This is a genomic window from Geofilum rubicundum JCM 15548, assembly GCF_000974365.1.
Classification (GTDB): Bacteria; Bacteroidota; Bacteroidia; order Bacteroidales; family Marinilabiliaceae; genus Geofilum; species Geofilum rubicundum.
Genome location: NZ_BAZW01000002.1, coordinates 173,014 through 213,528 on the forward strand (window position 1 = coordinate 173,014; position 40,515 = coordinate 213,528).

At 48.5% G+C, this 40,515-nt stretch carries 36 protein-coding genes (1 of these 36 only partly in view); 22 read left to right on the forward strand and 14 right to left on the reverse strand.

Translation table 11 applies throughout. The features are described 5' to 3' along the window. From JCM15548_RS02050 to JCM15548_RS02125, 17 genes are all read left to right on the forward strand, one after another. Window positions 1–1,411: the 3' portion of a fasciclin domain-containing protein gene (locus JCM15548_RS02050; protein ID WP_083984918.1), read on the forward strand. 842 nt of this gene lie to the left of the window's left edge; only the last 1,411 of its 2,253 coding nucleotides appear in the window; its start codon lies off the left edge, out of view; its stop codon occupies window positions 1,409–1,411. A gap of 110 nt (window positions 1,412–1,521) precedes the next feature. Continuing rightward, window positions 1,522–1,944, forward strand: coding sequence for a hypothetical protein (locus tag JCM15548_RS22640; RefSeq protein ID WP_227625343.1), 423 nt, complete (start codon window positions 1,522–1,524; stop codon window positions 1,942–1,944). After that, the gene (locus JCM15548_RS02055; RefSeq protein ID WP_262486857.1) at window positions 1,910–4,687 is read left to right on the forward strand and encodes a SusC/RagA family TonB-linked outer membrane protein; all 2,778 of its coding nucleotides are present in this window, start codon (window positions 1,910–1,912) and stop codon (window positions 4,685–4,687) included. Before JCM15548_RS22640 ends, JCM15548_RS02055 begins: the two co-directional genes overlap by 35 nt. A gap of 33 nt (window positions 4,688–4,720) precedes the next feature. Next, on the forward strand, window positions 4,721–6,214 hold the full coding sequence (locus tag JCM15548_RS02060) for a RagB/SusD family nutrient uptake outer membrane protein (protein WP_062122215.1): 1,494 nt from the start codon (window positions 4,721–4,723) through the stop codon (window positions 6,212–6,214). Between the two features lie 8 nt (window positions 6,215–6,222). Beyond that, entirely contained in the window at window positions 6,223–7,827 is a 1,605-nt protein-coding gene (locus tag JCM15548_RS02065) for a fasciclin domain-containing protein (protein WP_162198159.1), read from the forward strand. 53 nt (window positions 7,828–7,880) lie between these two features. Beyond that, complete coding sequence (locus tag JCM15548_RS02070; protein WP_083984919.1) at window positions 7,881–9,464, forward strand: fasciclin domain-containing protein; 1,584 nt, start codon at window positions 7,881–7,883, stop codon at window positions 9,462–9,464. A gap of 36 nt (window positions 9,465–9,500) precedes the next feature. Beyond that, window positions 9,501–12,113, forward strand: coding sequence for a SusC/RagA family TonB-linked outer membrane protein (locus tag JCM15548_RS02075; protein WP_162198160.1), 2,613 nt, complete (start codon window positions 9,501–9,503; stop codon window positions 12,111–12,113). Continuing rightward, window positions 12,110–12,643: a hypothetical protein gene (locus JCM15548_RS02080; protein WP_062122219.1), complete on the forward strand. Its 534-nt coding sequence runs from the start codon at window positions 12,110–12,112 to the stop codon at window positions 12,641–12,643. The genes JCM15548_RS02075 and JCM15548_RS02080 overlap by 4 nt, the downstream gene beginning before the upstream one ends. Before the next feature lie 32 nt (window positions 12,644–12,675). Beyond that, window positions 12,676–14,331, forward strand: coding sequence for a hypothetical protein (locus JCM15548_RS02085; protein WP_062122220.1), 1,656 nt, complete (start codon window positions 12,676–12,678; stop codon window positions 14,329–14,331). A 35-nt stretch (window positions 14,332–14,366) separates the two neighbouring features. Further along, a complete protein-coding gene (locus tag JCM15548_RS02090) occupies window positions 14,367–16,301 on the forward strand; it encodes a T9SS type A sorting domain-containing protein (protein ID WP_062122221.1) in 1,935 nt (644 codons plus the stop codon). Between the two features lie 93 nt (window positions 16,302–16,394). Next, on the forward strand, window positions 16,395–16,607 hold the full coding sequence (locus JCM15548_RS02095) for a hypothetical protein (protein WP_157482321.1): 213 nt from the start codon (window positions 16,395–16,397) through the stop codon (window positions 16,605–16,607). Next, window positions 16,589–19,246, forward strand: coding sequence for a LamG-like jellyroll fold domain-containing protein (locus tag JCM15548_RS02100; protein WP_062122223.1), 2,658 nt, complete (start codon window positions 16,589–16,591; stop codon window positions 19,244–19,246). The genes JCM15548_RS02095 and JCM15548_RS02100 overlap by 19 nt, the downstream gene beginning before the upstream one ends. Before the next feature lie 79 nt (window positions 19,247–19,325). After that, complete coding sequence (locus JCM15548_RS02105) at window positions 19,326–21,443, forward strand: hypothetical protein (protein WP_062122224.1); 2,118 nt, start codon at window positions 19,326–19,328, stop codon at window positions 21,441–21,443. Between the two features lie 67 nt (window positions 21,444–21,510). Then, a complete protein-coding gene (locus tag JCM15548_RS02110; protein ID WP_157482324.1) occupies window positions 21,511–23,277 on the forward strand; it encodes a DUF4450 domain-containing protein in 1,767 nt (588 codons plus the stop codon). Then, window positions 23,262–25,136 (forward strand): hypothetical protein, encoded by a 1,875-nt coding sequence (locus JCM15548_RS22300; protein WP_062122226.1) that lies wholly within the window; start codon window positions 23,262–23,264, stop codon window positions 25,134–25,136. Before JCM15548_RS02110 ends, JCM15548_RS22300 begins: the two co-directional genes overlap by 16 nt. A 37-nt stretch (window positions 25,137–25,173) precedes the next feature. Then, the gene (locus JCM15548_RS02120; RefSeq protein WP_062122227.1) at window positions 25,174–26,337 is read left to right on the forward strand and encodes a glycoside hydrolase family 88/105 protein; all 1,164 of its coding nucleotides are present in this window, start codon (window positions 25,174–25,176) and stop codon (window positions 26,335–26,337) included. 62 nt (window positions 26,338–26,399) lie between these two features. Beyond that, entirely contained in the window at window positions 26,400–27,950 is a 1,551-nt protein-coding gene (locus JCM15548_RS02125; RefSeq protein WP_062122228.1) for a glycoside hydrolase family 28 protein, read from the forward strand. Between the two features lie 34 nt (window positions 27,951–27,984). On the opposite strand, the gene JCM15548_RS21890 is transcribed toward JCM15548_RS02125, so the two are convergent. Beyond that, the gene (locus JCM15548_RS21890; protein ID WP_062122229.1) at window positions 27,985–28,314 is read right to left on the reverse strand and encodes a hypothetical protein; all 330 of its coding nucleotides are present in this window, start codon (window positions 28,312–28,314) and stop codon (window positions 27,985–27,987) included. 20 nt (window positions 28,315–28,334) lie between these two features. On the opposite strand from JCM15548_RS21890, the gene JCM15548_RS21895 reads away from it, so the two are divergent. The 4 genes from JCM15548_RS21895 to JCM15548_RS02150 all read left to right on the forward strand — a co-directional run bounded on the left by JCM15548_RS21895 (window position 28,335) and on the right by JCM15548_RS02150 (window position 31,136). Continuing rightward, window positions 28,335–28,700 (forward strand): hypothetical protein, encoded by a 366-nt coding sequence (locus tag JCM15548_RS21895; RefSeq protein ID WP_162198161.1) that lies wholly within the window; start codon window positions 28,335–28,337, stop codon window positions 28,698–28,700. A 455-nt stretch (window positions 28,701–29,155) separates the two neighbouring features. Then, window positions 29,156–29,962, forward strand: a complete 807-nt coding sequence (locus JCM15548_RS02140; RefSeq protein WP_062122231.1) for a 2,3,4,5-tetrahydropyridine-2,6-dicarboxylate N-succinyltransferase — start codon at window positions 29,156–29,158, stop codon at window positions 29,960–29,962. A gap of 149 nt (window positions 29,963–30,111) precedes the next feature. Then, complete coding sequence (locus tag JCM15548_RS02145) at window positions 30,112–30,690, forward strand: L-threonylcarbamoyladenylate synthase (RefSeq protein ID WP_062122232.1); 579 nt, start codon at window positions 30,112–30,114, stop codon at window positions 30,688–30,690. A gap of 5 nt (window positions 30,691–30,695) precedes the next feature. After that, complete coding sequence (locus tag JCM15548_RS02150; protein ID WP_062122233.1) at window positions 30,696–31,136, forward strand: acyl-CoA thioesterase; 441 nt, start codon at window positions 30,696–30,698, stop codon at window positions 31,134–31,136. Here JCM15548_RS02150 and rimM read toward each other — a convergent pair. The 3 genes from rimM to JCM15548_RS21445 all read right to left on the reverse strand — a co-directional run bounded on the left by rimM (window position 31,114) and on the right by JCM15548_RS21445 (window position 32,328). Further along, entirely contained in the window at window positions 31,114–31,647 is a 534-nt protein-coding gene (rimM, locus tag JCM15548_RS02155; protein ID WP_162198162.1) for a ribosome maturation factor RimM, read from the reverse strand. The two genes, JCM15548_RS02150 and rimM, sit on opposite strands and share 23 nt — an antisense overlap. 76 nt (window positions 31,648–31,723) lie before the next feature. Continuing rightward, window positions 31,724–31,951 carry a hypothetical protein gene (locus JCM15548_RS21440; protein ID WP_157482328.1) on the reverse strand — a complete coding sequence of 76 codons (228 nt, stop codon included), beginning with the start codon at window positions 31,949–31,951 and terminating at the stop codon, window positions 31,724–31,726. Then, window positions 31,948–32,328, reverse strand: a complete 381-nt coding sequence (locus tag JCM15548_RS21445) for a 30S ribosomal protein S16 (RefSeq protein WP_157482330.1) — start codon at window positions 32,326–32,328, stop codon at window positions 31,948–31,950. The genes JCM15548_RS21440 and JCM15548_RS21445 overlap by 4 nt, the downstream gene beginning before the upstream one ends. Window positions 32,329–32,765: 437 nt before the next feature. On the opposite strand from JCM15548_RS21445, the gene JCM15548_RS02165 reads away from it, so the two are divergent. Then, window positions 32,766–33,668, forward strand: a complete 903-nt coding sequence (locus JCM15548_RS02165; protein ID WP_227625345.1) for an AraC family transcriptional regulator — start codon at window positions 32,766–32,768, stop codon at window positions 33,666–33,668. Here the strand turns inward: JCM15548_RS02165 and JCM15548_RS02170 are convergent. The 10 genes from JCM15548_RS02170 to JCM15548_RS21900 form a co-directional block, all read right to left on the reverse strand. Then, window positions 33,665–33,895, reverse strand: coding sequence for an SHOCT domain-containing protein (locus JCM15548_RS02170; RefSeq protein ID WP_062122235.1), 231 nt, complete (start codon window positions 33,893–33,895; stop codon window positions 33,665–33,667). The two genes, JCM15548_RS02165 and JCM15548_RS02170, sit on opposite strands and share 4 nt — an antisense overlap. Before the next feature lie 116 nt (window positions 33,896–34,011). Then, window positions 34,012–35,244 carry a nucleoside recognition domain-containing protein gene (locus JCM15548_RS02175; protein WP_062122236.1) on the reverse strand — a complete coding sequence of 411 codons (1,233 nt, stop codon included), beginning with the start codon at window positions 35,242–35,244 and terminating at the stop codon, window positions 34,012–34,014. 26 nt (window positions 35,245–35,270) lie between these two features. Continuing rightward, window positions 35,271–35,756 carry a pyridoxamine 5'-phosphate oxidase family protein gene (locus tag JCM15548_RS02180; protein WP_062122237.1) on the reverse strand — a complete coding sequence of 162 codons (486 nt, stop codon included), beginning with the start codon at window positions 35,754–35,756 and terminating at the stop codon, window positions 35,271–35,273. 17 nt (window positions 35,757–35,773) lie between these two features. After that, the gene (locus tag JCM15548_RS22195) at window positions 35,774–36,346 is read right to left on the reverse strand and encodes a hypothetical protein (protein ID WP_173427638.1); all 573 of its coding nucleotides are present in this window, start codon (window positions 36,344–36,346) and stop codon (window positions 35,774–35,776) included. After that, window positions 36,286–37,734, reverse strand: coding sequence for a DNA primase (dnaG, locus tag JCM15548_RS02185; RefSeq protein ID WP_173427639.1), 1,449 nt, complete (start codon window positions 37,732–37,734; stop codon window positions 36,286–36,288). Before dnaG ends, JCM15548_RS22195 begins: the two co-directional genes overlap by 61 nt. 212 nt (window positions 37,735–37,946) lie before the next feature. Further along, window positions 37,947–38,183, reverse strand: a complete 237-nt coding sequence (locus tag JCM15548_RS26550; RefSeq protein WP_227625346.1) for a phosphoglucose isomerase-related protein — start codon at window positions 38,181–38,183, stop codon at window positions 37,947–37,949. Then, window positions 38,105–39,289 (reverse strand): glucose-6-phosphate isomerase, encoded by a 1,185-nt coding sequence (locus JCM15548_RS02190; RefSeq protein WP_227625347.1) that lies wholly within the window; start codon window positions 39,287–39,289, stop codon window positions 38,105–38,107. Before JCM15548_RS02190 ends, JCM15548_RS26550 begins: the two co-directional genes overlap by 79 nt. A gap of 132 nt (window positions 39,290–39,421) precedes the next feature. Beyond that, a complete protein-coding gene (locus JCM15548_RS02195) occupies window positions 39,422–39,622 on the reverse strand; it encodes a hypothetical protein (protein WP_062122238.1) in 201 nt (66 codons plus the stop codon). Between the two features lie 74 nt (window positions 39,623–39,696). After that, window positions 39,697–40,203 (reverse strand): hypothetical protein, encoded by a 507-nt coding sequence (locus tag JCM15548_RS02200; RefSeq protein ID WP_062122239.1) that lies wholly within the window; start codon window positions 40,201–40,203, stop codon window positions 39,697–39,699. 2 nt (window positions 40,204–40,205) lie between these two features. Next, on the reverse strand, window positions 40,206–40,515 hold a 310-nt coding region (locus JCM15548_RS21900), incomplete at its 5' end, for a hypothetical protein (RefSeq protein WP_162198163.1).

The following is a 40,515-nucleotide window of genomic DNA, read 5'->3' on the forward strand; positions in this document are numbered from 1 at the left end:
AACGGAGGATTATGGCGGTGGCGATTCCCTGCACCTGTTTTATCATTTGGGTTTACCCAAAATTGCTTCCATGTGGTCGTATAACGGGGAGGGCTTTTTGCCCGATTATGCCGATCTCGCAACGCTGACCCGCATGGCCAATAATGTTTTTGCGCCTAATAATGCGGCTCTCAATCAATTTTTCACGACTTTCTGGGGAGACCATTATAACAGTTTTAGTGACATACCATTTGTGGCTGCCCGTTACCTTTTAGAGAACCATGTTTATGAAGGGGATGTGATTTTCCCGGAGGAAATTGAAAAGGGAGAAGTTAGCACGCGTTACGGAAATGTGATTCGTTTTGATACCGAAGCGGCCGTTGATAAAGCACTTTCGGCCAATGGCACTTTTTACGGCATCAATGAGGTGGTGGTTCCGCGGATGTTCGAGAGTGTAACGGCACCGCTTTTTCAGCAAGCGCCGTATTCGATGTTTTTGCAAATGCTGGATCACGTGAATGGCGTGCAGCCTTTGATGACAGATAATTTGTCCTTTTCCTTCTTTTTGCCTTCCAACAGTATGCTGCAAGAACGGACGACCGTTAATGGAAAGACGCTGCTGTACCAGAATCTGAATCCCAACAGGTACGGTCAGCAAACGGTTATGATTGAAGGAGATGATGAACCCTGGGTGCCGATGTCTTTTTCGGTGATGAATGGTCTGGTGAACAATCACATTGCCAGCAGGGTGATGACGGAGAAAGCCGGTTATAAGGTCTTCAAGACCCAGAACAGCTTTCAATACCTTTTGTTGATGGATGATGAATCGTTGTACTCCTCCTTTGTTTTTAACAATTATCCCGATCAGCCGGCGACCATTGAAAAAATTGACGATTATTACAACGGTACTTCTTATGCATTGACCGGTTCTTCAGCCATCGCACTTTCCCAGGATTATGCCTTGTTCAAAGATCAAATCAGGTACAATACGCCTCCTGAATTGGCGGTTTTTAAGCAGTTGCTGGATGCAGGCGGTTTGTCGAATACATCACCGGCTTACAATTTTTTGCAAGGGGAGCGTTTCATTGTCTTCGCTCCTTCTGAAGAGGCCGTTTATCGGGATTTGGGAAATCTCCCATCCATGCTGCCTGAGTTTCTTTCACGTTACATGAAGCTCTATTTTGTGAGTATTAACGAGAGTGGCTTGTCGGATTATCCTTTTGCCGGAGCAGGTATAGAGGGAAGTGTGAAAACCTTTGCCTATGGTTCAGACGGGCAACGCATCCCTCTGGAATTAATTGATCAGGGTGACGAATTGCAAATCGTGGATCCCAAAGGGAATGTCCATAAAGTGATCAGCATTTTTCCAAAAATATATTCCGACGGCTGTGTTTACCTGATTGACGGAATGTTTGAATCTGATGACCAATAATATAAGTAAATAATATACTGATGAAAGCAGTTGTGTTTTTTTTCTGTCTCATATTTCTAATAGGCGGAGTTCAGAGATCCGGGGCTCAGACGATGCTCAGAGGGAGGGTCATGGACAAGGATCTGAATGAGTCTCTGATTGGGACCAATGTGTTTGTGGTGAATGAGGCCGACCGGGCACTGGGAGGTGTGGTGGCGGGCTCAAACGGCCAGTACATCATAGTGGTGCCCGATGGTGAAAACCTGTCGATAGCCTTTTCTTTTATCGGGTATAAAACCCTGCGGATTCCCTATACCGGGCAAACCCAATTGAATGTGGAACTCGAAACGCAGGGTGTTGAATTGGCCGGCGCTGAAGTTGTTGGCCGGCGGGTGGAACGTTCATCGGTCGGTTTAACTGAGCGGGAACTGGTGACCGCCACGCAGAAAATTACGACGGAAATGCTGGAAACCGCTCCCGTGGCTTCCATTGAAGAAGCCTTGCAGCAGAATGGCCAATGTGGATATCCTCACAAGTGCGGAACCGGGGGCTAAAAGCTCCATTCGCATACGCGGGACTTCTTCCCTGAATGCCTCTTCAGAACCCCTGATTGTGGTGGATGGCGTTCCTTACCCGACCACCATAGCGGACGATTTTAGTTTCTCCACGGCCAATGATGAAGATTTTGGTGCGCTGGTCAATATTTCGCCCAATGATATTGCGTCTATTGAGGTGCTCAAAGATGCGGCGGCTACAGCCGTTTGGGGTTCAAGAGGAGCCAATGGAGTGCTTTTGATCAATACCAAAAAGGGGCGAAGCGGGAAAACCCGCTTCAGTTTTTCGTCCAAATATGATGTTCGCAATGAAGCCTCTACCATTCCCATGCTGAATGCTTCTCAATATGTGGCCATGATACAGGATGCGGTCTGGAATACCGTTAATGACCTGGGTTTCTCCAACAGTCAGAGCTATCTTTCCTTGTTGTTTGATACCCCCGAAATTGGGTTTGATCCCAATTGGATCTATTTTAAGGAGTACAACCAGGATGTGGACTATGTCGATGAGATCACGCAAAGGGGCTTTTCGTCCGACAACAGTTTCTCGATGACGGGCGGTGGCGACCGGGCCAATTATCGCCTGTCTCTGGGTTACCTGAATGAAGAGGGAACAACTATTGGCAGCGGGTTTGAAAGGTTGAGTGCCTTGCTGAGCATCAATTACCGCTTTAGTCACAAACTACGTATTACCACTGATTTTTCCTTTTCAGATGCCGAGCGTAGCAGTTACTGGCACAATCCCAGGGGGCAGGCTTTGACAAAAATGCCCAACATGAGTCCTTATTACATGAATGAAGACGGGACACGTTCTCAGGAATATTTTACCCCTAACAGTTATTTTCAGGGTACCCTCGGAAGCATGCGAAGCACCGAAATAAAAGGGGGTGTTTTTAACCCGGTGGCGATGGTTCATGAATCCATCAACAATACCAATTCCAGCAACAGCCGTTTTGTGTTTAATTTGAATTACAATTTATTAAGAGGACTGGATTTTTTTAGTGTGGTGGGACTGGATATTCGGAAAACCAAAAACAAGCGTTTTTTGCCCCAAACGGTTACCGGGGTTACCTGGATCGATCCCTGGTTCAACCGCAGTGCGGATATGCTTTCCGACAATGTCTACCTGAATACCGAAAATCGCTTGTTGTTCAGACGGGGCATTGAGAATCTTCATAATTTCATAGCTACCGGAATTGTCCAGACCTCCGAATCGGTTTCTGCCAATTACAAAAGTGAGGTGAGCGGAAATGCTTCTGCCTCTACCTCCGATCCGACAGCCGGGGGAACCATCGCAGACATGGGGTCTGGCTCCAGTAAATCGCGGCAATTGGGTTTTATCGGCAACCTGCATTATGCCTTTTTGGACCGGTATATGATTAATATGGGCTACCGTTTTGAGGCCAATTCCACCATGGGCGCCAATAACCGCTGGGCTGGTTTTCCCACGCTGGGCCTGGCCTGGCATGCCAATGAAGAGTGGTTTTTGAGAGACCTGGAATGGTGGAATACCTTTAAGGTGAGACTGAGTTGGGGCCAGAGCGGAAATGCACCCTCCGGATCTTATTCCTACATCGGAACCTTTGATTCACTCAATCCGGGCTACATTGATTATCCGGCCATTGAACCCAACTCCATTCATTTGAATAATCTCAAATGGGAAACGGTGAGTCAGGGTAATCTGGGAGTGGATCTCGCCTTTTTGAAGGACCGCCTGCGTACCTCATTTGATGTGTACAATAAGTTGACCGTTGACATGTTGCAGAAGAACATCGTGCTTCCGGAAAGCTCCGGCCACAGCAAAATTAACTGGTACAATTCGGGAGAAATGCGCAACAGTGGCTGGGAATACCGCATTGATTATGATGTGGTTAGAAACAGTAACTGGACGGTTTCTGCCAACTTTAATATTTCACAGAACGAAAACGAGGTACTGACCTTACCGGATAATCTGACGGATTATAAATATTCTTTTGAGAATGGTGCCTATGCTTACCAGATCGTGGAGGGCAATCCGCTCGGCTCCTTTTATGGCTACAAGTACCTGGGTGTTTATCAGAATGCGGATGAGACCTATGCCAGGGATGCGGAGGGGCAGTTGATTCAGGATATTTCCGGGGATCCGGTATTGGTGCGAAACGGTGGAGATCCGGTATATCCCGGTGATGCCAAATACCAGGATGTTAACGGAGATGGTGTGATCGACCAGTTTGACATCGTTTATCTGGGAAATTCCATGCCTGCAGCTACCGGTGGTGCCGGGTTAACGGTGAGGTATAAATCGCTGACCGTCAATGCTTTTTTACATGGAAGAGCGGGTCAGAAGGCGGTGAACCAAACACGGATAGATACAGAGAATATGCATGGGGTGCAAAATCAGAGTGCGGCCGTTTTAAGGCGGTGGAGGCATGAAGGGGATGATACGGATATTCCCAGGGCACTTTATAATAAGGGGTACAACTATCTGGGGTCCGACCGCTTTGTGGAGGATGCCTCTTTCTTAAGGTTGAAAACCCTGAGTCTGAAGTACAGCGTTCCCTCTAAGTTTTTGGATCGTTTCGGTGTGGAGCGTCTGGATGCCTACACCACCATCTATGATATTTTTACCTGGACCAACTATACCGGCCAGGATCCGGAAGTACCCTTGTCGCGGGATGACGGGGTGGCCTATCTGATTGCCAAGGATAAGGCCTATACCCCTAAGCCGGTGAGGATCGCTTTTGGTATTAATCTAAATTTTTGATCCATGATAATTCAATCGCTAATACGTCGCATTATGAGAAAGGCCTTACTGTTTGGGATGGTGTTTCTGCTTTCTTTCACGTCCTGTAATGACTGGCTGGAACTTTATCCGGAGAACGCGCAGGTGGCTTCCCAATACTGGGAAACCAAGGCCGATGTGGAAGCTGTTCTGTCGGCCGGTTATGTGCGCCTGCGTGGTTCCGTTGATAAGCTTTTTGTTTGGGGAGAAGTCCGGGGAAATGGGATTGCCCTGTTCAATATAGGCCAGGACGACAATACAAGGGCGGCCCAGCGGATACGCAGTATGGACATCCTTCCAAGTAATCCCTATGCCAAATGGGGTGAAATGTATCAGGTGATCAATATTGCCAACTCGGTCATTAAATATGGTCCTGAGGTCGTTGAGATGGATGATTCCTTTACCAATGAGGAGTTGAATTCCTTTTTGTCGGAGGCCTATTTTTTAAGGTCTTTGGCTTATTTCTATCTGGTACGGACCTATAGGGATGTGCCTTACATCACCCAGCCTTATGTCAATGATGATGAGAAATTTGAAGTCGAGAAAACCGCCGGGGACCTTATTCTGAATTACCTGGTGGATGATTTGGAAAAGGCCCTGGTGGCCGCTAAGGAATTTTTCCCCGAAGTGGACAATGAGCATCCGATGAATACCAAAGGCCGGGCCACCAAATGGACCATACATGCCTTGTTGGCAGATATTTATTTGTGGCAGGGCAATTATGAAGCCTGCATGACCGCCTGTGATCATATCGTGGATTCCCGCCGGGTGGGATTAATTTCGAATTGGTTCCTGAACTTTTTTCCCGGTAATTCCAATGAAAGCATTTTTGAAATTCAATATTCCTATGATCGGGGACAGACCAATGGGTTTGCGGATTGGTTTGATGTCTCTCCCAGGTACCTGGCATCCCTGCCCACGGTTCAGGTATTTAGCGAAACCCAGGGTTTCGGAGATGTCCGCGGTGTAAACGGAAGTTTCTTGATGGATGGAAGCACATTGGGAATTTGGAAATACATGGGACTCGACTATTACGATGTCAGTACCGCCAAGCGGTCTTCCATACAGAATGATCAGAACTTCATTGTTTATCGCCTTGCGGATATTTTACTGATGAAGGCAGAAGCCCTCGTGATGACCGAAAATTTTGAAGCGGCGATTGGTATTTTGAATCAAATCAGGGCCAGGGCCGGCATTGAAGGAGATCTGAATCCGGCGGCTACTGAGTTTGAGATGCTTCAACTGGTCATGAAAGAGCGGCACCGCGAGTTGTTTGCAGAAGGGAAACGTTGGTTCGATTTGCTGCGGGTGGCCAAGCGGGACGATTACCGCTATCTCAACTATCTGATTCAGGAAGTGACCTCGGTGGTGCCTTTGAGCAGTCTCGCCATTGTGAGTTCCAAACTGATGAATACCGATTCGCATTATTTGCCCATTCATCAGGACGAATTGAATGCCAATCAGTTGCTGATTCAAAATCCCTATTATTCTAATTTAGGAAACCAATGAAAGACCAAATGAATAAACTATTTTTCATATTTCTGGCGGTGGGGGCCATTTTGGCCAATGCCTGTTCAGATCCCTTTGAATCTGATATTACTCCCGCTTACGAAGACTTTCCCGTAGTAGGGGTTTTGGAAAATTCCCCGGAGACATTTTCAGCCTGGGTGGAACTGATCCGGCATGCCGGATTGAAACAAACCCTGAATCTGGATGCCAATTACACTTGTTTTGTGCCCGACAATGATGCTGTAGCGGCTTTTCTGGCCGACCGTGAGGTGAGTTCGGTGACCGCACTCCCCGTAGAGGAGGCCAGGAACCTCGTTAAGTTTCATACCATTGCCGGCGCTGAATATTCCCAGTCTCTTTTTGCGAATGGGGTGCTGCCCGACACCACGGCTACCGGTGATTATCTTTCTATTGATCTTCGTCCCGGTGGACTGGATTCGGTTTTTATCAACAATGAAGCGCGCATTCTTCAGATGGATATTAGCGCCATAAACGGCATCATTCATTCGATAGACCGGGTGCTGACACCTGTCGTGGAAAGCATTTGGGACAAGTTAAACAGCAATGGTTCATATTCGGTTTTTCGTGAGGCCGTCGCCTTAACAGGCTTTGATGTCCTGCTGGATGAAGTCAGTTATACGGAGTACAACAACGTGACCGGAGCAAGCATTCAGAAACGCCGGTTTTTGACGTCCTTTTTGGTGAATGACGGGGTTTTTGCAGCGGAAGGAATGGCGAATGTAGAGGCTTTGATAGAGCACTTGAATGCGGGAACTGAAGGCTATGACCAGGAAGATAATCCGCTGTATCTCTATGTGGCCTACCATATTCTGGATCAGCAGCTGGATTTTTCCATGTTGAGCTCTTTTCCGGAAGACGCGTCGTCTAAAAACATCGCCACCCTGGCGCCCAATGAGTTGATCAATTTGTCACAGCGGGGTGATTCACTGGTTTTTAATTATGCCCCGGGAGAAGTTCACCGGGTGATTATTGAGTCGAACATAAATGCCCGCAACGGCATCGTTCACGAATTGAACCGGGTGATGGAGGTTCAGGCGCCTCCGGCTGCCAGAATCGTTTGGGAGCCTACGGATTATGCCGACCTGTCTGCGCTTTTTCCCTCTCATTACAGGCGAAGTGGTCTGACCTCCACTTACCGTGAGTACATTGAACAAGGTTCGGTACAGTCGTACGAGTGGGAGGCGATTCCTTCTGACCGGGTCAATCTGGCCGTATCCTATTACGTCGCCAACCGGAACGATGCCGTGCCCTATGGTATGATGAATCACGATGCTTTGGTTTTTCAAGGGGGGCTTTATGGATGGATAGAAATGGAAACGCCGGCCATCGTTAAGGGGACTTACGATTTGAAAGTGCGCTATTACAGCATCAACAGTGCCACCCGCTATGGGAAGTTTCTGACCATTCTGGACGGGACCTATCTCGGATCGGAGATTGCCACGCATGGCTCCTCATCGACCACCGCCCGGTTACAGACCACCACCATTGGGCGGGTGACTTTTGAGGAGACAGCTCCCCACGTGCTGAGAATCCTGGCTTCGGATAATTTTGCCGTCTATCTGGATTATTTTGAGTTTGTGCCGGTTGAGTAAACCGGTTAATTGCCTGTTGACATGGATCATTGAATTAAAAAAGATATATACAGATGAAAAGTTTAGTCGCGATATTTTGTTTCTGCCTCTTGGGTTTGGCGGCTTGTTCTGACGCCTGGAATCAGTATTATTCAGATAAGGCAGAAGATGTCACCACCTCAGACCAGACTTTAGGTGCCTTCCTCGAAGCCGAAGAAGCGTTTTCAGATTTCCGCGCTCTCTTGCAGGAAGCCGGTGTGCTGGATGAGTTGGATAAGGACCAGTATATGACCGTTTGGGCCGTTAATAATGAGCACTTCGATTTGTCAGGGATCGGCAATTTGGAGCCATCCCATGTGGCCAGGTACCATTTGAATTATCTGGCCTACGGAGAAAATAATTTGAAAGCCGGACTAAGAATCCCCACTTTCAACGGCACTTACATCACGATTGGGGAATCAGGTGCTTTGGTGAATGAATCGCGCATTTTGTCGTCGCAGAGGTTTAAAAATGGCGTGGTGCATGAGATCGATCAGATAATGGTGCCCTTGATCAATATGTTTGACTACATCAGCCAGCTGGGAGATGATCATTCCATGATCCGGGATTCTATTCTGTCTTATAACTCAAGGGTGTTCGACCGAAGAAACAGTACGCCTGTTGGGGTTGACCCAACAGGAAATACGGTTTATGACTCGGTTTTTTATACCTCCAACCCCTTGTTTGAGCAAGCAGATTTTAGTTCAGAATTCAGTCAGTACACGCTGTTTCTTCCCAACAATCAGGTGGTGGAAGCCACTTTTGATAAGTTGAAAGACCAATATGACTTAATGGGTCAGGTCTTTGGTGCAGAAGATTCACTCATGGCCATGACCTGGATCAAGGAGGCTGTTTTTCATGAGGGCATTGTGGAGGACTATAATGAGAGAGTGGATTGGGTATCCCCATTTGGAAATGTTTGGAGGAGTACGGTGCAGGAAGTGGATACACAATCGGGCCGACCCCTGAGCAATGGATATGTTTTTGATGTCACCGACATGAAGGTCCCCAATAATGTGATCATTGACCGCATTAAATCACTTGTGCACTATTATGGTTTTGCGGACGAAGCCGAAAAGGAGGCTTACTATATTTTCAGAGGATGTACGGAAATCAAAGTGACCCAGGGGGATGTGTCTCCCGTAGCCGGATTTTATTACTGGCTAATGGATGTGACCGGGAACCCCGACTCGGAAGAAGAATTTTCTGTGGAATTCACGCCCCTGAACTACGATGAAGCAACAGGGGAGGTTTCAGTGGTAAAGGTGCCACCTGGCGAATACAATCTCTATATGGGTTTCCGGAGTCTGGGACACCCCTATGTCGATATTTATTTCAGTTCCGGAGATGCGCCCATTGCCGATGGGGCCAGCCCGGTGGCCACAGAGATTCCTGCCGCCCAGTCTACCCCCTGGAATTACGACCGGGTGAATGAAACCGATCCGAACATCCGACGCTGGAATGGTCTGGGAGGACTGGTCGGTGTGGTTCAGGTGGAGGGAGAGGAGATGAGTACTTTCCGGATAAAAGTGAAATTCAACAAGGTGATGGCTATTGGAGCTGTAAAGAGAATGCAGATTTACCATTGGACACTAAAGCCTACAGCCAATAATTATTAGTGGCTTATGAGCTTAAAATTTATAAATCAATCACAGATGAAACGATATAGCATTGTTTGTAAGGTAATGGCAGGGACCTTTTTACTGTTGTCCGGTACTTTATTTTCCCAGAACAGGCACGAGGTGACCGGAAAGGTATTGTCTCCTTTTGACGGAAAACCCATTCCCCATGCAGTAGTTACTGCAGTCGGTCTTTCGGAGCCTGTGGAGACTGACAGCACCGGTTTTTTCACTATGGAGGTGCCGGTTCTGGAGGGTTTTGTTCAGGCCTGGGCCGAAGGTTATTACACGGCGGAGCAAAGACTGGATAGGGAGGGACCCTTTTTGTTTATTCTGATACCTCAACAAAAAATCAACTACAGTGAGCAGATCCTGCTTCCGGGCAGACAAGAAGCGTCCCGTCTGAAAGCAAGCAAGGTGACCAATATCAGCCATAAAGACTTTTCAGAGGGTGCCCTGTCTCTGGGACAGGGCATTCAGAATAAGATTCCCGGACTGCAGGTGATCAATCAAAGTGGTATGCCCGGTGAGGGTTATGTGTTTCAGGCACGTGGCATTAAGTCCTTTGTCAGTAATAGTTCTCCCTTGATTGTGGTGAACGGGATGCCTTTGTTTCCGGATTATTCTGAATCGCGGGTTATTTCGGGTTACACCACGGACGTTTTGAAGCTTTTTGCAGCGACAGATATTAAAAACGTCAGTTTTTTGCAGGGCGCAGAGGCGTCGGTATTTGGTTCGTTGGGAGCCAACGGGGTTCTGATGATTGAAACGGATGATGCCAGTGATATGGATACCCGGGTGGAGTACATCGCCCAGTTTGGCGTTTCGCAGAAAGCCAAATCTTTGCCGGTGCTCGACAGGGTGGGTTACCGGGAATACATTGGTAAAATGGCGCTTACCCGCTATGACGACATGGCGGTGGTGTTGCAGGAGTTCCCTTATTTGAAAGATGATCCGGATTATTTCTACAATTATCTCTACAACAACTCCACCAACTGGCAGGAAGAGATCGCTCGTCCGGCCATTGTTATGGACAATACCTTGAGAATAAAGGGGGGAGATGCCATTGCCAAGTACAATTTGACCTTTGGTTTTTTAGATGAGCAGGGGGTCATCGACAATACCGGGTTTTCGCGCTACAGCATGAAGTTGAATGCCAATATTAACGTGAGTTCCCGACTGGAACTATATGCCCATATGGCTCTGGCCTATTACAATAATAAGCTACAGGAACAGGGTTTGCAGCGGGAAACCAATCCGCTGATGGTGTCCCTTTTCAAGTCGCCTCTTTTTCATCCTTATCAGAAGGATTTCAACAACAACGTTATTCCTGCCTATGCACCCATTCGGGATGCAGAAGGCCATATTCCGGTCAACAATGCCGTAACCAATCCACTCGCCCTTATCAACCAATCTTTGGTCGAAAGTCAGGCTTATGACGTACTGATGAATGCCGGATTGAAATACCAACTGACCCCGGATTGGATGCTTTCCGGGATGGTGGGATTGTTTCAGAACTACAACCGTGAAAACGTGTTTTTTCCGGGTCTGACGGACCGGACCATTATGCCCCTGGTGGGTGGTCTGGCCGAAAATACGGTTCGTTTGGGTATTGGGGAAACGTCCAATTTGTTTTACAACCTGAATACTTCTTACAAGGCTGCTTTTAATGATCAGCACCGGGTGGTGCTAACGGGTGGACTGCAATCGGCCATCACCCGGCGGGAGTACGATTCCGGATCCGGAAGAAATACCAGTTCCGATTTTTTCCGGACATTGGACAATGTGAGTAACATTGGCCGGTCTTTCGATGGCTACATCGACGAATGGATTTGGATGAATTTTTATGCCAATGCCGCTTATTATTACAGGAACCTGGCGAGCTTAGGTGTAACAGCCTCTTTGGATGGCACTTCAGCCTCGGGTCGGGATGCCAGCCGCTATGGTATCTTCCCCTCTGTGAATGCTGCCATTTATCTGAAGAACACGGCTTTCTTACGGGACCTGAACTGGATCAATCGCTTGGATCTGAGAGCTGAAGCTGTCACTACCGGGAACAGTCATTTCTCTTCCAGTATCGGGCAGTATTATTACTACAACCAGGTTTTCAGACAATTGTCGGGTATCGTTCGGGCGAATGTGCCCAATACCCTGTTGGAATGGGAGAAAAACCATACCCTGAATGCCGGATTGGACCTGTCGGTTTGGAACCACCGACTGGATCTTTCAGTGGATGTTTATCGGGGATTATCCTCGGATGTGATATTGGGTCGACAAGTATCACCCGTGCTCGGCTTCCCGGTCATTATGGACAATATGGCTGAAATACAAAACCAGGGGGTGGAGCTCGGGTGGCAGTATTATGTGCTCAACCACCAGGATTACCACTGGGTGTTGGGGGCCACCGTGTCCAAAAACGAAAATAAACTGACCAGTCTGGGAGGCGAAGCACCGGTTGTCAATGAGTTTGCCGATGGTTCGGCCTTGATTTCAGAGGAAGGCGGACCTGTTTATGCTTTTTATGGCCATACGACCAAGGGCGTATATGCCTCGGACCAGGACGCGGCTCAGGATGGTTTTACGGACTTTTCAGGACGTCCTTTTCAGGTGGGGATGTTCGCTTTGTCAATCACAACGCGGATGCGGTGATTGATGAAGCCGACCGAAAGGTCATTGGAAATCCGAATCCGGATTTCTTTGGAAGCGCCTTTACTTCACTGCGGTATAAAAGCGTGGAGTTGTCGGCCAACTTTATCTACAGCTATGGTAACTCGGCTTACAATGCGGTTCGCCGTCAGGGGGAAGCGATGACCGGTTTTGAGAATCAACTGACTTCGGCCGCTCGGGCCTGGTCGATGGACGGGCAGACAACCGACATGCCCAGAGCCGTTTATGGGGATCCCATGGGCAACAGTCGGTTCTCCGACCGTTGGGTGGAGGATGCTTCTTTCCTGAAATTGAAGGAGCTCACCCTATCCTATGCCTTTGACCAGTCCTTCCTGTCCTTTATTAAGGGCGGCCGGGTTTATGTCTCGGGTGAGAATTTGCTGACGGTGACCGATTATCTGGGGAGTGACCCTGAATTCTATTATTCGTCCCATCCGATGATGCAAGGCTTTGATCTCGGAAAAGTGCCGCACCCACGTACCCTTAAGCTGGGATTCAGGCTTCAATTTTAAATGATTATCCGATTTGATTTAAAGATTCAACTATGAATAAGTTACATATCAATTTCCGTTTTTGGTGGCCAGTGCTGGGTCTCTTACTGTTGGCCGGATGCAGTGATTATTTCGCGGTGAACCCGGATGATGTATTGTATGAGGAGGATTATCCTTCCAGCATTACAGAGTTGTATTCGGGTTACATGGGTATTGCCGCAAAAGTACAGGAAGTGGCCGATCAGGCCTTGTTGCTGGAAGGTATCAGAGGCGATTTTCTGGAACCCACCGAAAATGCCGGCGCTGATATTGTGGATCTGTACCACTACAAAGAAACGGTCAGTAGTGATTTGGCCAGTCCCAGAGCTTATTATGCGGTTATACTGAATGCCAATGATTATCTCCATCATGTGGGCACCTTTGTGCAGAACAATCCGGTTTCACTTGAAAAGGAAACACTGGAGGCACTGGTGGGCGGCGCCCTCCGCTACAAGGCCTGGGCTTACCTGATGTTGGCCAAATTGTATGGAGAGGCGGTTTGGGTGGATAGTCCCTTTGAAGCCTTTACTACTTTGGATGGACATCCTCTGATGGATTTTGATGAAGTCGTGGCCGAATGCATCCGAATGATAGAGGAAGGCGTCGTGGTGAATGGAGAGCAAATAAATGGAAAGGGCAAAATCAGGTGGTCCAACGTATTGTTCCCCGGAGTGGGCGACAGTCCGGCCAACCTGCAGTGGAACCGCATTTGTCCCGACCCCGACCCCTTGCTGGCTGAGCTGTATCTTTTTGCGGGTAATTACCAGCAGGTCGTGAACCACTGTTTGGCCATTATCCGTCAGGGTGGCACTGAAAGCAGTTTCCAGGTGAACAAGAGTGAATGGGGTGGCGAATGGATCAATTTCTTCCGGGATTTTGTCCGTAAAGAGGCCATTTTTATGTTCACCTACGATTACAACCTCAAGCAAACCAATCGTTTGGTGCCCTACTATTCCAATCTTTCCCCCAATGATTACCTGCTGCGTCCCTCCGAAGCATCCATGGCGCGTTTCCAACAACAGGTCAGAATCGACGGAACACTGGGAGATCCCAGTCGGGGCGAGGGCAAAACCTTTGCCCTGTTAAACGGGCAATGGGTGGTCAACAAATTTATTTCGGCCCATGGTTCAACCGACCGTGTTTATCGGGAGGATGTGATCATCAATCTTTACCGGGCAGCCGACATTCATTTGTGGTTGATTGAGGCTTTGGGACAACTGGGACGTTTCGAAGAGGCCCTGACTTTATTGAATGGGGGTATTGAGACCTATTTTAATACCACCGAGGGGGTTTTCATGCCGCCTTTTGAAGCCTATCCAACCACCTTGTACCGTACAGGGAGTACCAGTGAAGGTGCCAATCAGGGCATTCGGGGACGGGTACTGCTGGGTAAAGTGGGTGAAGATATTGTTCGTGATCCATCTGACGATGTCAGCGAGGATCAGAAGACACTGGACCTGTTGATTGCAGAGGAAACACTTATGGAAAGCGCAGGAGAAGCCAAGGCACTCTTTGCTTTAATGCGCATGGCCAGAAGATGGAATGATCCCGCCATTTTGGCCGATCGTGTCAGTGCGAAATACCCTGAAGGGAAACGCAGTGAGATACATACCAAATTGATGAACCCCGATAACTGGTTTATAAGTTTTGATTTGGACTTGAATCAGTGAGCTATTTATTTTTTGTTAATTAAAAATTGATTGTTATGAAAACATTATTTACCGTAATTGCTTTGTCCCTGGCCGTGGCCGGATCTGCACAGACCGTGAAAAAATGGCAAGGGGCCTCATCCGAAGTCTGGGATTTTGTGACGCCCAATTGGTTGCCGGTGGAGGGTCTCCCACTTCCCACTGTTTTGGCAGAAGGAGACCATGCCTTGTTTGATGATTCGAGATATGAGAAGGAAGGTGCTGAAAAAGTTGTGGTTGGCGGAACGCTTAACCTCGGCGGTGTTGAGGTCAACAACAGTGAGGCCTTTCCCTATGTTTTTGAGCCCGGGGTAGAAGTAGAGGCCAAACTTACCGGAGCCGGGGCCCTTGTAAAAGAAGGAGCCGGAGAACTGACCACCAATGTGGTCAACGAGCTTTTGGGTGGTACCATTGTCCGGGAAGGCATGCTTACCTCGCCCAAGGTCGACGATCCCAATGTGTTTGGTCCCAAAGTCCGACTGGAGGGGGGCACCATTCAATTGTCCACCAGTGCCTCCGGATCGACCAGTTACACCATGAATTCAGAGATCGAGATTCCGGAAGGATCTACCGGAACCGTGATCGCACACCGTTACTCCGTATTTCTTAACCACTTAACCGGTTCAGGAACCCTTCATTTCATCAGTCGTGGTGAACGGGCTTTTGTCCGTTTGGATCAGGAGGCTACCAACTGGAAGGATTTTACAGGAAATGTTATAGTGTCGGGTGATACCAAATTCAATCCCGGTTATACAGGTCTGGGCTTGCAGACGGGTATTACCTGGAATGCCGGTGATTTTGAAGGAAAGGATTCTACGTTTGCCGATAACAGCATTTCCTTGATGGACGGAGGAGCGCTGTATTCTCAGTCGGGCGAAAGATGCTATGTGATAGGTGAATTGAAGGGAGATGAAACATCGATTATTCATGGCTATATGAAATCATCTACCACCCCCGGCATTTACTGGATGGTGGGCGGACTCAATACCGATGTGGAATTCGCCGGAAAGATTCTTCCCGTAGCGACCACCGACATTTTGGTGGGTGGCGAAACAGTGGCCATGCCTCGCAGAGATAACCGGGTAGGTTTGATCAAGGTGGGTACCGGTACCTATACATTTACCAATGGAGAAAATTATATCACCGGCGGTATTGATGTGGTGGAAGGTAAGGTTTTGATCAGTAATCCCGAAGGGACGCGTTCGGGTACCGGACATTCCTCCTCTTACGAAACAGTTGTTTGGGTGAAGGAAGGTGCGGCCTTAGGTGGTAGCGGACGAATTTCCGGAAGCGTGGAAGTGGCCGGAACGCTTGAGCCTGGCGACAATGGTGTAGGCGTGTTGACGGTAAAGGATTTTGATCCTTCGATGATGGAGGACGGGAAAGAACCCAAGGCCTTTACAGTTTTTCTGGAGGCCACTTCGAGTCTGGTGCTTGAATTGGGAAGCATCGATGCCTCTGATAAACTGGTGAGTGACTCCATCAAGGTGGAAGGTGGCGTATTGGATGTTCGCCTGGCTACTTACTATAGTCTGAACGTCGGAGACGCCATCCAGCTTTGGGATGCTGCGCTGGCCGATAATTCGGTAGCGTTCAGCGAAATATTGTTGCCCATGACCGATGAAGGTTGGGTCTGGGATACCAGCGCCCTTATGGAAACGGGCGTTATTACCCTTACTGCCGGCGGCGGTGAATTCACTTCACTGCGAAATCCGGTGGCTGAAAGTGCTCAGTTGTTTCCGAATCCTTCCAATGGTCGTTTTACCGTAAGTCTGGCAACTTCAGAAAACTTTACCGTTGAGGTTTTCAATGCTTCGGGACAGATGGTTAAGCGCCAGGAGGCCTTTGGTCACGAAACGACGATTTCTTTGGATGGTGTTCAGGCGGGTTTATATGTGGTACGGCTGAACACAGCTGAAGGCGTAATCGTGAAGAAGATGGTTGTACAATAGATTATCTTTGTGGTTCAAAAAGTGCATCTGTAACCGGGGCAGACATTACGGTTCCGGATAGGATGCACTTTTTTATTTACTTAAATTTTTGTTATGAGGCGTTTATTTATAGTTATCATGCTTGCTTTGCTGGGGGGTGGATTAACGGCCCAACAGCTCGCTTTTCCCGGAGCTGTTGGTTTTGGGCGCTATGCCACGGGTGGCAGAGCAGGTTCCGTTTATAAGGTCACCAACTTAAACGACAGCGGTCCCGGATCCTTCGGGATGCCGTCAGTCAACCCAACCGGATGGTGGTGTTTGAGGTAGCCGGTGTCATTGAGATCAACAGCCGCCTGGTGTTTTCGAACAATATTACGGTGGCCGGACAAACGGCTCCGGGCGAGGGTGTGGTGGTTTACGGCAACGGGGTTTCTTTTTCCGGAGCCAACAATTTGATTGTGCGCAACATGGCTTTTCGGATGGGCATTGGGGGAGATAGCGGCAAGGATGCCGCAGGCGTAGCCAATGGCTCCAATATGATTTTTGATCATGTATCTGTTTCCTGGGGAAGGGATGAGACTTTTTCCATCAGTTGGGACAATAAGGGTACGGAACCCTCCAATATCACCATTCAGAATTCTATCATTGCTCAGGGACTGCTGAACCATTCCGCCGGTGGTCTGGTGCAGACCAACGGAGGCGTCTCTTTGTTTCGGAATTTGTACATCGATAACCATACCAGAAATCCGAAAGTCAAAGGACTCAACCAGTTTGTCAACAATGTGGTTTACAACTGGGGTGGTGGTGGTTGTTATATTCTGGGAGATTCCGAGGGAACTTCATGGGCGACCATTGAAAACAATTATTTCATAAACGGACCCGGTTCCGGCAGTAATCCTTATTCCAGAGCGAATACGAATTTTCAGTTGTTGGCCGGTGGTAATTATCATGATGGCAACCGCAACGGGGTTTTGGACGGAACCCTTTCTGTTCAGGCAGATTACGGGCCCGCCCTTTGGGTGGAGTCGTCCGATTACTGGGCCAACCTTCCGGATTCTGATCCCAAAAAGATACCACAGATGCATCCCGAACTCCCGCATGTTATGGCAGCCGATGCTGCTTATGCCTGGATCGTAGACAGTGTGGGCAAAATCATCCCGGCACGCGATCAGGTGGATGCTTTTTTGATCAGTGAACTGACTTCTCTGGGCACGGTGGGTGCCATCGTTTCTTCAGAGAATGAGTTGCCGACGAATGGTCCCGGACGAATTTTCAGGGGACCACTAGCTGTCGATAGCGATGATGATGGCATACCCGACAATTGGGAAACTGTTTTGGGTACCGACCCCAACGTGAATGATGCCATGGTGGTGGGTGCCGATGGTTATACCAATATTGAGCGGTATTTTAACGCCATTACATCGGCTGAGCCCTTTCTGAAATATCCGGTGGAACTCACAGCGGTAAATACCAGCAAGACCTCTCTTGAGTTTTCCTGGAACAATCAAGAGTCGGCTGAGCATGAAGTGGTCGTGGAAATGAGCAGTGACCATATCAATTTTTCGGAAGTGGGTCGCGTTGGTGCTTTGGTCACGAATTTCGTCCAGGAGGATCTGACCAGTGGTACGACCTATTATTTTCGATTGAAAAGTGTCCATGAAAGCATGGAATCGGTGTATTCCGATGTGCTTTCGGTAAAAACGCTGGAAGAAGCTACGCCTCCGCGGGAGACAGTGGACCCTTTTCCGGCTGATAATGAGGCGGAGATCGCCTACCGCAACCTTGCTTTAAGTTGGGTGAATGAAACCAGTTTTATGGGTGGGGCCTTGTACTTTGATCTGTATATGGGTGAAAGTGCTGAAGGCTTGACCTTGTTGGCAGAAGATCTGGCCCAAAAATCCTTTACGGTGGAAACACTTCAACCTGGCCGTACTTATTTTTGGCAGGTAAAAGCGACCAATGTTTTGGGCGAATCTGTCAGTGAGGTGTGGCGTTTTTCTACCCGGGAGGAAGATTCGTATACTTTGCTCGCCCATTTCTTGTTTGATGAGCAAACCGGTAGTACAGCACTTGACCAGGTGTCCCAAACGGAGGCGCTTGCCGCGGGGTTTACCCCGACATGGGTGGCCGGAAAAAGTGGCCATGCCATTGTTTTTCCCGGTGAACCGGAGGCTTCCTATTTGCGGTTCCCCCACAATGAAGGCTTATGGCTCGACCAGTCTTCTTTTTCTATTTCCTTGTGGTTTAGGTCGCCCGGCCAAATCCCGGACACCTATCTTTTGCACAAGGGGATGCACGATGCCGTTAATGGCGGTAACGGAAAATGGATGGGCATTCAGTACAAACCGGACCGTTTGACCTTTGCGGTGGATGATAATGCCACCAAGACGGATCTTAATCTGAGTGATCCGGGGCGGTGGTTTGATAACGAATGGCACCATTTGGTATGCATTCGTAACGTAGAAGATCAGCAGTTGGAGATGTATCTGGATGGTGAATTGATGGGCACAAAGGTTGATAACACCCTGGGAGGAATAGGCGTGCTCACGGACCTCATTATAGGGAATAGCGATGGCTATCACAATACCCCTTTTGGAGGGAGCATGGATGACCTGCGTTTTGTCGATGGCGTTTTGTCGTCGGATGCCGTATATGATTTGTTTGCCCATGAAGCCACATCGTTAAGAGGGAACAAACTTTCAGAAAAGGTACAGATGCGCGCTCATCCCAATCCTTTTAATGATCAACTCGGCCTTTACATCGGTGCGGATGCTTCAGAGAAAATGGCTTGGGTACAAATGTTCAATCAGGCGGGCGTACTGGTTTTTAGTGAGGAACTGCCGGTATTTGATAACCGGCTAGAGGTTAAGGGCCTGGAAGGTTTGTCTTCCGGCGTCTATGTCTGCGTGGTTCGCCTCGGCGCAGAAATGCAATCGGTTAAAGTGCTTAAATTTCCTGTTAATTGAACAATTTTCTATTTCTTGTCTACCTGCTTCAGGTTAGTTTTGTAGCACTTATTTTGGTTTAACCTGTAACAATATTCATATGAGGATTTGTGTTGTTTTTTTGGTTCTTGGACTTCTGTTGACCGGTTGCCAGGAACCAGTTGTTGAAAAGATCGATCGTTATGCGCTGGTGAAGCGAAATAATCCGGTCATCACCGAAGTGGAAGAATTATCGGCCTTGTCGGTGGGCAATGGGAATTTTGCCGTTACGGTGGATGCCACCGGCTTGCAGACATTTCCCGAATATTATTCAGAAGGCATGCCTTTAGGGACCCAGTCGCAATGGGGCTGGCACAGCTTTCCCAATCGGGAACAATACCGGTTTGAAGAAACACTCAAAGAATACGATTTCAGGGGGAAACCGGAACTTTATGCGGTTCAGTTTAATGAGCCGGGCCGGCAAAAGGCAGCGGCTGACTGGTATCGGGTGAATCCGCATCGTTTGCATCTGGGTTATGTGGGATTTGAGATGGGTGATGTGGGGTCCCCTTCATCCATTGAAGATCCGCAACAGGAACTGGACTTGTGGAATGGCCTTGTTAAAAGCCGATTTAATTATGCCGGTGAGTCGGTACAAGTCGAAACAGCGGTGCACCCCGACCGGGATTTACTGGCGGTGAAGGCCACTTCTTCTCTGTTTGAAAGCGGGCAGGCCGGCATTAATATTCGTTTCCCTTATCCCAGTGGCAAGCATGCCGATGATGCCACGGATTGGAGTGTGCCGGAAAAGCACCAAACCGAAATTGTTGCTCAGGACGCCCAAAGCTGTCTGTTCAAACGGACGCTTGATAACACGGTTTATTACGTGCAGCTGAATTGGGAAGGGGAAGCCGAGGTAAGGAAGAAGGCAGACCACTATTTTGTGTTGCAACCCAAACAGGAACAGTTTGCTTTTAGTTCTGAATTTTCCGAGCTGCCTGCCGGGGATGAAGTCCCCGCCGTTACTGCCTCTTTGGACGCCGCATCTGTTTATTGGCAAAATTTTTGGCAGACCGGTGGAGCGGTTGACTTTTCAAAGAGTACAGCCGAAGGAGCGCGGGAACTGGAACGACGGGTCGTGCTGTCGCAATACCTGATGGCCATTCAGAGTGCGGGGGATCTTCCGCCGCAGGAAACCGGTCTGACTTACAACAGTTGGTATGGGAAGTTTCACCTGGAAATGCATTGGTGGCATGCCGTGCATTTTGCCCTATGGAATCGCCCGGAATTGCTTGAACGCAGTATGGATTGGTATGCCGAAGCTTATCCGGTGGCTAAGTCGATTGCTGAACGACAAGGGTTCAAGGGCATCCGATGGATGAAAATGACCGATCCTTCGGCGACAGAGGCCCCTTCCAAGGTGGGCTCTTTCCTGATATGGCAACAACCGCACTTTATTTATATGGCGGAATTGTTGTACCGCCACAATCCTTCGCAGGAGGTCCTCGATAAGTATGGTTTTTTGGTGGAGGAAACGGCTGCTTTTATGGCCTCCTTTGCCGATTACGATATGATGGAAGGTCGCTACATTCTACAGGGAATCATTCCCGCCCAGGAAACTTTGCGCGCCATTGAGACCATTAATCCGCCCTTTGAATTGTCCTACTGGCATTTTGGGCTGTCGGTGGCCCAGGAGTGGCGCGAGCGGGCCGGCAAGGAGCGTCGGGTTCAATGGGACGAGATCATTGATAAATTATCGCCTCTGACTGCACTGGATGGCTTGTATCTGGCTTCGGAGGATGCGGTAGATACCTATAAAGACATTCGTTTTACTTCCGACCACCCGGCCGTACTGGGTGCGATGGGCATGCTGCCTCAGAACCATCTGATGCGTGCCGATTACATGCAAAATACGCTCGATTGGATCTGGGACAACTGGAATTGGGGCAAGACCTGGGGGTGGGATTATCCCATGACCGCCATGAGTGCTGCTCGTCTGGGCGATCCCGAGAAAGCCGTTGGGGCTTTGTTGATGGACAAGCGCACAAATACTTACCTGGTGAATGGGCACAACTATCAGGATGCCCGCCTGCGGGTTTATTTGCCCGGAAACGGTGGCTTGTTGACAGCGGTGGCCATGATGTGTGCCGGCTGGGATGGCAATGAGGTCAGCAACCCCGGATTTCCAAAAGACGGCACCTGGGAGGTGGTTTGGGAAGATTTGAAAGCGATGCCCTGATAAATGAATAAATGAAACGCCTGGCCATAAAAGCCGCATGGCCAGAAATCGGTTAAAGGAAATTAGTATGAAGTGGATCAGTGGAATTGTCCTGTTTTTGATGATGGGAAGTAGCTCCCTGCCGGGGCAGGAAGCTCCGCAACTGTGGCATGGCAAGGAGCGGAGTTTGCGCTACCGGCCCGAAGGAAAGGGCTTTGTGATTGAGAACGGGACCTTGCGTTACAATAAGGCTTTGTATGGCATCAATTCCTCTTTCAGGGTGGAAACCAGCGACCAGCCGGTCTTGGGTTTGTACATGCCCTATATGGGCGGTAACCTCCAATGGGGGGTGCGTTCCGGTACAGAAAGTAAATGGTTGGTGGAGGCCGACTACGTGCGATCGGTCTATGAACCCGGCATTCGACGCTATGAAATAAAGGATGCCTTGCTGGGCAAGGGACAATTGGTGATTGAAGTCCTGGCCATGGGCGATGCCAATGGGGTGGTGGTCCGTTTAAGCGGGAAAGACCTTCCGCCCGATTTGCGACTGATGACCATGTACGGCGGAGCAGACAGCAAACGCTTCTTTCGCAATGCCGATTTGGGGGTGGATGTGGCCAATGCCTTTGATCTGAATCCGGAGTCCTGTCTCAATAACGACTACGAACTCGATGGCTCGTCTTTTACCATGGCCTATGGGCAGGATTCCAGGAATCCGACCTCCGTAAGGGGCCGGTTTTCACCGGGAACCCGTTTACGCCTGGGCTCACCTTATTCTGTAGAGAGCCCTGCCGCCGTTTGGGATTCAGAAGTCACTGCGTCAAAACCTGTCTTGCTGGCAGAGTTTCCGGCAGGCTCTGACGAGGTCCATTACCTGGCCCTGAAAAATGCAGCGGACGATTCCGGTATTCCCGGCGCCCAGTTGGAGGCGCTTTTCGAACGGGCGGATGAACGTCGGAAGGAAGTGGCTTCTGCCGTAGTAATGGATACCCCCGATCCCTACATGAATCCGATTGGAGGGGTTCTCAGTACAGCCGCTGATGGCATCTGGGACGACGTGTGGTTGCATGGAGCCATTGGGTGGCGTATGCCGTTGAACGGCTGGCGGGCCGGTTACACGGGTGATTTTATTGGTCTGAGCGAGCGCAACCGCCGGCATTTTAACCGTTATGCGGCCTCTCAGGTGACGGAAGTGCCTCCTGTGTTGAGTCACCCGGCGCCAGACAGTGCCCTGCATCTGGCCCGACCACTTAAAGAGTGGGGCACTCCCATGTATTCCGACGGGTACATTTGCCGGAACCCTGAAAACAACAACCAGATGCACCACTACAACATGAATCTGGTTTTTATCGATGCCTTGCTCTGGCATTTGAACTGGACCGGGGATTTGGCCTACGCCCGGGAAATATGGCCGGTGATAACCCGCCACCTGGAATGGGAAAAGCGGAACTACGATCCGGATAACGACGGCCTCTATGATGCCTGTGCCAGCATTTGGGCCAGCGATGCCCTCTACTACAACAGCGGCGCGGTCACCTACACTTCTGCCTATAATTACCGGGCCAACCGGATGGCGGCCCTGATTGCCGAAAAGCTCGGCGTGGATGGGATCGCTTACCAGAAAGAGGCTGAAAATATTTTAAAGGCGCTCAACGAGCGCCTCTGGCTGGAGGAAGAGGGACATTGGGCCGAATTTCAGGATTTCATGGGCCAGGGCCTGCTGCATACCCGGCCTGGCATATGGACCATCTACCATGCCATTGATTCGGAGGTACACGACCCCTTTCAGGCTACCAGGCCACCCGCTACATTGATACGCAAATCCCGCATATCCCGGTTTTGGCTAAAGGCCTGAAAGATGAGGGCTACCATACCCTTTCCACCACCAACTGGTTACCTTATTCCTGGTCGGTGAACAACGTAGCCTTTGCCGAAGTCGCCCATACCGCCCTGGCCTACTGGCAGAGCGGTCGTAACGATAAAGCCAGTAAGCTGTTTAAAAGTATCGTGCTCGACGGCATGTACCTGGGCAGCAGTCCGGGTAACATCGGACAAATTAGTTTTTACGATGCTGCACGTGGGGAGTGCTACCGTGATTTTGGCGATCCGGTAGGTATGTATGCGCGCGCGCTTATTGAGGGCTTGTATGGCATTCAACCGGATCTGCTTAATCGTCAGTTGCTTATTCAGCCTGGATTTCCAACCGACTGGGACCATGCTGCCTTGACGACTTCTTATCTGGATTTTAAATTTGAAAGACAGGGGCTCCGGGATCGCTACCAAATTGAAAGTAAAATGGAAGCGGCCGATACGGTCAGGCTGAACCTGAGGGCTTTGGGGACCTCGGTGAAAACTGTGAAGGTGAACGGTCGGGACCACCACTGGAAATGGCATGCGGCGATCGGTGGACCGCGCCTGATGGTAGAAGTGAACGGCCGGGAGAAGATCCTTTTGGAAATTGAATGGGAGCAAGCTGTGGGTGATGAACTGGAGGTGAAAGCGTTGCAGCATGCGGCCGGTGACAGGCTGGAAGTTGAATTGCCTGCGCGAATTTTGGAAATCAAGGATACTCAGGGCGCCCTGGAGGATTACACCATCAGTGGGAAGCGCCTTCGGGGAGTGGTCCGGGGCAAAGCGGGCGACAAAACGCTTTTTGTAAAAGTGCAGGCGGACGAAGCTGTTTGGTGGCAGCCACTGCATTTGGCGGTAAGCCCTTCCTTTGCGCTCGAATACGATAAGGAGGCCGACGCACTTCAACTGCGCCTAAAGAATCAGACCGATGTTGATCAGACTCTGGAAGTATCGGTGAATCCCGGCCCCGGTGCCTGGTGTCAAAAGCTAAAACTTTCACCCGATGAATGGTCGACAGTCCTGGAGGTCCCTGTGGACCAGTTATTCCTGGGTACCAACAGGGTGGAATTACGGATTGGTCGGGAAGTCATTTATTCTGAAGATCTAAGTTTGTGGAACCTTAAGGTTCCACAGAGACCTTATGAAATGGTCCCCATGGGTGATAGGATGAATGCCTCGGTTTCTGCTATTTTTGATGAGGTGTATTTGTCGCCACGATCCCCTTTCACCACGCTGCAGATTCCTGTTCAGGGGATAGGTGAGTGGTGTCATCCCAAATTGACGGCTGAAATTGATGACAGTGGCTTACGTGCTGCCGTTCGTAACGGGGTGTTTACAACGCCTTTTGGTTTGCCTTTTTACAGTAACGGAGAACCAGAGGCGCCCAATGTATTGTTTGTTTCCTTGTGGGACAATTATCCGGATCGGGCGGAGGTGCCGCTGAACGGAAAGGCTGCCCATGCCTATTTGCTGATGGCAGGTTCTACCAATCACATGCAAAGCCATTTGGTCAATGCCAGGGTAAAGGTGCGGTATGCCGATGGCAGTGAAACGGTTCTGGATCTGGTGAATCCCGACAATTGGGTGCCCATTGAACAGGATCTCTTTATAGACGATTATGCTTTCCAAACCGTTCATGCCCGACCCTACCGGGTGGCCTTGAAAACAGGTGAGGTCAGTCGCGATATGGAACAATTGATGGGCATTGATCCGGCGGAAGTTTATGGTCGGTCCATCGACGGAGGTGCCGGTATTATTCTGGATCTGGCCCTGAATCCGGATAAGGAATTGAAAGCATTGGAATTGGAAGCGGTCGCCAATGAAGTGGTGATCGGACTGATGGCGGTAACTCTGGTCCGCTGATTCTAACAGATCAAGCAATAAATTTAAACTTTTTCAGATGAGATTTTTATGGATATGTCTAGTGAGTTTGCTGGTGGCCGGAAGCATCGGCGCCCAGTCGGTTGCCGTGCGATTTGCCGATTCCGAAATGGTGCGGGCCCCGGAGGCCTGGCAGCTGGATCACGGGAAACGTTTGTATTTTGGCTATGGTCAGGGTTTGGGAACCCTGGCCATGTTGAAGGTATGGAAAGAGACCGGAGACCGGAAGTACCTCGATTATGTTATTCAATGGGCAGACACCTTAATTAATGAGGCGGGAGAAATCCATGCCTATAGGGTGGAAACCTACAACATCGATTACATCAATTCGGGTAAAGTGTTGTTTGAGGTATACCGGCAAACCGGTGATGAGAAATACAAGCTGGCGATGGACCGGCTGGTGAATCAAATGAAGTACCATCCCAAAACCCATGAGGGCGCCTTTTGGCACAAACTGATTTACCCACACCAGGTGTGGCTGGATGGTTTGTACATGGGGTCGCCTTTTTTGGCGGAGTATGCCGTGACTTTTGACCAGCCTGAATGGCTGGACGTGGTGGTGACGCAGTTTTTGGTGGCTGGGAAACATACGTACGATGAGGCGACCGGGCTTTACTACCACGCCTGGGACGAGAGCCGCAACCAGCGTTGGGCCCATCCGGAAACGGGCCAGTCGCCCAACTTTTGGGGACGTAGCATGGGCTGGTGGTTCATGGCCCTGGTGGATGTATTGGATTATTTGCCGGAAGACCAGGAGCACCTGGAACACCGGGGTGAAATAGTAGAAATGATACAAGGTTTGGCCGCTGCTGTCAGCAACTATCAGCATGAAACAGGCTTGTGGTACCAGGTAGTGGATCAGGGCAACCGGGAGGGAAATTACCTCGAGGCTTCGGTGTCCGCCATGTTTATGTATGCCATTGCCAAGGCGGTTAACAAGGGTTATTTGAACCCCTCTTTTCGGATGGTGGCCGAGCGGGCCTATGAGGGCCTGATGCAGGAATTGATTGTAGAAGATGCCCGTGGCGTTCTGTCACTGACCCGTTGCTGTGCCGTAGCAGGTTTGGGGGGTAATCCCTACCGCGATGGCAGTTTTGACTATTATGTGAATGAGCGCAGGAGAGATAATGATGCCAAAGCCAACGGACCATTTATTATGGGCTGTTTGGAATTGGGAAAATGATTTTTTGGCCGGAAATGATAAAAGAATAAGTATATTGAACTTTAAATAAAAAAACAGAGCGTATGAGTCGTTTATGGGGATCGTTGTTGTTGTCGTTGGGATGGATGATGCTGATGTCGTGTCAGCCCCAGGAGGAAAAGGAATCACCCTATGCTTATTTATACAATGACCTGCCTTTTGAGATGCCGGTATTGTCGCCCCCCGTTTTTGCCGATAACCGGGTTTCTTTGTCGGAAGTCGGTGGTGTAGGTGACGGACAGGTTTTAAATACGGCCGCTTTTGAGGCCGCCATGCAAAAGTTGACGGATCAGGGTGGAGGTACCCTCTATGTGCCAGCAGGTGTCTGGCACACCGGCCCCATCGTTTTTAGAAGTAACATCAATATGTACCTTGAAAAAGGGGCCGTGATTTTGTTTAGTCGCGACAAAGACCTTTATCCCCTGGTGGAGACCATCTTTGAGGGCCTGGACACCCGTCGCTGTCAGTCGCCCATTTCAGGCAGAAACCTGGAAAATATTGCCATTACCGGACACGGAGCCATTGATGGTGCCGGTGATGAGTGGCGACCGGTGAAGCGCCAAAAGGTGACTGAAAGTCAGTGGCAAAAATTCATCGCCAGAGGAGGCGTGTTCAAGCGCAGCGATTATTGGTTTCCTTCTGCCGGTGTGCTGCATGGAGATACCATCAGTAATATGAATGTCCCTCAAAATCTGACAACTGAGGCCGAGTGGCAAAAAGTAAAGGACTTTTTGAGACCGGTGATGGTGAGTTTTATTGAGTGTAAGAATGTTTTTTTACAGGGCGTCATTTTCAGCAATTCACCGAGCTGGAATTTGCATCCCCTGATGTGTGAAAATATCATCATCGATAATGTTCAGGTGCGCAACCCTTCTTATGCGCAGAATGGGGACGGCCTGGATTTGGAGTCCTGTAAAAATGCCCTTGTGGTGAACAGTTCCTTTGATGTGGGGGATGACGGCATTTGTATCAAGTCGGGCAAAGACGAGGACGGCCGCCGACGTGCACGTCCCACCGAGAACGTACTGGTGGATAACTGTGTGGTGTATCGGGGCCACGGTGGTTTTGTGGTAGGCAGTGAAATGTCCGGCGGTGTTCGGAATGTATTGGTCCGCAATTGTTCGTTTCTGGGAACCGATGTGGGCCTCCGGTTCAAGAGTCGCCGGGGCCGTGGTGGCGTGGTAGAAAATATTTTTGTTGAAAATGTGAGCATGCACGACATCTCCACCGACTCCTTCCGTTTCAACCTTTATTATGGGGGCAAGTCGGCCACCGAAGCCTTGGCCGCCGGTGAAGACGGTGCTGTTCAGGAGCGGGATTTACCGCCGGTCACAGAAGAAACGCCCGTGTTCCGGAACTTACGCTTCAAGAATGTTACTTCGGTGAACGCCCGACGCGCCATGTATTTTCATGGTTTGCCCGAAATGCCCATTGAAGGTATACATCTGGAGGATGTCACCATTTCTTCCCGCTTCGGTGCTGAATTCATCGAGGTAGATGGCCTGGTCATGAAGAATGTTCAGATCAGTCCGGAAGAAGGAGAAGCCTTTTCCTATATCCACGTTCAAAACCAAATGGTACTTGTTCCTGAATAAGCACTGGAAATCGAACTTTTGAAAGGGTAAATATTTATGGGGCCTGAGGCTCGGGAGCCGGCTGGTTTTGGTTTTCATGTTGATACCTGCTGAGGAGGGCTTCTATTTTCCTGGTGGCAGAAACGCCATTGTCGGAAGCGCTTATTTTTAAATGAAGGTTGCAATAAATAACAAAACGATCCAATGCCTCGCCCTCGTAGCCTGAAATAAGGGCGATGACTTCCCTGCCGGCTACTGCTTCCTTATGGTTCCATACACGGGCTGCCTCCCGGGCTTCCGGAAGTCTGAGTTTGGCCTTTTCGGCTCGACTGAATTTGGACTGGATAAAGGAGGCGGGACTAAGCAAGGCGCCCAGGATCCCCATGCTGCCGGCATCGGCCTTTCGTGGGGAGGAATATCCGAAACCTGACTGCCAATGTGGGCTGGCAGGTGCAATTCTATCCGTTTGGATTCATCGATGTGCTTTGGAAATATCAGGGGATCAAAAATCCCCTGATAGCCTTTCACGGTGACCTCCTGAATATCAAAACTCTGTTGCCTCAACTCTATTTGCATCCTGTTGGTGCTGTCGCGCGGCTGTTGGTTCAATACAATGGTACGTGCTTCAAAGCCCAGGGCGGCGATGCGTATGGAGTCGCTAAAGGGGAGCCTCAGAACAAAACAACCCTTTTCATCGCTGATGTAGCGGGCTACCTGCTGGTAACTGGCGATGGTGGCATGCGGAATCTCCCCATGGTTGCCGGGGCCTGAGATGCAGCCCTTCCAAATCACCAGAGAGTCGGATTGTGACGAGACTTTGAATGGAAGTAACAAGATGATGCCTGTGATTAGAAGCAACAATTTGGGATCCTGTGTGCGCATTGTTTATTGGAATTGGGTCAATAATGGATGAGCTATACAGGATTAGAAAGCGTAACAGGATGGCCGTTTAACAAACAATAATTGTGCCGGAAGAGGTGTTTTTAGACCCTCATTTTCACCTGTAAGCGTACGTCGTATTTCGGTTTTTAAAATTCAGCTCGATTATCGATTTAAAAAACATTAACATACTAAATGATAATTGTTTGTGACTATGTGCCCATTAAGCCTTATTTTTACGAGACTAAACCATTTATTAATCGAAAAAATGATTTTGGCTGTTGGATGCCAAAAAAACAGTCGCCTAAACTGTAAACAGCGAAAATCATTTACCTAACAAAAAGAAGATGAAAGAAATTATTGAAAAGGCTTGGGACGACCGGAGTTTGTTATCCGGTACTGAAACGCAGGAGGCCATCCGGCAGGTCATTGAACAACTCGATAAGGGAATCATTCGGGTTGCAGAACCCGACGGGGACGAATGGAAAGTCAATGAGTGGATCAAAAAGGCGGTCATCCTTTACTTTCCCATGCAGAACATGGAAACCATTAAGCTGGGACCTTTTGAGTTTCACGATAAAATGGCGCTCAAAAGCAATTATAAAGAATTGGGCGTGCGGGTGGTGCCTCATGCCGTGGCCCGTTATGGTGCCTATATTGCCCGTGGGGTGGTTATGATGCCCTCCTATCTGAACATTGGTGCTTATGTGGATGAAGGCACCATGGTAGACACCTGGGCGACAGTAGGTAGTTGTGCCCAGGTAGGCAAGCATGTGCACCTGAGTGGTGGCGTAGGACTGGGGGGCGTTTTGGAGCCCATACAAGCCTCTCCCGTTATTATCGAGGATGGCGCCTTCATTGGCTCCCGTTGCATTGTGGTAGAAGGTTGCCGCGTAGGAAAGGAAGCGGTACTGGGCGCCAATGTCGTCCTGACCGGATCTACCAGAATTATTGATGTGACGGGTTCAGAGCCGGTGATTCACAAAGGTTATGTGCCTCCACGTTCGGTGGTGATTCCTGGCAGTTATACCAAGGAGTTTGCTGCCGGTTCTTACCAGGTGCCAGCCGCCCTGATCATCGGTCAGCGGAAGGCCTCAACCGACTTGAAAACTTCACTCAACAATGCGCTGCGTGATTTTGGGGTGGCTGTATAGTCGCTGTCTGGATATTTTTTGAAAAGAGGAGTGGATGGAGCCGGTGCTTTGTCGGCTCCTTTTTTTTGTGGCTCAATTTTGTGACTCAATTTATTTGTGTGCTAATGGGATTGGGCTTATTTTTGAAGGAACAAAAATAAAAGCTGAAAATGGCTGAGCGCTATGATAGAGAAGATTTCCAGAGTGCTCTGGAGGTGCTGAATGAAGGCGGATTGATTCTGTATCCGACCGATACGGTATGGGGAATAGGCTGTGATGCCAGCAACGCAGAAGCCGTATCAAAATTGCTCCATCTAAAGGGAAGAGCCGTGGGAAAGCCGCTAATTGTTCTGGTCGATCAGGTGGGTAAAATCCCTCAGTATGTCGGTGATATGCCGGCGTTGGCTTGGGATCTCACAGAACTTTCTGAAAAGCCGCTGACCATCGTTTACGATGGCGCTAAAAATGTGGCCCCCGGTGTGGCCGGCCCGGATGGAAGTGTGGGGATCAGGGTGACGCGTGAATTGTTTTCGCAGACTTTGTGCCAGCGCTTTCGCAAACCCATTGTCTCCAGCTCTGCCAATATCAGCGGGAAGCCGACACCCAGGAGTTTTTATGAAATTGATGCGGCCATTGTAAATGGGGTGGACTATGTGGTAAAGTACCGACAGGAAGAAACAAGCTTCTATACGGCCTCTGGTGTTATGCGCTTGGGTCAGCATGGAGAAATTCAGATAATACGGGAATAGGTGATATGGAATGGAAGGATTTTTTTCACGAGACACCCATACAAATCCGCTTCAACGATGTGGATGGTTTTGGACATGTTAACAATACCGTGATTCAGGAATATTTTGATATTGGTCGCCTGCATTATTTGAAGGAGGCCTTGGGGGCGGATAAACTCTGGAAGGACGGAAGGCATCTGGTGATTGTTTCCAATAAGACCGATTTTTTTCAACAAACCTTGCCGGATGATCAAATACGGGTGTTAACCCGTATTTATCAATTGGGTGGCAAGAGTCTGCGCATGATGCAGTGGATTTTAAAGTCGGGCGAAACAGCGCCGACAGCCACTTGTGATTCGGTGATGGTGGGCGTTAACAGCGGTGAAGGGATGATTATTCCGGATGATTGGCGCTCTGATTTTAATCAATTGGAAAAAGGAAGACTTATTCCAGATACAGCTCAATAAGTCCCGCCGGTGCATCTATGTCCATTTGCCGCTTTTCCATATCAATCCGGACGATGAATTCGCTGTGAATGGGGACCAGTATTTCTCTTTCTTTGTAAAAGAGTTCGATGAGCGGATTGTTCTGGATATCGGCCACGGACCTTATCGGTCCCAAAGCACCCATGTTTTTGTCCGTTACCTCAAAGCCAACCAACTGGTGAATGGAAAATTCCGTGTGCGCCGGTTCCTGTCCCAGCTCTTCCGGGTCAATGTAGACATCGGCACTTTGAACGCGACGGGCTTTTTCCTCGGTTGAAATGGTGTCAAGAATCACCAGTAAGTCCTGATCATTCCGGTATCGGATGGCATGCACTTCAAAGGGTACCAAACCGCCCTGGAGATCAATAAACAGGAAATCCGGATCCGGCTCATAACCATGCCATTCCGGCAATAATCGTATAAGCATCTCTCCGGTTACACCGTGAGGCTTGGCCAGTGAGCCAATTTTCAGTAGTTTGGATTTCTCAATCATGTTAAAAGTAAAAGTACAAAAAAAACCCATCTGATTGTCAGATGGGTCTTTTTTATAAAGAATTTTTTGGCTTCGTTTATTCAGCCTTTGGTTCCTCCGGAGCTTGGTCCTCAGTTGAAGGCGCCTCTTCTGAAACTTCTTCAGAAGCAGTTGCTTCCTCTGCAGCCTCTTCAGCAGGAGCTTCTTCGGCAGGAGCGGCAGCAGCTTTGGCTTCAGCAGCCAGAGCAGCATCTCTCTTAGCGATTTTCTCAGCTCTTTCGGCGTTGACTTTGGCTTCCTGTTCAAGACGTTCTTTAGCACTCATGCTTTAATTCCAGCCAATTCGTCTTTTTTCGCCTGAATTTTTGCTTCTTTCTCTTCCAACCATTTCTGGAAGCGAACTTCAGCTTCAGCTTCGTCAAAAGCACCTTTTTTAACTCCTTCGAGCAAGTGTTTTTTCATCATAACACCTTTGTAGCTCAGGATTGCACGGGCAGTATCAGTAGGTTGGGCACCATTGGCAAGCCATTGTAAGGCTTTGTCATTGTTGAGATCAATTGTAGCAGGATTCGTGTTGGGATTGTAAGAACCAATCCTTTCAATGTACCTGCCATCTCGTGGCGCCCTGCTGTCAGCTACCACTATGTGGTAGTAAGCATACCTTTTGCGTCCGTGTCTTGCTAATCTAATTTTTACGGGCATGTTTCAAATAATTTCAATTAATACAACCTACTTTTTTAAGCGACCGCAAATATACGGGCTTTTTGTTTGAATATGAAATGTTTTGAAAAAAAACATCTTTTCCATCTCATTTCTTCGGGCTTTCGATGGCCTGAATCACAGCGATGATGTTTTTGATACTATATGGTCTAAACGGACAGGTATTAACAATGGTTGATGTTTTTTAATGCTGTTTTACCTTGTTTAAATGCCTGTTTGTCAGTATTTAAACCATTTAAAGTTGTTTTTGGAGGGCTCTGAATGTATAAGGGCTCTCGATCAGCGTGTAATATAAATGACTTAAAACAAGTGCTTTAAGAAACAATTGGGCCTATTTTGATACCTGTGTTGTATTATTTTATCAAAAATGTTTATTTTTGATAAAATAATACATTGTTCATCTACCCCCATTTTGAGACATGGAAACAAGCACCATTACGTCCATCAAGGAATCTATTCATCGGGAAATAACCCCATTAAATGAGGATGATTGTTTTTTGATTTTTGACCGGGAACGCTCCCTGTTCACCTTTCCCATTCATTTTCATCCTGAGTATGAAATCAATTTCATTGTCCATGCAAGGGGGGCCCGACGGGTGGTGGGTGATCACATTGAAGAAATTGATGACCACGAATTGGTCATGGTCGGTCCCAACCTTTATCATGGTTGGGAAAACTACCGCAATACCGGAACGCAGATCCTGCACGAAATCACCATCCAATTTCCACGCGATATCTTTGAGGGGGCGCTGATCGCCAAAAATCTTCTGAAGCCCATTCGAGACTTGCTGAACAATGCCAACAGGGGCATTCTCTTTTCGAAAGAAACGGCCCAACTGGCCGAAAAACGCCTGGTTTCATTGACGCAGAAACGCGGATTTGATTCCTTTTTGGAATTCCAATCCTTGCTGTATGACCTGTCCATCTCCCGCGACCAAAAGCTGCTGACCAACATTTCCTTTCAGCATAACAATGATTTTCATAACAGTGAGCGCATTGAAAAAATTTATAATTTTGTCCGCGCCAACTTCAACAAGCGCATCATGCTGGAAGAGGCTGCCGGCATGCTGAACATGTCAGTCGTCTCCTTTAGCCGCCTGATTAAGCAGCGAACCGGTAAATCTTTTGTCGAATTTGTGAATGAAATACGCCTGGGCTACGCCACCCGCCTGCTCATTGAGACACGAAAAAGCGTGTCAGAAATCTGTTACGAATGTGGTTTCAATAACATCTCTAACTTTAACCGCATATTTAAGAAGAAGCAACATTCTACCCCCAGTGAGTTTCGTATGAATTTCAATGGGGTCAAAAATGTGTTTTAAACCGCCAAAACGTCATTGACCATTTCTTCATATTTCTCGCGGTCTATTTCTCCTTTAGCGTAGCGCTCTTTGAGTATGTCCAGAGCCGGCTGGTGTTTGGATACAAGTGTCTCATAGGCGCCTTTTTTGGCAGCCAGTCCCAAAACGACCAGCAAGGGCACTGCTACGTACCATCCCCATCCAATTGTCCACGCGCCATTGTTTGATTTTGTTTCTTCCTTATCCATATTATTTTTTTTTACGTTTTAGTTATTGGACCCATTGTTTCTTCAGTTATTTCGTAATAACCTGACTACTGGGGTCAATCACTAAATATAAGAAAAACATAGGAAGAAGTAAAGTTTTACCCAAAGAAGAGGTAACCAATAAATATGGCCGCAATGATGCCGGTAAAGTCGGCAATGAGTCCACAAGGCACAGCATGTCTGGTATTCCGAATGCCCACCGACCCAAAATACACGGCAATAATATAGAAGGTGGTATCTGTGGCACCCTGAACCGTTGAGGCCAGTCGGCCCGCAAAGGAATCCACACCGTGGGCATTCATGGTGTCAATCATCATGCCGCGGGCCCCGCTGCCACTGAGGGGCTTCATTAAAGCAGTCGGCAGGGCATCCACAAAGCGGGTATCCACATTCAGCTGTGTAAAGAACCAGGCCACCCCGTCGATCAGGTAGTCCATGGCTCCGGAAGCTCTGAAAACGCCTATGCTGACCAGAATGGCAATGAGGTAGGGGATGATTTTGATGGCGATGGAAAAGCCTTCCTTGCCCCCTTCGATAAAGGCCTCATAGACATTCACCTTTTTAAGGACGGCGCGGACGATGAATACAATGATGAAGGAAAACAGGGTGAGATTGGCGATCAGTAGTGACACCACCCGCAGTTGTTCCCGATCCAGTCGGGACAATCCCCACAGCAAAGCCCCTACAAGCGCCGTCATTCCTCCCAAATAGGCCATAATCACCGGGTCCAGCAGCTTGATGCGCTGGACCACAGCCACAGAAATAACCCCTGCAATGGTCGAAAAAAAAGTGGCCAGGAGGATGGGCAGAAAAATATCGGCCGGATTGGCGGCGTTGAACTGTGCCCGGTACACCATAATAGACACGGGAATAATGGTGAGGCCGGAGGTGTTTAAAACCAGAAACATGATTTGCGCATTGGAGGCTGTGTCCTTTTGATCGTTCACCGTTTGCATTTCTTTCATGGCCTTGAGTCCCATGGGCGTGGCGGCATTGTCGAGTCCCAGCATATTGGCGGCCAGATTCATCATCATAGAGCCGTAAGCCGGATGGTTTTTGGGCAGCGTGGGAAACAAACGGTTGAAAAAGGGACCAATGGCTCTGGTCATCAGCGTCACCATGCCGCCTTTTTCGGCAATCTTCATAAAGCCCAGCCAAAGCGTGAGGACACCTGTCAAGCCTAGAGAAATGGTGAAGCCGGTACTGGCAGATTCAAAGGTGGAATTGACCAGCTCTGAGAATATTTCCATGTCCTGAAAAAACAGCAGACGAATGAGAGCCACCACAAAGGCGATCAAAAAAAAGGCGATCCATATGTAGTTAAGTACCATTGGGCATTTTTTTTAAGGATTTGATCTTAGCTCTTTTTGTATTTTTCGTGAGGGGCACCAAACTCTTTGCAACTGATTTCATCTATGGGAATGGCCCAAATCTTAACATTGCGGACGGCGGGGTCGCTGTATTCAAATTGTTTGTCGGAATATTGTTCCATGATAATATTCAGCGCCTCGCGCTTTTGATCCATATCTTCGATAAAGGTCACCTGTCCAAAAGCGATGACGCTTTTGGATTTCATGCGGTAACTGCAGGCTACCTGCGGATGCTGAAAGGCCAGTTCATGGTCGGTACTGAAAGTGATGCAGATGTGGGCATTGTTTTCAAGCGCCGTAATAACGCGCCCTGTGGGGGCGCTGTGCAAGTAAATAATCCCATTCTGATAGCCAAAATTCATCGGTATCACATAGGGGGTGTTTTCAGGGGTGACCACCCCTGCAAAACATATGTCGCAACGGCGAATAATGGTTTCTATCAGCTCCTGATCTTTATGTACCAGCGTCTTCATGGAATGTTGTTTTGTGATTATATAATGGTTCGCTCACCATGTTGGTGCGAAATAAATTTAAAGGCTTGTTGTAAGACGGTCATTTCCTGGATGAGTTCCATCAACTTTTCATGGTTGCCTTGCTCCTGCGCTTCCTTGAGTTGCTGACGCACCTGATCCATACGTACCTTTACCATTTTCCATTTGAGTTCCGTTACCACCCGGGGTACCAGGTCGTCCAGCATCTCTTCATCCTTCTTGACGGGTCCGTATTTATTGTGGATGCGACTCAGTTGGTATTCACGCGCAATAAGATCCGTCACCAGTCCGCTGACCGCCGGGTCCGGGTGGCTGACAAAATAGCGGTTGGCCATGAAGCCCGGCGTGCCCAAATGGGCCTCATACTCTTCTATGATTTGGTTGTGCAAAGGGTTTTGGCTGCGCACATCGTCGGCATTTAAACCGTGGACGATGTATTCGCCTACCGACATCGATTTCTCTTCTCCATCAATGGTGACGGGGCCGCTCAACATCTGATCGCCATATTTGATCAGGAAGCGCAATACTTCCCGTTCTTCCGGCTCCAGCGGATTGCTGGCGATGAGGGGCACGGCCGTGGTATTCGAATTCGACGGGGTGGAGCTTCGTGGACGGGAGGGCGGACAGCCGGACGCAGGGCTTCTTTTTCCTGCTTCTTCTTTTTAATCTTGCCAATTTCCGTGTACAGCACAGGTTCTTCCACATTCATCAGCTTGCTGCATTCTTTGATATACACGGCCCGCACAATGGAGTCGGGTATCACCGAGATGGTTCTGACGATGTCCTGTATCAGTTGGGCCCTTTTGATGGGATCATTGTGGGTATCCTCCAGCAGAATGGACGTTTTGAACTTGATGAAATCGGTTTCGTTGTCCCGTATGTATTGCAGCAATTTCTCCTTGCCCAGTTTTTTGGCAAAAGAATCGGGGTCCTCTCCTTCGGGCAGCAGGAGCACCTTGACATTCATGCCCTCTTCCAGTACCAGGTCGATTCCCCGGATGGAGGCTTTGATGCCCGCCGGATCGCCATCATAAATAATGGTGATGTTGGGCGTGAACCGGGCCATGAGCCGTATCTGATCCACCGTCAGTGCCGTTCCCGAGGAGGCCACCACATTGGTAATGCCCGCCTGGTGAAAGGAAAGCACATCGGTATAGCCCTCTACCAGATAAGTACGATCCTGTCGCACCATTTCTTGCCGGGCCTGATAAATGCCATACAATATGCGGCTTTTGTGGTAGATTTCAGACTCGGGTGAGTTGAGATATTTGGCCGTTTTGGCGTCGGATTTTAAAACCCGTCCACCAAAGGCGATGACTTTGCCGGAGAGACTGTGGATGGGAAAAATCACCCGGCCCCTAAATCGGTCGGCTTTGTAGTCGTCCCGCACAATGGACAGGCCGGTCTTCTCCAAAAATTCTATCTTGTAGCCATGTTGCTGGGCCTGCCTGGTGAGCGCATCCCGTTGTTCCGGTGAATAGCCGAGCTGAAATTTTTTGATGATGTCGTCTCTGAAACCCCGCTGGCGAAAATAGCCGAGGCCCACCGACTGGCCCTCATCTGTTTCGTAAAGCGTTTGCGCAAAATATTTGGCGGCATACTCGGTCACCACCATCATGCTTTCCCGCTCATTTTGGTGCTGCAACGCTTCCGGCGAGGGCTCTCTTTCTTCTATGTGAATATGGAATTTGCGGCCCAGACTTTTGATGGCTTCCACAAAAGTGATTTGCTCATGCTCCATTAAAAAATTGACCGCGTTGCCGCCTTTGCCACAGCCAAAACACTTGAAAATGCCCTTGTGGGGCGAAACAATGAAAGAGGGCGTTTTTTCATTGTGAAAGGGACAATTGCCGATATAGTTGATGCCACGTCGCTTCAGGTTGACATATTCGGAGATGACGTCCGTAATCTGTCCCTGAGCAGCTTCCATTATTCTATCAACTGTGGCGCTATCAATCATGTCTCTTTTTTCCCTTCAAAACCGTTTATATGCATTCAACAGTTGCTCAAAAGTACAAAATAAAAACCACGAATTTCGCGGATGAACAGGGATGAAAACGACATGTGTGAGAAACTTCCAGTAGTATTTTGAAAATTTATTCTCATCCAAGCCGCTTCATCTCTGCCATTTCGCGTCATCCGTGGTTGACGAAAAGAACGATACGGTGTGTATTACAGTCTTTTTCTGATTTCTTGGGTTTCTTTTTCAAAGCCGGGTTTGCCCAGGAGGGCAAACATATTCTTTTTATAGGCCTCTACCCCCGGTTGATCGAAGGGGTTTACACCTAAAACGTAACCACTAATACCACAGGCTTTTTCAAAGAAATAGATCAACTGGCCAATGTAGTACTCGTTGAGTTTGGGGACAGAGATGCGGATGTTGGGTACACCGCCGTCCACATGGGCCACAAGGTTCCCAGTTCAGCCATTTTATTCACTTCATCGATGCGCTTGCCGGCGATGTAGTTGAGTTTGTCCAGGTCGTCCTTATCATCGGGCACTTCCAGCTTTTGGTTGGCCGTTTCAACCGAGATAACCGTTTCGAAAATCGTCCGTTCACCTTCCTGAATCCATTGGCCCATGGAGTGCAAATCCGTGGTAAAATCCACCGCAGCGGGGAATATTCCTTTGTTCTCCTTGCCTTCACTTTCGCCATACAGCTGCTTCCACCATTCGGCCAGGAAGTGCAGTTTGGGATTGTAATTCACCAGAATTTCAGTTGTTTTTCCCTGTTGATAAAGCAGATTACGAACCGCTGCATAAACAGCCGCCGGATTCTCATTAAAAGCCACATCCGGTGCAGTGGCTTCTTCCATGTCAATGGCCCCCTGAACCAGTTGGTCAATGTCTAATCCGGCAATGGCAATGGGCAGAAGTCCGACCGGGGTCAGTACCGAATAGCGGCCACCCACATCATCCGGAATCACATAAGTCTGGTAGCCTTCGCGGTCGGCCAGCGTGCGCAAAGCACCCTTGCTTTCATCCGTAATGGCCACAATACGCTCTTTAACATCCGCTGTTCCGTATTTTTTCTCCAGCAATTCCTTTAATAGTCTAAAAGCAATGGCGGGCTCTGTGGTGGTTCCGGATTTGGAAATAACCACGACCGAAAAATCCTTGTGCTTCAGCAGATCTAAAAGCTCAAAGGTGTAATCTTCGCCAATATTTTGGCCCGCATAAAGCACCACGGGTGCTTTGCGTTTGCTTTGTAAAAAGTCGAAGGAATTCGATAAAGCGTCAATGACAGCTCTGGCTCCCAGATAGCTGCCGCCTATGCCAACAACTACAACAATTTCTGACTTTTCGCTTAATCTACGGGCCGTTTCCTTAATGGTCGCTAATTCCTCAGCTGTGATGGAAGAGGGCAGATTGAGCCATCCCAAGAAGTCGCTGCCGGCACCGGTTTTACCGTGCAGTTGTTGTTGACTGGACAATACTTTATCTTCCAGTTTTTGAACGGCTCCTTCAGCAATGAAGCCGGCCGTTTTTTTGATGTCAATTGATATCTTTTGCATCGTGATTTTATGAGTTTGAAGTTTATAAGTCCAAAGATACAATTTATCTGAAAAGTGGGAGGAATATGAAATGTTTTTGTTGCCTTGGGTTGGACTTCTGTGTGAACTTCAAGCTCTATGGGTTTTCTTTTATTAATGTTCCTTTGCCATTTCTTTCAGAGTGCTGTAGCTGTAATAATAGGACTCAGTTCCATCAATCGCACCTTTATAGTTCTCCTTGATATAAATGGAATCCATGCCTTGCAACTCCTCGACGCTTACGAGCTGTGCAGTTAAATCAAAACCGGTTAGAAGAAGTAGGATGCAGATAGTTGTTGCATTAATGAAGTCCATAGGGCTTAAGTTTTAGCTGACCATTGAAAAGACCGGGGCTGCAATGTTATACAGCAGCCCCGACCTTTTAGAGTTTATTCAATTGGCTCTATCTCGGGAACGTATAAAAATATTTCCTTTATAGTAAAATCTTTATAAAAATCTTCCTGGGCCTTGCCCCAATTGATTTCAGGATTAAGGTCTGATAATTCCACCGCATCATCATATGCGTAAAGATCTGTAAATTTAACAATTATTTGGGTTGCCGCTGGAATAAGTTTATTTTCTCCAGCGAGCATGGTATACCTCACGGTTAAACTCACGCCATTAGACTTATCCATTGGATTCCATAATGAATTTGGAGTAAAATTTACAATGTCAGCCTCTAAATCGTCTAACAGAACTTTGACCGGTTTACCCACATAAAACTGTTGGTTTTCATAGAAATTGGTTTTGATGTATTCAAGTGTGTCGTAATTAAATGAATTTAAATCCTTGTATTGGGGATTTGAGATGTTTCTGGTACTGCTTTTTTGTTTTATAGTAGCACAGCTCCCTAAAACAAAAATCAGCAAGATTAATAAGCTATTCAACTTTTTCATAGTTATTTACATTTTGTGGAGGTTGCATCGGTTACTTTTGCGTTCGGGTTCATTGTTCCTTTAGTTTTCATAGTTTTGAATTCGTCATCTCCTTTTTCTTTCCTCATTAATGTCACTCCTGTTTCGTTTTTGTCCAGGACGTATGCCATCGCAGCATCATGAGCATCAGCATAGGAAAATCCTTGAGACCTCAAATAATTCCGCATTGCGTCATACTCTTTAAAAAATGCGGTCCCTTCTTTAAACATCCCATTCTCCGTACCCAGGTTCGTCTTGTTTTGGCTATAGAAAGACTGGGCAGCTTCGGGGTCC

Excerpts from the sequence above, each read along its gene's own strand:
- dnaG (WP_173427639.1), bottom strand. The coding sequence starts at position 37,734 with ATGATTGATAGCGCCACAGTTGATAGAATAATGGAAGCTGCTCAGGGA.
- JCM15548_RS02095 (WP_157482321.1), top strand. The coding sequence starts at position 16,395 with ATGAGGCGTTTATTTATAGTTATCATGCTTGCTTTGCTGGGGGGTGGA.
- JCM15548_RS21440 (WP_157482328.1), bottom strand. The coding sequence starts at position 31,951 with ATGAGTGCTAAAGAACGTCTTGAACAGGAAGCCAAAGTCAACGCCGAA.
- JCM15548_RS02165 (WP_227625345.1), top strand. The coding sequence starts at position 32,766 with ATGGAAACAAGCACCATTACGTCCATCAAGGAATCTATTCATCGGGAA.
- JCM15548_RS02190 (WP_227625347.1), bottom strand. The coding sequence starts at position 39,289 with ATGCAAAAGATATCAATTGACATCAAAAAAACGGCCGGCTTCATTGCT.
- JCM15548_RS02100 (WP_062122223.1), top strand. The coding sequence starts at position 16,589 with ATGGTGGTGTTTGAGGTAGCCGGTGTCATTGAGATCAACAGCCGCCTG.
- JCM15548_RS02065 (WP_162198159.1), top strand. The coding sequence starts at position 6,223 with ATGAATAAACTATTTTTCATATTTCTGGCGGTGGGGGCCATTTTGGCC.
- JCM15548_RS02170 (WP_062122235.1), bottom strand. The coding sequence starts at position 33,895 with ATGGATAAGGAAGAAACAAAATCAAACAATGGCGCGTGGACAATTGGA.
- JCM15548_RS21445 (WP_157482330.1), bottom strand. The coding sequence starts at position 32,328 with ATGCCCGTAAAAATTAGATTAGCAAGACACGGACGCAAAAGGTATGCT.
- JCM15548_RS02175 (WP_062122236.1), bottom strand. The coding sequence starts at position 35,244 with ATGGTACTTAACTACATATGGATCGCCTTTTTTTTGATCGCCTTTGTG.
- JCM15548_RS02145 (WP_062122232.1), top strand. The coding sequence starts at position 30,112 with ATGGCTGAGCGCTATGATAGAGAAGATTTCCAGAGTGCTCTGGAGGTG.
- JCM15548_RS02120 (WP_062122227.1), top strand. The coding sequence starts at position 25,174 with ATGAGATTTTTATGGATATGTCTAGTGAGTTTGCTGGTGGCCGGAAGC.
- JCM15548_RS02070 (WP_083984919.1), top strand. The coding sequence starts at position 7,881 with ATGAAAAGTTTAGTCGCGATATTTTGTTTCTGCCTCTTGGGTTTGGCG.
- JCM15548_RS22640 (WP_227625343.1), top strand. The coding sequence starts at position 1,522 with ATGGACAAGGATCTGAATGAGTCTCTGATTGGGACCAATGTGTTTGTG.
- JCM15548_RS02105 (WP_062122224.1), top strand. The coding sequence starts at position 19,326 with ATGAGGATTTGTGTTGTTTTTTTGGTTCTTGGACTTCTGTTGACCGGT.
- JCM15548_RS02150 (WP_062122233.1), top strand. The coding sequence starts at position 30,696 with ATGGAATGGAAGGATTTTTTTCACGAGACACCCATACAAATCCGCTTC.
- JCM15548_RS21890 (WP_062122229.1), bottom strand. The coding sequence starts at position 28,314 with ATGGGGATCCTGGGCGCCTTGCTTAGTCCCGCCTCCTTTATCCAGTCC.
- JCM15548_RS02060 (WP_062122215.1), top strand. The coding sequence starts at position 4,721 with ATGAGAAAGGCCTTACTGTTTGGGATGGTGTTTCTGCTTTCTTTCACG.
- JCM15548_RS02085 (WP_062122220.1), top strand. The coding sequence starts at position 12,676 with ATGAATAAGTTACATATCAATTTCCGTTTTTGGTGGCCAGTGCTGGGT.
- JCM15548_RS02200 (WP_062122239.1), bottom strand. The coding sequence starts at position 40,203 with ATGAAAAAGTTGAATAGCTTATTAATCTTGCTGATTTTTGTTTTAGGG.
- JCM15548_RS02180 (WP_062122237.1), bottom strand. The coding sequence starts at position 35,756 with ATGAAGACGCTGGTACATAAAGATCAGGAGCTGATAGAAACCATTATT.
- JCM15548_RS02125 (WP_062122228.1), top strand. The coding sequence starts at position 26,400 with ATGAGTCGTTTATGGGGATCGTTGTTGTTGTCGTTGGGATGGATGATG.
- JCM15548_RS02090 (WP_062122221.1), top strand. The coding sequence starts at position 14,367 with ATGAAAACATTATTTACCGTAATTGCTTTGTCCCTGGCCGTGGCCGGA.
- JCM15548_RS02195 (WP_062122238.1), bottom strand. The coding sequence starts at position 39,622 with ATGGACTTCATTAATGCAACAACTATCTGCATCCTACTTCTTCTAACC.
- JCM15548_RS02140 (WP_062122231.1), top strand. The coding sequence starts at position 29,156 with ATGAAAGAAATTATTGAAAAGGCTTGGGACGACCGGAGTTTGTTATCC.
- JCM15548_RS02075 (WP_162198160.1), top strand. The coding sequence starts at position 9,501 with ATGAAACGATATAGCATTGTTTGTAAGGTAATGGCAGGGACCTTTTTA.
- JCM15548_RS02110 (WP_157482324.1), top strand. The coding sequence starts at position 21,511 with ATGAAGTGGATCAGTGGAATTGTCCTGTTTTTGATGATGGGAAGTAGC.
- rimM (WP_162198162.1), bottom strand. The coding sequence starts at position 31,647 with ATGATTGAGAAATCCAAACTACTGAAAATTGGCTCACTGGCCAAGCCT.